This window comes from Ohessyouella blattaphilus, assembly GCF_024721265.1.
GTDB lineage: Bacteria > Bacillota > Clostridia > Lachnospirales > Lachnospiraceae > Aequitasia > Aequitasia blattaphilus_A.
This window is the reverse complement of record NZ_JAMXOC010000004.1, coordinates 1-57,394: the sequence shown is the minus strand read 5'-3', so window position 1 is coordinate 57,394 and position 57,394 is coordinate 1. Positions and strand designations below refer to the sequence as shown.

Here is a 57,394-nt window from a genome sequence, read left to right as displayed (position 1 = left end):
TTTTGTGAACGTCTTCAAAATTATTAACGGCAAACTTGACGCTTTCTTCTACCATATTGATGATGGTGGCCTTGGTCTCTGCCTGGATTTTTTCGTAAAAATAGTGTGAGGTATTACAGGGAATGGCAATGTTAGACACCCCCATGGCTTCTAATGTCTGGGCGTCTTTTACCAGCTTCTTAATAATATCCTGGTCGTCCCCGCTAAGAATAGCCTGGGTTCTATCTGGCATCGAGGCGTGGCTTAAAATCACCATATCGATATGATCTTGATCCTTTGGCGCATCCGTATGGGCAATCACCTGATTATAATAATAATCCGTGGCTTCTGGTCCCATACCCCCAATGACTCCTAGTAGCTTCTTTTCCATCCTGACTCCTTAATATTTGCGGTAATTAATATAGTGTCCTACATGTACTCGCGCTAGGCGATACAGGCGTCCTAACCGATAATCCCCTTTATTAAAGGTAGGATTCACCATTTTTCCTTCCTGAATCAGCTTTTTCATCGCCTGAATATTGGCAGGCTGCTTAATCTGACTAAAGGCCACTGACTTTGGCACCACCATCCACAAGTGCGCGTCTTTCGCTAGCTCTAGTGGGTGTTCGTGTCCATAGACATAGTCTTCCACTAAGTATTTGGCAATGTTAAAACCAGAGCCCGTCACGTAGTAATTACTTCGTCCTTGTCTCGTATTGATTTCAAAGAATTTGTATTTCTGATCCCTAGTATCGTATTTAATATCAAAGTTAGAGAAGCCAACGTAGCCGATATCTTCTAGCATGGCTTTCGTCTTTAGCATCAGCTCTTCATTAAATTCGGTGATAATCACCGTGTGATTGCCTCTACCGGTAGGGTGGTGATCTTCTAGAAGCACGTGGCCTAAGCACATCATCTCCACCTTTCCTTGTTGATTGGAATACGCCGTCAACACGTACATATTTTCGTCATTTCCCGGAACGGTATCCTGAATAATCAATGGACTTTCATACCCGTGATCGTAAATCAGTTGAATACTTTTATCCAGCTCCGCTTTATTATTGATAAAATATACCTTCTCCTGACCTTCATAGTGGCTATCCCAGTAGGTTACACTTTCAGAAGGCTTTAAGATCACCGGATACTCAAAATCTAGTGCAAAGTCTAGGCTCATCCCTTTCTTATACACATAAGTAGCAGGATAATCGAGACCGTGCTTTTCACACAGCTCATAGAAATAATCTTTCTTCTGAAGGTTCTCCATCATTTCGTAATCCACATGAGGAACCACGGCATTTTCTGGCACCTGGTATTTGTGCTTGCCAATCATGGCAATATAATTATCACCACAACCAATAAGGAAAACCTTCTGGTCGTGATGTTCCTTGCAAAACGCTTCCACTTCGCGCATAAAGCCGGCATCGGTATCGATATCTGGGGTAATGTGGTATTCTAAGATTTTGCTTTTATAGCTAGGGCCGGAAGCAAACTTCCCGAACACGTGGGCCTTTACCTGATACTCTTCATAAAACGCTCTAGAAACACTGTATGTATTAATATCTCCCCCAAAAATCATGGGGACAAATTCTCTCTCAATAAATTCCATGTTCTCCTCCTGAAAACGTCTCTTTTTGCTAAAAACTCAATGTCTCATTATAGCCTAGTAGAAGAGATATTTCAAGTTTTCCCACCGGGCGTGGATCATTTTTCCAATTGGTATTTATACAGCCCTTTTTCGCCTACTTGGGGACATAACCGTACGGAAAACACTTCTTTTAAGGCGCTGTTATTGTAGATTTCCTCTGACCTTCCCTGACAGATAAGCTCACCGTCAGCTAAGACCACCACTTCCTCAGCGAAGGAAAAGGCCTGAGGCAAGTCGTGAGCCACCATAATAATGTGCTTCCCTTCTTCTTGTAAGCTTTTTAGCAGATTCATAACTTCCAGCTGATATTCTACGTCCAGAAATGTGGTCGGCTCATCCAATAACAGATACTTGGTATCTTGAGCAATCATCATGGCAATATAGACCCGTTGCCGCTCACCCCCGGAAAGACTGCGCATCCGCCGATAGCGCAAGTCGCTTACATCGGCTCGGATAAGAGCTTCTTCGACGATCTGGCGATCCTCAGCACTCATCTGCTTTCCAAAGCCTAGATAAGGGAAACGGCCGTGAGAGACTAACGTCTCCACGTCAATATCCGGTAGAGGACGCTGCTGAGGAAGCAGAGATAACTGCTGGGCCCGTTCCTTCCTTGGTAACTTTTTTATTTCTTTATTGTCGATTTTAATACTGCCCTGGTACTCTAATAATCCAGCTATCGCCTTTAACAAGGTGGATTTCCCACTGCCGTTGCGACCGATAATCACGGTAAATCCAAGACGTGAAGTAGTCAGGCTTAACCCTTTTAAAATCGTCTTTTGTTCCAGACTGACGGAGACATTTTCTAAAGTGATCATTGCTCTACCCTCCTTTTGTGCTTCAGGATTAGGAAGAGGAAGAAGGGCGCTCCTAAGAACGACAGAAGAATCCCCACCGGTAGCTCAAAGGGGCGAAAGAGTACCCGGGCTAGCAGATCACAGCCTAAGACTAAGACGCTGCCGGCGAGTGCCGTCAGCGGAATCAACCGGCGATGATCCGTGCCGATTACCATTCGCACAATGTGGGGCACAACTAACCCCACAAAGCCTAAGAGGCCGCCGATACAAGCACTGGCTCCTGCCAGTAGCGCCGCCAAAAATAGCAATAAGAAACGAAATCGTTTCGTATGTAACCCTAAGGACTCCGCCATCTCATCCCCTAGAGATAGCACATTCATCTGCTTACCAAAAAGCCAGGCTGCAAGCAGACTTACAATTATAAGGGGCCACACGTAGATAAGTACCCGTCCCTGAGTATGGGCAAAGCCACCGATAAAGAAACTGGTGCGGTCCATCACACTGTCAGGATAAAGGGTCACCAAGGTATCGCTACCAGCACTTAAAAGACTCGAGACAGCTACCCCCGTAAGAATAATCTTGCTCCGGGACCCTTCGGTCTTTCTGGCAATCATGAAGACTAAAAGAGCGGCCAAGAGAGCGCCAATAAAAGCGAAGACGGTCTTTGCCATAAAGCTTCCGGGAAAGAAAATCGCGGCTGCCACCACCAGAAAACCGGCGCCTGAATTCACCCCGATGGTCCCTGGCGCTGCCAGTGAATTATTAAGAGCACTTTGTAGTAGCATCCCGGCAACTGCCAGACCACTACCGCAAAGAACGGCCCCTACACTTCTAGGCAGGCGAATTAAGCGAACGATATTGCCGATTACCGCCTCCCCTTCTCCGTAGAGAAGATAGCCCCACGTTTCCTTTAGCTGAAAGCTAGAAGCGCCTAGAGAAAGGCTCAAGAAAAAGAGGGCTACCAGTATCACTAATAGCCCGATGGTGATGCCCCAGATATTCTTAATAGGTGTCCGGATAGACTGTTTGGAGGATGCCCGCATACGCCTGTACCCACTTTTCATTTGGTTTATAGTGATATAGTTCCTTCTCTAAGAAGACGACACGGTCGTTCTGTACCGCCGTAAGGGTCTGCCACGCCGGGTCTGCCTCTAGATTAACTCGAATATTCTCCTTGGCCTTCTCTTCATCTCCCATGGTGAGAATAAAGATATAATCCGGATTCGCTTCCAAGATCGCTTCTAGAGAAAGCTCCTCTAGCATAAGTCCCGTCGTCTCTGTCACATTGGTTATACCGATGTGTTCAAAAATATCGCACACTACATGCTCGCCTGAGATAGCGTTTAACCCTGAAGAAAACACCCGCATGAGTAACGCGCTTTGCCCTTTCTCCTCTTCCGGAACTTTAGCAATTAGCTGATCAATCTCATCTCGTAAATCCGTTCCGTATTCCTTATAGCGTTCCTTTTCACCGGTAAGCTCAGTAAAATCTAAAAGGGCCTCTAGATAATCATCAAAGGATTCTATTTTAAGCTCGTAATAAGCAATTTCCGCTTCCTCTAAAGCAGCCACCACTGGCTGATGGGCGCCTAAATCCTCTGAGACTAGGACCAGATCTGGCTCTAATCCGAGAATCATCTCCAGATTCGGCTTTTGCACCGTGCCGATTTGCTGATAATCCTGACTTAAACTCACCCGCGCTTTCATCTCTTCATCAGTGGTGACATCCGTTGTCACACCCATTAATTCCCCACCTGCTAGACTCCACAGGTTGGCCCAGGAAAAAGATAACGCCACCACTCGCTTCGGTCCTGCTGACTCTACCTGGGTACTACTAGCTTCTTCTTGTTCCTTTTTACAACCGGTAAGGAGACCGACTCCTAATACCATGATTACCAGTGCCACTACTAACCTCTTCATTATACATCCTCAATTCTATATGTCTTTTGCCCGCTCAACGTGCTCTGCGTAAAGCTTCTGTATTTCCAATAGGGACCCTAGCCCTGCTTCTATCTTTACTAGCTCATAGCCGGCTGCTGCCAAGCGACTAGCAAAGGAATCTGACCCTTCCCCGAAGATATCCCTTTTTGTGTGACTGCCAGCCACCACCATTAGCGGCCACAGAACCACTTTCTTTATTTTCCTATTGGCTAATATCTGTTTCACTTCGGCGACTCCAGGCTTAGCTATTAAGGTACCCACTACAAAGGGCTTATCTACAAAGGCCTTCTGTAGTTCCTGATAGACTCTATTTCCGGCCTCGTCCCTACTACCGTGTCCGACTAACACTGCGACGGCATCCTCTTGCAAGCACTTTTGACCCTCTCCTGCAAGAATTTCCGCCACCCTCAAGACATCTGTACTCTCTGCTAAAAGCGGTGGTCCCACTTTTAAGATCTGAAAACTTTCTTTATAGGAAGACAGGTGCTTGCACATCTGATTATACTCTTCTCCGTACAAAAGAAAAGTAGGCTGAACGATTACTTCTTTTACACCTTCCCTTTGGAGCTGCTCTAAAGCTTGAGCTACCGTCTCTACAGTTAGCTGATGGCGCTCCTTTAAGGCTTCGATCACCCGTAAGCTGATATACGCCCTACGGATAATAGCTTGGGGATATTGTCTTCTAATGTATTCTTCAATTGCTCCTAACGTCTCTTGGTTATTATCTGGGTAAGTCGAACCGAAGCTAACGACTAGGACTGCTTTTGGCTGATTCATATGCATCCTCTTTTTTCGTTTCATAATCTCAATTATTCTAACATAACCAACACTGTGGTACAACCAAAGTCCCTTGCTTTTACCCTAGCTTTCCCGTATCATGACAGTGAAGCAAATAACTGAGGAGAAATGATTATGGAATCCGAACAAAACAAACCCCACCAGCGCCGTAAGCGATATAAAGGAACCCATCCCCGGCGCTATGAAGAAAAATATAAAGAACTAGCCCCTGAGCAGTATCCTGAGACGGTGGCTAAGGTCATTAAAAAAGGGAGCACACCTGTAGGTATGCACCTGTCTATTATGGTAAATGAAATTATCTCGTTTCTTGAAATCAAGCCTGGACAGATAGGCCTTGATGCCACCCTAGGCTACGGCGGACATACCGAAGCCATGCTAGGATGCCTAGAGAAGAAGGGGCACCTATACGCCCTTGACGCTGACCCTCTAGAGCTTGCTAAAACGAAAAAGCGACTTCAGAATCTGGGCTATGATGAAGACATCTTAACGACGATTAACACCAATTTTGAAACCATCGATGAGGTAGCAAAGGATGCTGGGAAGTTTGATTTTATTCTTGCTGATCTAGGTGTCTCGTCAATGCAAATCGATAATCCTGAGCGAGGCTTCTCATATAAGAAAGAAGGTCCTCTTGATCTGCGCCTTAACCCCTTAAAAGGAACATCTGCGGCCCAACGCTTACAGGAATTGGATGAAGACGAGCTAACGGGTATGCTCTTAGAAAACGCCGACGAGCCTTATGCTGAATTGATTGCCAAAAAAGTCATGCTTGAAATCAGAAAGGGCACAAAGATTGATACCACTACGAAGCTTGCCGAGATCATCGCTGCTGCTCTGGCGCGTATCAAGGTTCCCGATAAGGAGGAGGCCATCAAAAAGTCCTGTCAGCGCACCTTCCAGGCCCTGCGAATAGACGTGAATAGTGAATATGAGGTTCTTCATAATTTTCTAGAAAAGCTCCCTCATGTTCTGGCTCCTGGTGGTCGCGTAGCGATTCTGACCTTTCACTCTGGCGAGGACCGCCTGGTTAAAAAATCATTTAAAAAGTACAAAAAAGAAGGCCTATACCGCGACGTTGCTGACGAGGTAATTAGACCTTCTAAAGAAGAATGCTTACAAAATGGACGAGCAAGATCCACTAAGATGCGTTGGGCGATTAGAGATTAATCGCCTAATAGCATCTCCAAATCCGCGAGCGAAACATCCATGCGCACGGAGACTTCGCTCATGGTCATGCCCCCATCAAGAAAGCGGCGGACCACCATCTTCATGTTCTCACCCACCTCGATAATGTGGCCATCCAAATCGTAAAAGCGAATCGAGCGTTGTCCCCAACCGGCTTCTTTCACCCCATCTCCAAGATACTTTATATCACTTCTTGCATGTAACACCTCGATAAAATCATCGAAATTATCCTCTTCGAAATATAACTCCATATTGTGCGGAGCGCTTTTAATCTGCTCCTTGGGAAGGTCGAGCAGCCAATCAAATTCTTGCTGTAAGGATAATCCCCCGTGAAAAGAAATGTTAATACCGTAGTCCTGAAACACGGTAAGACCAAATAGCTCCTCGTAAAACTTTCTTGCCTGCTTCACATCGCTTACGGCAATACATACACCTTCATATTTCATTTAATTTTCTCCTATTGTCAATTTTTTAGTGACGCGTCCGTCCACTGAGATAAAGAACAGACTGATTAATAGCGTGGCTCCTTCGGTGATTGGTGCCGCCAGCCAGATCCCAGTCATTCCCAGTAATGGTGGTAACAGAAAAATACAGATTAGCAGCAAGACAAGTCCCCGAGCAGAGGATATAATCGCTGACTCCATCGCCTTCCCGATAGAAGTAAAGTAAAAAGAGGTAATGGTATTGATACCGGAAAACAGAAAAGATATGGCAAATAAGAGCATGCCGGATTGCACCATCTGTTCTACCGCCTCACTTTTTACAAACAGACCACCGTACCACTGGCGCCCGATTAAGACTAGTAAAAAAGTCAAGATGCCGGCACCTAGCACCATTTGATTCGTCAACTTCCGTAGCTTTATAGCGAGCGCTCTTTCTCTGGCGCCGTAAGTAAAGCTAATCAGCGGGCTTGCTCCTTGCCCAAAGCCGATTAAAACCATGCTAAAGATATACGACAGATACCCGACGATAGTAAATGCGGAGACACCGTCCACACCGATATACTTTAGAATTACATAATTATAAGCAAACATAGAGATACTAAGAGACATCTCCCCTACAAACTCCGAACTCCCATTAAGAAAGGTCTTTACGAGGGTTTCCCTGGAAAAACGGAACCTCTGGAAGGTATACACCGTTGCTTTTTTCCGAAAATAGGAAAGCACCCACATTAAGCCGATAGCGGTTGCGATTAAGGAAGCGGCCGCCACCCCGCGGACACCCCAGCCTAGAAAGCGAACGAAAAGGTAATCTAGGAGCCCATTAATTATTAACGTGAGAATACTTACCTTCATGTAATACTGAGGATTGCCTTCGCCTCTAATAAACATGCCACAAGACGAATTAATGACCATCAGCGGTAGCTGTAACAGCAGCACATAGTAGTAATCTTTGAAATAGCCACTCACCTGAGCATCGGCATTTAAGAGCCCAAGCAGAGGCTGAATGCAAAAGTACATAATCACGCTAAGTAAAATCGTAATCACTGTCACTGTGCAAATCGTCTGGTTGAAGACGTCCTTACACTTCTTAATTTCGCCAGCGCCAAGGGCCATGCCCGCAATAGCGATGCCGCCCACTGAGACCATCAAGCCGACTGCCAGAAAGAGGTAGATAATCGGTAATCCCAGATTGACAGCCGCCAACCCTTCTTTTCCCACATAGTTTCCGATAAAAAAACCGTCTACCACCGTAATCAGTGAAGTCAGTATCATTGCGATAATCGCTGGCAGAGCGAACTCTAAAATAGATTTTCGTTGATGCTTGCGAATAGTATTTAAGTTCATTTTCACTTTCTCCTTTTCCTTTTATGCTAGGCAAAAGTATAAAGGAAAAAGCAATAATAAACTTCTGAAATTGTGCTCTATTTTATAGGTGTGCAAATATCGATTTCCATATAGTCCCCGTCCACCTTGCGATAAATCTCAAACCCATACCGTTCATCAAGAAAATGCCCGCTCTGGGGAAGCCAAACGTTATATAAGCTTTGGATGCCGTGATAAATCTGGTCCACCATCCCCTTAAAGTGATAAATGGCGAACTTGCCACCCTTTAGATAACAAGTTGGTGATAATGGTGCCTCTTCTGGTACCGTCATATATAAATCATACAAGCAGGAATCGGTGTCGGTAATTACGGGATCGTCATAAGTACATTCCATTAACAAAGTTTCCTCCGTTCGGTAAGTCTTATGCTTTTCCAGAAATTCGCACCAGTGCTCCGATAAACTCTTATAACTACCTTTATGTCGATCGTAGACTACGTAGTAGTCTGGTAGCTGCTCGATGGTAATTTTGCGCTGACAATCGGCAAACGACTCCCAGTCCGGTAAAGTATTGTTAAAAATTGGATTCGTTCGTGACCTCTCCAAAATCGTTCGCCGGAAATGCACTGGCGAAACGTCGTAGTGTTGCTTAAAAGCCGTGCTATAATTTGAAGAACTATAGCCATAGCTACCACTAATTTTGGTAATACTTCGGTCTGGCTCAACCTTTAAGCGAAAGGCGCTTTGCTCGATTTTGAGACGCTTCACAAACTCGTAAATGCCCTCTCCCGTCTCGGCTTTAAAGAGCCTTGATAAATGATGCTTTGAAAAATGGCAATAAGCAGCAATCTCATCCACATGAATCGGCTCACCGATGTGAGTCAATATATAATCGATAGCTCGACTAATCACTTCGTTTTTAATCATGTACTCAGCCTTCCTATTATTGAAACTCGTAGGTAGGATACTCTTTATCAAAACGGTATCCTAATTTTGCCGATAAGGATAATGACTCTTTATTATACGCATCCCAGCTAGGATAAAGCCCCCGACTAAGGCACTCCAAGATTAGTTTGGCGCCACACGCTAACGCTAGCCCTCTGCGCCGCTCATCAACGCGGGTATCAATTTCAATCTCAATTCCTTCGGAGTAATACGTAAAAGACGAAGCGCCGGCAACAATTTCGCCCTCCTTTAGAGCCACAAATCCCAAGCCATCTTTTAGGAAGCGCTCGCTATCCCCATAATTTGCACATAAATCTCTGGCCCAATCGATCGTCATAATTTCACTAAATAAAGACTGATCGATAGCCTTTAATGTATAGGGTTCGACCAATGAGGATACGATTTCCTGTAGTTTCGCCGTATCGAAGGCCTCTTTCTCCTTCTTCGTAGCGTAGCGCATCCGCTTCTCGACCTTCTCTCCATAGGTCTCAACGATGGCCTTCTCCCATTGGGGATTCTGGGGAATCATGTCAAAAGAATAGTCGAAATTATTTTTGATCAAATCGTAATTCACTTCTCCCGCCAAAAAGCTATAGGGTCCGATGATGATTTGTGCCGATGCCGGTTTCTCTAAGTCGTCTGCATAGGCAACTCCCATGCAGTCGTCTAAGCAGGACCAAATCATCGTTTCCTCCCACCCGGCATAAAGTGGGGCTATCGTTTTTTTATCCGTTACTTGGTAAATCGCCATATTAATTATTTGCTCCATATCTTTGCTCATACACTTCTTTGGGTATGGGAATGATACAGAAAGGATGTCCCGACACATCAAGCATGACCTTCCAGTCACTGGATAATTGGTTTTCGGCCATTGTCGCTCCGCACTCTATGGCGTAGGCAATCTTCGCCTCAAATTCATCCGCTTTCACATAAAAATCCAGATGAACCATTTGCTGTTGTTCTGTCTTAGTGGGTGGCCACACTGGTTTTCTGTAATCAGGATTCTCCTGGAAAACTAACGGTGTTTCCGAAAAATCGTCTTTGATCACGGTAATCCATTTTTCACCGTCATGCATTTGAACATTCATCTTCCACCCTAATAACTTGGCATAAAAATCCGACAACGCATCAATGTTGTCACTGTCTAATACGATTGCTCCTAATCTCATTTTGTTTCTCCTTTCTCTCTATACATATGTTTGTAAAGAATTCGGTTCTCTTGTAGCAAGCAAATGCTAAAAATAACTTCAAACACTATCATCATTAACGCCAAAATGTATGATGGAAAATTCAAGCCGATTATTAATGCACAGATCGGAATGATTACCGATAACATCAAATACGCTGTTGATTTATATAGCCAGCTGTATGGCATAAGGTGCGCTCCAAATATCATCGCAATGACCATCAACATTTTGTCCGGTATAGTCGGATAAATCCACATAGCGATTAAAAGGTATAGCATTTGATTGACAGAGAATAGGATACCCAAATTGGTAAGCGGGTTTTCCTTGTTTTGAAAATCAACCCTGATGAGTTTAGATATAAAGAAGGCTATTGGTAGAAGTGGTGCTGTGCAACAAAACGTATACAAGTTTTTTGTAAGCACAGGAATATTCATAATTTGTACACCAAGAACTGCACTCCATATCACTATCGAGGCTAAAATGAAATGTAAGCCCTTTTTCTGTTTAATAGCACAATCAATTCTTAATTCCTCCAGCTCATGAAAGTGTTTCGTATCCCCTTGATTGTTCATATCTCTCATCTGAATCCTTCCTAAACCTTGTATTTCCTTAGTTACGTTCTGTAAAAGTAAGTACGTAGCCATCTACGTCGGTAATGGCAAACTCTTTCGCCCCATAAAAAGAAGTATGGAGTTCTGTGTAAATGGAGTGCTTTGTCTTTAATTCATTATAAAGTGCCTCTAGGTTATCCACAACAATATACAGGCTAACCGATGGCTGCACCGCCGGTGTCTTTAGAACCGGGTACTCCTCAATAAAGTTGTTTTTTTCCTGCATCATTATCATTAGCTGATCTTTAGAAAGAATTGCAAATTGCAACTCATTATTTTTGCCAGGTACAGATGCGACCTCCGAAAATCCCAGCACCTCTTTATAAAAGGCCATCGCCTTATCCACACTTTTCACCATTAGATTTGTTGTCATCGCTTTATACATACGTTATTTCCTCCTTAGTTTTTTCTTCATTCTACAAGGTCACTAAGAAGACGTATTGTAAAAACGCGTCAAGATTGGTACGTACGAATAAGCTCTAAGGGTGTTATCCCGATATTGCTCTTAAAGTCCCTAATAAAATGAGGCTGGTCGTAGTAGCCGGCCACATTCAAAATATCGGATGGCTTCGCTTTGGGAGAGGTGAGAATTTCCATACATTTATGAAAGCGGACAATGCTTAATGCCATCTTGGGCGTAATCCCATAATGCAATTTGAATAATCGTTGGCATTGACGGGGGCTAAGGTGAAGCTCTTTACAAAGTTCTGCCACCGTTGCCGGCGTTTTCTCTGAGAGTTGATGAAATAATAAGGTAAACTGATCTGGGGTATTGCCCTTAGTGCAGCTCATGAGAGCTTTCCTAAAATACGCTTTCGCCTGGGCAAACGGCAATGAGAAAAAATACCCGCTATCAAAATCCGTAAACACGGTTTCTATTGGCAAGAAATTGTCCATGGCAGCAGTAGCCGGAAGTCCGGTCAGCTGATGAAACGCTCCGGGCATCATGCGAACCCCAAAGGAACGGCTTGGCAATTCAAGTTCAAAGTCAAACACCGTTCTGCTCATACCGGCAAAGCCGATGCTCTTTTCATCAAAGCTCGCCACCAAATCGATACAAGCATCCGTAGCGATAATGTTTGATGCGGATAGTTTCGTCTTTGTTAGCGGTTGCATTTCCCAGTAGCAGATTACAAACCCTCCGTATTCATCGGCAGATTCCTCGGTATACCTCATATTTTGCGAAAACTCCATGTTTAATAGATATGGTATTTGGATTGGATAATACATCTGGTCACCTACTTACAGATTATTGTGAATTTCGTTTCTAAAAGCCCATCTTTGAAAGCCAAACAGAAAGGACTTCCTCTCGGGCTTTCCAGTCTTGTTTTTCTGGATCGTACTTCTCCTGCGGATACTCACCGGCTATATGACCATCCATCATAAATAACACCCGGTCCGCCCTAGCGGCTACTTTGGCGTCGTGAGTAACTAACACGACGGTTGTCCCTGTAGCATTAATACTCGCCAAGATATCTAGTACCTCTGCCGTAGCGGAAGAATTGAGGGCACCCGTAGGCTCGTCGCCAAAAAGGATATCCGGCTTATTAATAAGAGCTCGGCAGATAGCCGCGCGTTGAAGCTGGCCGCCTGAAGCCTGTGTAATGCTGTTTTTGGCAATGTTACTTATACCTGTTTGCATCAGCAGCTCTTCCCCCCGACTACAGATCACGTCCTGGCTCTCCTTATTCGCCTTGTAACCAGGAAGTACAATATTGTCAAGGATGCACAAATTTTTAAGTAGATTGCTTTGCTGAAAGATAAAGCCCATTCGGCTTAGGCGAAGCGCTGCTAACTCATCCTCGGATAGCGTTGTAAGTTCCTTTTCATCTAGTTGCACCAATCCTGAAGTCGGGCGATCCATGCCACTGATAGCGTAGAGCAATGTAGTTTTTCCCGAACCTGACGGTCCCATAATGGCAACGAATTCACCACGATCGACTTGTAGCGATACGTCCTGTAGCACCTGGATATCGTTATTCTTGTCCTGAGCATAGGTTTTATTGATGTTTCTTGCTTTTAAAATTGTCTTCATCATTTCCTCCACGCCCTTGTGGGCGAACTTTTATTCTATCACTAAATTTTGGATTTTGATACGCCCCGTCGTTCTGGTACTGGCAAGGGTGGTTAACGCTACCACACCTGCCAGTATCAGCGGACAAAGTAGATACACTACCACTGGTTGCACAACAAATCTAATACGGGAAGCCCCCATGCTGGCAAACATAAAGCCTGCTAGATTCTGTCCTAAGGTGGCCGCTGCCAAAGTCCCTATTACTACTCCTACCACCAATACCAGCAGGGTACGGAAGACATACTGTCTGGCAAGATCTTTTCTCTGGAAACCAAGGAAGGTCAAGATCGATAATTCATGAGCTTCTTTGGCTGTCAACATCCGCAAAAACAGGGCCGTAATAAGTACCGCCACCGCAGCGGAAAGCAATGCTGCCAGTACAACCACCATCCTTAGCTGAGAAATGGTTGAGCCAAAGGTTTGGGCGATATAACTATCGATATGAGTAACCTTAGCCGGTGCAAACACCTCGGCGTACTCTGCCACCTTTTCTGTACGGTCAATCCCCTCATTCAAATCAAGGTAGACGAGATACCACTGCACATCTTCTGCCCTCCAGGGAAGAGACGCCTTTGCCGTACGCCCGCCATTGGTTAAATCCTGATAAATACCACTCACCGTAAGCGTTCGCGGACGATCTTCCACCAGTAGCGTCAGACTATCCCCGACCGCAACCTCCAAATCCTGGGCATTCAGCTGCGAAAGAGCAATCTCATTCTCTGTCTGAGGTGCTTTGCCGTCTAAATAATCAATGGCATACTGGCTAAAATCACCAATCTGCACATTTCTTAAGGTACTTGTCTCTCCATCTGTTACGAGCGGATAAGCTGCCGTCACGTAGGGAGCAAAATGCTCCACATCCTCATCACTAGAAAGCGCCTTCAGCATTTCCGTATATCGCTGTTCGACACCCTCTGTGCGCCGCAAGTCGATTTGCACGTCGCTTTGTCCCATACCCATATAGTTGATAAAGTTAGGTGCTTGCACCGTGGTCAGTAAATTAATAGGTACAATAAACAAGAAGACACACAGAATAAATACAAAGCACAAAAGTCCATAGCTCCCGAAGCTTCGCAAAACTTCACGCGCACCTAACCGTAGGTTGAGCCAACGCATAGGTCGTTTGTACAGAGGCCAGAATCCCGCTCGTAACTTCCCGCTAGCACTACCACCGGCCCGCAAAGCTTCCACTGCGGAGATCCGGCGGAAACGCCGCAAAACAAGGCGGCAAAACATCATCACAATCCCATAAACAGCCACTGTCCCTAATACAGGCAAGATGATTGTTAAGGGGCTCACCTCCACTTTGCCCATATAAAGAGTAATATTCGCTGTAAACACTTTCCCTAAAGGCAGAGAGAGTACAAAGCCCAATAGGCAGGCTAGCCCTGCCATCACACGATACTTGAGTAGATACAAGCCGCGAATGTCTTTGCTTTTAATGCCAATCGCCTTCATAACGCCAATCTCACGCGTGTCCTCTTCCATGTTCGCTAGCAATGTCAGTCGCAGACAAAGTAGAGCAACTGTGATAATTAGTAGGCTAACCAAGATAACTAACGCGGCTACAAGGCCGTCGGTTAGGGCATTCATTAGTTTCAGCAATCCTGCCGTGATGGCCGTGTCCTTCTGCGGAAGTCCCGCTGACTGATATACCCGCTCAAACTCGCCCACGTCCACACCCTCGGCTAGCTGAAACTCAATCAAGTATTCCTCTGAGCCTGTGTGTGCACGTAACTCGGTAAAATCCGCTTCACTGACTACGAACCGCTTGGAACTAATCAAAGAAGGATTCATTTGGGCATCTCGTACAAAGGCGATAATGCGAAACTCTTTTCGATACTGGCCATCTACTACTTCCAGAGTATCGCCAATGGCAAGATCATCACGCTGAAGATAGTAGATAGGCACCGCGATTTCGCCATCCTTTGGTCTTACCACCTGATTATCTAAATCTAATAAAAAGTCAAACTCTTCATTCTGACGCACAAACCCGTTTTCCATTACGCTATTCGTAGCTGGTTGGCGACCGGCAAAAGCAAGATTTGCATTGTCGATATTTAGCATCTCTACTGTCTGTTGAGATGTTACCATCGATGTTTGCTCTGCAAACCTATCAATGGCGCCTTGGTCAAAATCACCGGTATGCATTTGTATGAAATCCGGTGCTGCTGCCTGGGAAAACAAAGCATCTACGGCACCCGTCATTTCTGTTACAATCCGTACCGCACCTGACACCAATAAGGACGCGATGAGAATAAAACAGAACAGGGTCAACGTCACTATTTTATTGCGGGCAAGGTCTTTACGTATAATTCTTCCAGTCATTTCATGCTCCTTCTAATTTTCTTCAAGTCCCTTTACAGCTCTGCTTTGGTAGAGGACCAATGCTGTAATACACAGCAAAAACCCAGCCAAAATAATCAGCAAACCCGTACCCCGACCACTGCCAACACCGATGATTTTGCCGATGCTATCAGTCAAAACACCACCCTCTACTAGCATTGGGGTAAACAAATAGTCAGCAAGCACGCCGCAAAGTAGATAGGCTACCACGTAGCCAAGCTGTGAGACGATGCCAATGATACCCCAAGCACGTCCTTGCAGTGAATTATCAATATTGGTACGCAGTAGATAATCTAGCGCCGTATTGGCAAAGGGCAGCATCGCAAAGAACAGAAAACCGGATACGGTAATCAAAAAGATATTTTCCTGTAAACCAAAACCAGCCATAAATATTCCGGCAAAGAACAGGGAAAGGGCAAGCATTTTTACATAGCCTTTTTTAAAGGTAGCGACACCGATAAGTAGACTGGTAACAAGCATTCCTGACGCTGCAATGGACTCTAGTCTTCCTAAGGTAGCACTATCGGCAAAGGAAAGGATAAGCGGCGTAAAAAGCGTCTGTATAAAACCAATCGCAAAGGTGATTACCATGCTTAGTAACACCAACGACCGAACACCGTTATTTTGTGATACCGCCTCCCATCCCTTCTTAAGCTCACCGAAGAAGGTACCGCTTCTCTCCTGCTTCTTTGTGCTAATTTGTCTGCGCACAGCCAACGTAGTCACAACTGTCAACAAAAGCGTACAGATATCAATAACCAATAACAGCTTTATATTTGTGATGGCGAGTAAGTACCCGGCGATGAATGGTGAGAGCAAATACTTGGCAGATCCTGCTATTTGGACAAGGCCACTTGCCTTACTATATTGCTCCTCGGTCAAAAGATCCGTCACTGTAGCCTTATATGCCGGCTCTAGTAATGAGGAAAAGATTGAACTGATGGTAACGCCCACGCAGATTTGCCAAAGCTGCGCCCCACCATTTGCCATACAAATAAGAATGAATACCAGACCGATTGCCGAAAGCCCGTCGCCTGCCACCATCAATAGGCGTCGGTCGTAACGGTCAGCCAGCACACCGGCCACAGGTGACAGCAACAGCCCTGGCAGAAAAGCCAATAGGGTAACAAAAGCCATCTGTGAGGCCATGCCCGTTTGCTGATAAATATATACGCCCAAACCAAAAGAGGTTAGGCCGCTACCGATGGCCGCTACAAATTGCCCCGACCATAACAAAAGAAATTTACTAAATGCTTTATTCGTATTATCCACTTTATCCCTTTCTACATCGGCTTTAGATTCTTGTTTAACTGATCAACCATCCCAGAAAGACGACTGGTGCGACCCGCCTCCGTCTTCGCATCAAGATACCATCACTTGTAGTTGCATTTGTATTTAACCACTCTCTAAATTCTTCTCGCGAAGCAAACTGTAGTTGCGTTGACAATCTGTCCACCTCCTAATTCCTTATCCCTTCCGTCTAACGTAGCGGCCTTTTTCTTGGTCGAACAAAACAAAGTCAGAGGCTAACAGCGCTTTTTCAGAAGCCTTGTTTTTAGGATCTATATCTGCTGTCACACGGCGCGCATCTGGGAAAGAAAAAATGGTATCCACCAATAGGGTAATCATCGCTTTTCCCAGCCCCTTCCCAATATATGCCTCTTCTCCTATCAGGTAATCAATTCCATAGGAGCCTTCTAGCGGTAGCGTGCCAAAGTCCTCATCGCCACTGTCTTCGCATTTGTAGTACTGACAAAGGCCAATCGGCTGACCTTGCCAAGTCGCAATAAGGTGAGTTAACCACTGGAATTCTCCTCTGCGCTCTTTCATTTCATATAACCAGTCATTTATAGTAATTCCCATATGGGGAATTTCATACCACCTTTTAACATGTTCTTTGTTGAGCCACTTTTCCACAAGCGGCTGATCGGTATCCTCTAGCATTCTGAATTCTAGCATCCGTTTGCCTCCTCTTTTTGTTCGTCCATATATCTTCTGATTTCACCAGACGTCAGTTTTCACACCTGGGTGTTGTCATACTCTTGGTATTCTCCCCTAGTAAAGACTGGCGTCATGTTCTTACACGTTTTTCCCTTGTTCTTTTTTAAATATAGTTCGAACTCCTCGTTATCAGTAAAAATTTTATAGGATACTCGTCCCTTTTCGTTTCTGATTTCATATATTCCACATGCTCGCTTCGTTGTATAATCGGCCGTACGCAAATATAGTTTAGCTATTTCCTGTGTTTTAAAAGGAAAGTTCCACCGCTGTAAGTTTCGCTTGGGGTCATGTTCAATGCATATACATCTGCCACAACTACCACAAATATACTGGGTATGATTTTTCAAGCAGTCCTCAGGATTTAATAGCGATGTAATTCTACTTTTTTCAACATAACACTCTTTACACATTTTCATTCACACCTTTCTCCTTACAAAAAATTGCAGCTGGTTATTGATATATGAACAACAGCAAATAACGCGGCGAAAGCAAATGCAAAGATATTCCTTTGCCGCCACGACGTTAGAAGAAAAAATGCCGACGGAAAGACCGCCATGCCGACAAGTGATATGCCATTAAAGTTCCCTGTAAAATACGCTATCCAGAGTACATAGTATGCCAGCAACGAACAGATTGCCGCTATTGTTACGACACGATTTCGTATTGGTGTATTCTTGTTGATGACACCACACAGAGCTATCATAAGCCCAAAACGTCCAATGTTCTCCAGAAAATTCAAAAACGTAACACCAGCAGAATTGTTCCCCAAAACATCGTTTGGTGGTGCACCAAACAGGTACATTAAATTGGGAAGCATAACGAGCACAACCGCAATCACTCCAACCCTTGATAAACCTAACCTATAATTTTTCATCATAATCTCATTTTTCCTTGTTTATATATTGGCACCAATTAACAACAAAATACATATAACGGCTACAAAGCGAAACCTCACATCCAATAGTAGCCATATATAACTGATTAAAAGGTATATTAACATACTTATCGTAGACGTATTCATCCTCATCCCCCTTACCGACAAATGATACGAAAAGTGACTTCTCTCTTTTCTACCGTTACTACTCCTTCATACTCACCGGCCTTCAATCCCTTAATGGACGTTAAACTCCCTTGAGAATTATATTGCTTCTCTTGTACCTGACTATCATCAGCAAGAATATCTAGCTTTGCCTGTTCAATCAACTCCTCATCACCCTCGACAAATAACGCTGGTGATAGCGACAACAACTCTTCTTCATTAAGTCTAAAACTTTCACTCTTGATGCTAAGACCATCTTTTGTTTGTCCAGATAGGCTACCTCCTAGGAGGCCCACGGCAACGCCAAGTAGAACGATTAGACACGTGGTTTTAAGATAACAAAACAAATTCTTATTCTCAGATATCATCTCTTAAAGCTCCTGGATTTTTCCTGCTTGTATCGCCGGCAGCTTTTGCTGAATCTTCTCAAAAGGCCAGTCCCACCATTTACTTTCTACAAGCGTAGCAATCGTACTTTCGTCAAAGCGCTTGCGAATTTCCTTTGCTGGCACCCCGCCAACAATCGTATATGGTGGCACATCTTTCGTAACCACCGCTCGCGCTCCGATAATGGCGCCGTCACCAATATGCACACTAATATGCTCAGAGAGAGTACGAGCGTACTGCATAATCTTCTGTAAATCTTCTACACAGTTCTTAGCGTCACAGAGGCGATCCTCTTCCTTTCGCTCTCCGTGTTCTGGCAAATCAAAGCTAAGAACCTGATAGCCTCTTTCCACCGCCAACTCTGCTACTATAGTAATTGCCACATCTGTCTTATGGGACTGATTCCCATGGACCACAATCAATAAGTTGTCCGTTTTCGGTCCCCACAAAACAGATGGTATATTTTCAATTGTTAAATTCTGTCTTCCCATTATGTCTCTCCCTTATAACTACACTTGTTTTCATTCAAAAATATTATATACCACACTGGCTTATAATATCAACTACATTTGTTTTCTTTATCGCCTTATGCTAAAATTATAATTATCAAAAGTAACAATTGGAGGTGCCAGGATGGCTATTATACCGCATATCACCGAAAGCGAATGGCTTATTATGCATGAACTATGGAAGGAGTCTCCCTTAACGGCTGCCCAACTCGTCGAACGAGTACAGGCGCAAAAAGGGCTCGTTGCCACTACCATCAAGACACTACTACGACGCTTAATAAGCAAAAGCGCTGTTCGTTTTACTATCGATGAGAATAACGCTAAGCTCTATTATTATTTCCCTAACGTAACGGAAGAAGAATGTATCGAAAAGCAAAGCAAGCATTTCCTATCTCTCTATTACGGTGGGAATGTCAACAAAATGTTGGCTACCTTTGTGGATGATTCTCAGCTCTCCGGTGAAGAAATCGACCAACTAAAAGATTTACTAGATGCCAAAAAGAAAACCCTGGAGGAAGAATAGTATGCTGGACTTATTCTTCTTTTTGTTGTCTTCTTTAATGGTGTATTCATTGCTTGTCTGTGTTTACAGCGCCCTACTATACGGCGTAATTTTCGTAGTTAAAAAAATCTTGGCAAACCACCTATCCGTCCGGGCAAGCTATTTTAGCTGGTACGCTTTACTGCTTAGCTTTCCGCTGGCCGGTGGCAGCTGGAATGATCCCCTTAAGTTAGCACTCTATGGCAGCCTATCGTCTGGTTTTAGAGTACAGCTTATCTGTAAAACCATTATTTTACTGTGGGTCATCGCTGTGGCGATTCAGCTGTTGCCAACTTTTACCAGCTCTCGCTCCCTAAAGCGCGCTGGCAAATGCCTTCCGGCCTTTAAAGATTCCAGTAATTTACTAGCAAAAGCAGAAGACGTACTGGGTCTTAAAACGAGACGTATTCGCGTACAGATCGCTGATTTCATCCCCTCGCCAATCTCCTTCGGGGTGATTACAAAGACGATTTTGCTACCTGCCGACTACGAAGATCGTTATACCGAAAAGGAGCTTTACACCTTGCTGCTCCATGAGCTAACCCACATTAAAAACCACGATACTATTAAGCTCTTTTTAATCAGCTATGGCGAGTGCTTTTTCTGGACCCTTCGCCCTCTAGCCAAATACTTTCGCCGGGATACAGAACTCTTCTGCGATAACCAAGTTCTCGGACTTGGTGTGGCGAATCAAGTATCCTATGGGGAACTGCTTGTGAAAGAATGCTCCGGTGAGGGCTCTCTTAAAGGTCTCGCCTTTTCTGACTCCTACCTAACCTTAAAGTACCGAATCGATGGCTTGTTTAAATACCAACCGGAAAGAAATAAAATCACCTGCTGGGCTGCGGTAATAATTCTCATTCCGCTGTTGGCGCTCGTCTACTCCTACTTCCAACCAGCCTCTTGGCTCACTCTCGATTCCGAATATAACACCAAATTTGAAGTACGGGTCGAGCACTATGATCCACTTTATGATGAAGTTATCTGGACAGACGCTACGGATTTACTCCTAACGCCCCAGACCATCGTCGATGGTGAATTTGTGGAAAAAAGTTCCTCCGCCTTGGAGCAATCCGCTGAATATGAACAGTTGCAGGAAGCATTTGAAGTAGTGGATAACGAACTTGTGATTGATACCCGTGCGCTAAAGGAAGTGCTTCAGCCTCTACTTGAGCTAGAGTATCCTATTACCCACGTTATCTTCCGTTCCCCCAATATAATGATTGACACTTGCCGAGCGCCCATTGAACGATTCAAAGGACAAACGTCAAGTGCCAAAGATTACGTAGTCGAGATTAAGACTCTTACCGATATGAAAGAAAAGGATGGTCTCTACCGTATCCCCCTTGAAAACCGGGGCTTCGAAGAGAACTTGTATTTATTTATTGCTCGCTTTCTTTAGAAATCTTGCTTATTTTATCAAAGGGAAAGATTCGTACTTGGGCTTTTCCTACTAAATCTGCCTTGGTCTTAACCCCCACTCGGGGGTTACGGCTATCCATACTATTGTTCCGGTTATCCCCAAGAACGAAGTACTCGTCCTCTCCTAGGGTAAGCGGCTGATAAGCCAAGTCCCCTTCTGATAACGGATTAATCGGTTCCAATCCATATACATCTGTGGTGAGCTGTTCGCCGTTGATATACACGTAACCGCCCATAATCTGAATCGTCTCACCGGGCATACCAATCACCCGCTTGATATAATTTGCCTTTTTATCGGTCTCGGAGGGCGGAGGAAAAATCACAACATCGTATCGTTTTGGCTCTCCCAAACGATAACTGAACTTAGTAACAATTAGCTGGTCCCCGTCAGAAATCGTACTTTCCATCGACTGCCCAATAACTGGCGTGCGCATCCCGATAAACGTAACGATAAACCACGAAGCAAATGCTAATATAGCAATATAAAGGGCCCACTCGAACAAACCCCAGTCATCTGATGTCTTCATTTTCTTCATAACTTTTACCCTCTTTCTAGCAGTGAGCTATGCCACTACTGGTCTTCACTAAATAGAAATTCGCTCTCCCAATCAAACTTAGCCGATTCCTCAATACTCTTCGGCCAATGACTACACCACGCTGGCACACCTGGTGTTTCCACCCGGTCAAGACTTGGTGTATACGGCTTAATATCCAGTACCGGCGAACCGTCATTGGCATCAATATAACCAATGTGAATCATACCATTCTCATAATCGATATGAATAACCTCAACAGTTGTAAGTGCAAGCGGATTGGGACGAACCGGTGAGCGTGTCGCAAAGATCCCCATCACCTTTGGCGCCTGCGCATACGGCTGTGGTACCTCTAGCACCGCTCTTGCCTCTTCACTATCAAAGTCACTAAACCACCAAACTACATTTAAATGACTAAAGCCTTCTAATGCCTGAAGCGCCGGGAGATACTCCCTCTTCACTTCAATTGACATTCCTTTCTCGTTCACATGAACCGTTCCAATGGGACTTACCTGAAATTTCTGCATGATTCTACCTCCGTAAAATGATTTTTATGTTTCCCTTTCAGATTAATCCCTAACACCGTGTGAGAGTCAAGATGACATATCTCGCTTTTTTAACGCTACTTGAATCTCGGTTAAATACTTCTCTGGATTTTCCTCGTTCCATGGTCCCCGGTGCACAATCTGTCTGCTGCCACCTGCCATTTCGTACTGATTATGCTCGGACAACCAATTCGCAAAGGCTAAATACGCTTTTGCAATATTGGTGAACTCACCATACACCATGGTAGAAGCCATATAAGGCACCGGCTCTGTCATGCGAAAAGCAAAGTCCCCTTCACTTTCGCCTACAGAAGTAGTTTGTGCACACACCTCCACATCTACCTCCGTTTCTTTATACTCCGTATCGTGATAGATGGAAAAGGTATTATTCGATATGACAAGTTGCCTCTCCTCGGCAAAGGCTGATAGCTCTTTCCACAACTGTCCCTCTCCGTAATAATCAGGAATCACCCTCCTTATAGAAACCACTTGGTAGCTGGGAATATCTTTAATCGAGACATTGTAATGAATCTGAATTTTGTCTCGATTAATATCCGCTTTCGCTAGCTTTATTTTCGCAAGCCTCTGCTGCTCCTCTTGAATGTTCTGCTCTATTTCCCGACTCTTTTGCTCAAGCTGCTCGGTTACAAAAGCATCGTTCCACTTACTCATTACCACCGCAATTTCCGAGATATTAAAGCCTACATCTCGCAGAAAAACAATCTTGTTAAGCACCGGTATCTGTTCTACCGAGTATAGCCGATACCCTGTAAACGGATCGACTTGCTCCGGTTTTAACAGTCCGACCTCGTCGTAATACCGTAGCATCCTTATCGATACCTGTGTCAATTTGGAAAATTCTCCTATTTTAAACACTGCTCGCTTCCCTACTTTCCTTTTCCTGACTGACCTTTATTCCATAAAAAAACATATCTAAGGCATATTCATAGCTACTCTCCACACTCGAAGGGTGGGAAAAACCATGGTGGCTCTCCACACTGGCAAAGCCGTGAGCAAGGCTTCTAACTGTACGAATAATATGGGAAGCCTCTAACTCGGTAGTACCAACGCCCTCAGCGATATCGCAGACTAGCTGTACCACTTCAGAAAAAAGCGAATCCCTTTCCACGCCAGAGTTGATATTCATCCACTGGATGGTTTCATACAGTCCTGCATGCTCCCTTGCAAAGCGAATATAGCAGCGTCCCATCTCCTTTAAAGCATCAATTCCCGTTCGCCCCCTGGTCGCCTTCACCAGATTATCACGGGCTAGCTCCATGGCATAAGTAGACACCATCTCTTTAAGGTCTGATAAATTATCGATGTGATTATAAAGAGAAGGCGAACGTACCCCTAAGCGTTCACTTATTTCCTTTAGTGTGACCTTGTCAAATCCTAGCTCATCCGTAATCTCTGCCGCCACCTTGACCACTGTCTCGGTATCCAAACCCTTTCGTGACATTTCACTTCTCCTAATCTTATCTCATTTTCAAACTAATCCGATTAGTTTAATCATACACGAATCCATTTCTTCTTGTCAATATTCATTATTATGCATTGCAAAAAAATCAAACAAGGTGTAGGATAGTGGCGTAACTACATAAAGGCGAAGATCAAAACACGACCCGGCTGGTAGTCCGGGTGCAGATATACCTGTCAGTAACCGTGCCTCCTTGGCTGTCCATTCTTTGCTAGAAAAACCAAGGAGGTTTTGCTATGCAAAAAATAGAGTGCAAATTGACGGTATTTTTCGATGATCCCTTTTGGATTGGTGTGTATGAGCGCATTATCGATGGACAATTAGAAGCCAGTAAGATAACCTTTGGCCCCGAGCCAAAAGACTATGAAGTCTACGACTATCTTCTGAAAAATCTAAATAAGCTTAGGCTTAGTCCACCGGTAAAGGCCGACAACAAGTCGACTGCCCTTATAAACCCCAAGCGAAGACAGCGGGCCATCAAAAAGCAGCTAGAAAACAAAGGTACCGGTACGAAAGCCCAGCAAGCGCTAAAGCTTCAGCAGGCCGAGGGAAAGGAAGCTCGGAAAAAGAAATCACGTTGGCTGCGAGAACAGGAAAAAGAACGGCAATTCCTTGCTAAGCAGGAAAAGAAAAAGCAAAAGCATAAAGGCCATTAAGCCGTAAGTAAAAAGAGTTTCGAAAGACCTATTTTCCTGGTCCTTCGAAACTCTTTTTTATTCTAATATATCCGCTTTCACACTCTCGTTATATCCTGAGTATATGTCAAGTTCCGTCTTTTATCTCGAGTATTACAATGTAATATTTTCACCAACAAGTCCCACAAAGGCACCAGAAATCTGAGCCTCTTCATGAGCGATTAGCCACTTATTCTTAGCCGTTGCCAGCTTGTCATCATCTTCTCCTTTTAAAGAGAAGTCAAGATCTGTATTCGTTCCTTTTGGCAAGACCACGACGCAGCGAAAGCCTTGATCTGGAGCTGCATTACAAGGAGCGTAGTGGAGAGTCGTTGCGTATACCTCAACAACCGTTCCGGCTGGTACCAAAAAGGCTTCTACTTTAGCGGTGTCATACTGATAATCTGGAGTTATATCCTGCTGCGCACCGATTAGGAGAATCAAATCTGTTACGGCTACGTTGATTTCCGATGAGCGGTGGTATTCTAACGCATTTAGGGCTAGGTTATTGCCGTTGCAGTAACCGATTTGAATAGGCAGACCGCCATAGCCTCTGTTTTGCAAATCCAAGGCAACGTCTAGGGCTTCTAGGCGCTCATCACCTGGTACATAGATGACATCATCTGGAAGGGGAGTGTGCTCCATCTCCTTTAGAAGCTGAGTACAGTTATAGCCGGTGAGTACCTTTCCGTATTTAGAAAACGCTGGGTCATTTACATTTTGAATTTTCATGTAGAACCTCCTCATATTTTATAATGCCCTCATTATATGCTAAAAAAAGAGTGCCATCGACCCGATACTTGTCATGTTGATGGCACTTTTTTGTGATTTTGTATTTTTATAGGTCACCTTGCTTTTCTATGACTTCGACAATCTGCCAAAGCTCTGGTGTTTTACCTGTCTGTACGTACAAGCTAGCGGCACAATTTGCAAAGCGCAGTCTCGCTTCAGGTGTCAACTTCATGACTGCTGCAAAACAGGATGCTGCATTAAAATGATCCCCTGCTCCTGTGGATTTCACTGGTTGTTCCACAAACCGAGTCGTCTCTGCAAAGAAGCCCTCCTTACAAAAAAGCATCGCCTTTTTGGTAGTGTGAATCAATACCTCATCAATCTGATACTGCACTCTAATCTGGTGCGCAATTTCTGCTAACCTACATTCTTCACCAAAGACCTTCTCTCCTAGCACTTGAGCCTCATTGTCATTTAGGCTTAAGATTGCCGTTCGCTGCTTTGCGTATTTTCCAATTAGCGTTAACACTGCTCGAATCTCTGTCGCTGTTTTGCGCGAAATGTCACACAAATCAAAAAAAGCGAAGCGTTCTTTATCGCAGGCTGTTTCTGCTAACGATTCCTCGTAAGTTCTTTCCCATAAGTATTGGGCAAAAGTCAGCTCACTCCAGTTCACTAAGGCAATAAGATCAGCTGCTGCAAACAATTCCGGAGCCATACCAGCCGTTGCTTCAAACACCATTTCCCATGAATCACGCGGCAAGGTTACCGTCGGTGCAAGCATGACCTTGCCATCATAAAACTCAAGGCAAGTAGATTGTCCCGATGCCGCGAAAGGGTAATACTTTCCTGCTAACTCTTTAAACGGTTCTTCCATGACACCGCCTTCACCCATCATTCCTATGCCAGTCACACATAACCCCAAGGCCGCTGCACCCCGCGACAAAAAAGGCAGATTCCCGCCTAAATGCCGGGACTCTACCTTAAGTTCTATGGAGCAGCTCTTTTCTGCCTTACTGATTAGAAACTCGCCAAACTGACGGATGGTTTCAAACATTTCCACAGGCGAAGACGCGGATGCGCTCTGAGCAACCGGTCGCGCTGTCGTATCAACAAATCCATCATAGCCTGCAACTATCTTTTTTTGATTAATTTCCTCGCCTAGACTTAAGAGTTCTCTCCAATTTTTCATAGCTTTGCCCCTGCCTCTTGATCCACTATAACATAGCAATTCGGATGTTTTTGAAGCACACTCGCCGGCACTTCAGGAGTAATTTGTCCGTAAACTGCCCGATGAATAATATCCGCTTTATGGGCACCATTTGCAATTAAAATCACTTTTTTTGCCGCCATAATCTGAGCGATCCCTTGAGTAATCCCCTGAGTTGGATGAAATTTTTCGCCGAAATATTTTTTCATAACCCTTCTCGTTGTTTCATCTAGCGTTATAATATGAGCATTCCAATCGAAGTCTACCCCAGATTCATTAAAACCCAAATGTCCATTCAAACCAATGCCAAGTACGGAAACATCTAATGGACCGTATTCAGCAATGTAATCATCTAGCTCCTGTCGTTCCTTTTCGATGTCAGTTGCTGCCCCATTAATAAGATGGGTACCGGCAAACGGTTTCTCCAATCGCTCAAAAAGCTGCTGCCGATTAAACAATCCGCAGGAACCTTCATCTGTATCTGCAAGACCTACCCATTCGTCCAACGAAGTATAATGGGTCTTGCTGATATCAACCGCACCGCCATTTACCATTTCCGCAAATCTATGCACCATCAAAAGTGGCGTATCCCCGCCGGGGAAACTAATCAACCCTCCGGGATTTTCTTTGATGCTCTGGGCTACTGACTCAGCCGCTTTCTGACTCATCTCTTCGTAATCTTTACATACCACTACTTTCATAACACCCTCCTAGTCAACCATCCCAATTATTCGCAGATACTCTTGGTTGCGTTTTGCTGCTGCAAACGCCTGCTCCGTGGTTGCACGAGGCATATCCTGTTCGATTACACCGACCCCCTCATAGCCGATTTCGTCAAGAACTGACTTTAGCTCTCGATAGTCGATAATCCCCTCTGCCAAATCACACATCACATCAATATCAAAAGCCGTATCTGAATCAATATGTTCACGGCGCACCTTATCTAGTATATTGTAGTCAACGTTTTTAAAGTGTAAGTACTTAATCCGTTTTGGGTGCTTTCTAATGAATGTGACTGCGCTTTTTTCGCCTCTACTTCCGTCACCGTTCACATAGGCGTGGTGTCCAGTATCAAAGCAAAGATTTAACCCTGTATACTCCAGCAAACGAATAATCTCTTCTTCCGTTTCAATCATACTCTTGATATGTGGATGATAAACCACTTCAATACCATATTCCTCCCTAGTAAAGCGCCCCATCTGCGCTATCTTTTCCAAGAAGTCATGCCATTGTTCGGCTGTAAAATGCTCTTTCTTTTCACTGTAAAGTCCCACGTCCGACTCATCCATTGCCACCAGATATTTTGCATCAAATGCCTTAATCCGCTTACACAATGCCTCTAATCGGGGACGGAAGGTAGCAAAACTAGCTTCCTGGTCGAACTGGTAACACGCAGTTCCAGCACAAATCGATAGCGCCCTTGCTTCTAACTCCTCACGCAGTTTCCCGGCGTCAGTCGGAAGGTACCCGTCTGGTCCCAGCTCAAGCGACTGATAACCAGCGGCCGCCGCCTGGTCGAGAAAAGTCTCATACGGCGTTCCCGAAGGAGTTCCGTCAGCCCACCAAACGCCCCATGAACACGGCGCTGTTGCACTTATAATACGACTCATAGCTTAACTCCTTCCCATAACCCGAATAATCTCTTCAAATAATTTCAGATCATCGACGGCATCTTCCAAAATTGTCTTTGGTTGTTTCCCAGTCTTGATGCACTCCGCAAACAAATTCAATTCTGTCTGAAAGGCATCTCTAAAATCTGGCCCGTAGTTGGTGGTCTTCGTTTCCGTATCTGTCGATTCGATTACTTCGAGTGACGCTGGTTGATACCGAATATACGGTGTTTCGTATTTGATATGGAGCTTTCGGTTCTTCTGGAACACTTCTATCGCCGCGTCAAACTGCACCACTTCTTGGTTATTCACTAGCTCATAAGTAGCCAGAAAACCTGCGAATTCCATTACAATCACAACATGCTGTCCATTTACAGCAGTCGTAACGGAATGGATCTTCTTCGGTGTTCCGAATAATTCTCTGACCGCTGAAAAAGAATGGCAGCCCAATCCTGACATCATTTGATACGTCGTTCGCTGATCATCACTGGCATCCGCACCGATTGCCCGGTCTAGATGAGCCCGGCGCCTTTCATTACCTTCTTTAATAGCCTCTTCCGGAACATCGGTCGGATAAAAGATTGGCCGAGTCTGCCCGATAAAAAACGGCCCCTCTAAGATAATATCGCGAAAGCGTAGATATTCTGTTGGCTTCGGTTCCGCTTCTAAAATTTCTTTTGCCTTTAAAAAAGGCCCCGCATATCTGCGCATATAGCCTACCATAACAATCTGATCGGGGTACTCCTTTTTTAATTCAATCAGTTCCGCTAATTCGCCGCTGCACAAGGTTACCGGCTTCTCCACAAAAACATGTTTGCCAGCTTTTAGAGCACGAGCTGCGTACTCGCCGTGATATTGATCCGGTGAAAGAATGAGCACTGCATCAATATCGGCTTTTTCAATCAATTCAACCGCATTTAAATATCCTTCGGCAATGTGATATTTCTTTTGAATATAATTTACCAGTGACGGAGCTACATCCGAAACGGCTGTTACTTTATAAGATTCTGTTAAATCCTGTAAAATCGGCAAATGCATCAGTTGTGAGACTTCTCCTAGGCCGATTACTCCAAGTTTAATCATAATTTCACTCTCCTTCTTACTCCTACCCTTTTACTGAGCCTGCTGTCAGGCTAGATACGACTTGTTCCTGAAAAATTGCAAATACTAGAATTGACGGAATTACCGCAATCGTTACTGCGGCAAACATTGCCGTATAGTTGAAACTGAACTGCGCGGTAAAATAGCTTAAAGACAAAGGCAATGTCCGTGCAGCTTGTCCACTCGTCAGCATTAAGGCAAAGGTGAATTCATTCCACGACCCTAAGAACGCTAGCACCGCCGAAGAAGTTAGCCCACCCTTAGCGCAGGGTAACATAATCTGAAAAAAGGTTCTGACAAAGCTGGCTCCGTCCACATAAGCGGCTTCTTCTAACGCCTGCGGAACTGATAGAAACGTCCCTCGCATAATCAAGAGAGACATCGGCAGGTTCAAAGCCATATAGACAATAATCAGTCCCATCTTTGTATCATATAATCCCAGCGTCTGTATCACATTGTAAACCGGATGCAGCAAAGCCGTCATCGGTATTACCATCGCCAGCGATAAAATAAAATAGATTAAATTTTTTCCCCGAAATTCACAACGGGCAAATACATAAGCTGCCATTGCCAGAAAAAACACATTTAATGCTGTCGAAGCGCCTGCAATCAGCACACTGTTAAAGAAATACTTCAGAATCGGCGATATTGTCAAAGCATCCCGATACCCTTTGAAATCAAAACTACTAGGCAATGAAATTCCATTTGATAGGATTTCCGCATTGCTTTTAAATGATGAAAGAATCACCCAAACAATCGGAAATAAGGCAACAAATACACAGCAGCCAAAGAATATATACATAAGCAGTTTTCTGCCAGTCTTCAACCTCACCACCTCCCTAGTAGTCATCGCTATTTACCTTCATCGCTTTATTGATGATGGTCATGCATAGTATACCCAACAAAACAATAATCACGCCAATCGTATTCGCATAACCATAGTTATTTTCTCCCTTATATACCCCATACAGTAAAAGTGGCAGGTTCGTTGTCGCCTTACCCGGCCCACCACCTGATGTTATGTAAATCAAATCAAACATCTGTAACATATAGGTTGCGGCCATTACCATGGTTGTGCCGATAATCTTTTTTAATAACGGTAACACCACGAACACATCCGTTTGAAATCCAGACGCCCCATCCACTTTTGCCGCCTCTAGAACTGCCTCATCAAGTGAAAGTGCTTGGGCTAGCACCAATGTTGTGGTGTAGCCCGCAAATAGCACCCAGACAAGGGTCACAGAGGGAAATGCTGTATTTACATCCATCAGCCAGTTCCTAGTCATATGCTCTAGCCCAACCGCCTTGAGTAGCGAATTGATAACGCCAAACTGCGGATTGAAGATGTTTAGAAAGATCATCCCGATCGCGGCGTTGGAGATAATATTCGGTACCATATACGCGGTCCTAATAAACTTCCATCCCCGCGGCTTCTTATACAGAAGCAAAGCCAGAAGCGTACCTAGTGCAACATGAACCGTACATTGAATGAGAATCCAAATAACTGTATTCTTAAGCGCCATGTAAAAATCCGAATCATTAAACAAACGAATATAGTTATCCAGACCGATAAACGTCATTTCTGGTGAGCTCAATCGGTAATTAAATAAAGATGTTACAAACACCATTCCCAGCGGTATCGCATAAATCAATAAGAATAACACGACTGTGGGTAGTAAAAATACAGGAATCCAGCCCTTTTTCTTTTTCACAGATTTTCATTCCTTTCTGTGCCACATTTCTATTATTCGTTCTTTGCCGCTGCATCGGTTAATACTTGGCAAAAAGCTTCCGCATCCAGTTCCCCTGAATGTAAGCGTGGCAATTCCTGACTGACCACGTCTAGAAGATTCGAATACATCGTTGCTTGCATATTGTCGCTACGAACCGTTGCTTCTGCAGTCTGATCAAGGAACTCTGCCAACAGCGGATATTTTTCCGTTGCCGCTTTAGAGACTTCAACTGAAGATGCCGCTGGAACCATTCCCTGGCTTTCTAATCCAAGCTCTTGAGCATGCTCGGAGGTAAAGAATTTCACCATTGCAATCGCTGCTTCTTCCACTTTAGGATCACTTTGCTTAGTTACAAAATACCCCTGAATCGGCGCATCGTATACAAAACTATCTGGATAGATTGCTGAACCAACCTTATCGGCAAATCCCTCACTCGTCTTATCTGTATCAGAAAAATCTCCGATCATCCAAGGTCCGTTGGCAATCATCGCCACTTGTCCTGAGAGGAAATTATTTGCTGCATTTTCATATTTTCCACCGACTGCATCCGTCGTAGTGTATTCCTGAAGCATTTTCTGAATCTTTTCCACTGAGGCAATCATCTCTGGGGTATTATAATCATCTGGGTTCATTGTTTCCATAAATTTCAAGCCATCCTCATTCGCAGTCGCTACCATCGCTCCCCACCATAACTGAGTTACCCAAGCTGAATCTGCAGTATCCATTGCCAATGGCGTAATTCCTGCTGCCTTTAATTTATCGCATTGTTCAAAGAATTCATCCCAGCTCTTAGCCGGCTCCTCAATCCCTGCTTCTGCAAATAAATCCTTATTATAGAAATACCCTATTACTGATCCTTCTACCGATGATGCATAGATTTTTCCATCGCGGCTATTTGCCTCTAGAGCCGCATCTGAATACAATCCTTTCCATTCTGAATCTGCATTTACAACCTCTGTAAGATCTACTACCAAATCATTCGCCAAAGCCAAATCTAAAAGATTATATCCGCCGCCGTAAACCACTGGCGGTAAATCCCCCGTACCTAACTGCACTTTAATTTTATCCACATAATTTGCATCGCCTGGAACCTCTTCTAGAACGATCTTGTATTGTCCTTTGTATTCTTCATTAAACTCTTCTACCAGTTGAGCAACCACCGGCGCCGCCGTATTTACGCCGCACTGAAAGGTTGGATAATTGATAACAACTACATCGTCAGAGCTCGTATCGCCATCGGTGCTACTTTTATCGCCCGACTTACCACACCCTGCTAATAGTGAAACTGCCATAAGACCTGTTAGAAGTAACGATATCCATTTCTTTTTCATATAAATTCTCCTTTTAACCTGATAAATTGGGTTTCATTTCCGCGCAGAAATTGATTGGTTTCATTATAGCTTATCCACTTCTTCCCAACAATTGAGTTCATTGCACACTCTGTAGGATATTTGTGTTCTCTTTCTTTTAAGAACTGGTGTCTTACTTATCCCTTGGCAAGAAATAGAATTATTTTGTCTAAAAAATGTTAATATTTTATCCTTTGTTTCTTTCCAAAAATAAATATGTTAAATTGAATTAACTAGGGAGGTCGATATTTTATGAAAAAGAAATTGTCAATTATATGGATTGCAATACTGCTCTGCTGTGCTTTGGTTCTGACTCCTGTACTATGCACGCTAGCTTATTTCAACCACACGGTCTCCTCGCGATTAAAGAATACCGCAAAGGAAACCGCCTCTTTCTATCTTGATCAATACGCTGATGAAACCGCCTCTATTCTTGATACATTACGTAGCACTATCCACTATCTAACCACCGATACATTAACACAAGAATATATGCGCAAAACCGAACCTCCCTCACAGATGGAACGACTGACCATTGAAGAAGGTCTCGGAAAAGTGTTTCTTCTAGGGAACCTCCCCGACTCTAACGTAGTAACCGGCATCTACCTGCTTAAAGATGACGAGCAATATCTATCCATTCTACGCAGCGGAATATTCCAAGGAACTGCTGCCCGAATGAAACAAGTCTATCAAGAATGTGGCACTGCAAATTCTGCCAGAGACCTATACATTACCCCCTCATACCCTGATTATTGCTATTACATTGTCGACTATCTGAATATGGAGACTATGAAACCCCTTGGAAAAGTTATTATCGAACTCAACAGCCATCAATTTATTAATGCCTCTAGTATTGATACAATTTATAAAAACGCCGTCGTACAGCTCCGCAATACGAATAGCGCCTTTATCGCCGGGGATGGTGGCACTGGATTTACAACCCTTCCCACCCCTACCTCTGAAGATTATGTAACGATTGACGGAAGTACTTATTATCATACCGGTCGGCAATTATCACCTAATAATTTGCAAATCGATCTATACATACCTGAGCAAGAAATTTTTGAGACCATTCATTCCACAACTAAAATATCGGTTCTTTTTACCATGCTTGTTCTTTTTATCACTTTAGTCGCCGGTATTCTTCTTTTTCATTTTGTCTTTAAGCCCGTCAAGCAAATGGCACAGAAACTAGACCGACTGGCTACTGGCGACCTTACTGTCAGGATGGAACTTACACCTTATCAGGAGACGGACCAGATTGCTGTCGCCTTTAACGATATGACCGGACAGCTAAAGGAACTATTTGAAGAGGTCTATACAAAAGGCTTGCTACTACGCGATGCCGAATTCAACCTCCTAGAATCCCAGATTCGCCCACACTTTATCTTCAATGTTCTAGAGCTTGTTAATATGCGTTGTCTGGCCTCTGGCCAAGATGACATCTGCCGTATCGTCTCTAACCTTGCTCAACTTCTACGCGCCAATATCATCCACAAACATCAACAGGTTATTACCTTCGAGGACGAACTCGGTTATGTCCGCTATTATCTGGAGCTCCAGAAAGAACGTTTTGAAGAGAAACTAACCTATACAATTGATTTGGAAGATCCCGTTATCCTCAATTACTACTTACCAAAGCTAACCATTCAACCACTTGTGGAAAATAGTATTGTCCATGGCCTTGAGAACAAGCGCGAAGGTGGATTTGTCAATATATCGATATGGGAAGAAGTCGATTCTATCTGTGTTCGTATCTCAGATAACGGAATTGGTTTTGACACAGATTCTATTAATTGGGATGTAAATAGTCCCACAGATGAGAATGCCCCTCACAATCATGTGGCCTTGCAAAATATCAATCGACGAATCCAGCTACTTTACGGCGAACCGTATAAAATGACCATCACCTCTATTCAAGGTGAGGGAACCGATATTCTACTTACTTTACCCGTAAACCACACACAAGATTCCGGAAAGGAGGGCCCTTCAATTGCTTAATGTAATGATTGTCGATAATGAAGCTTCTATCAGAAAAGGTCTCATTCACTGCATACGCTGGACCAGCTTAGATTGTGAAATCGTCGCACAAGCAGAAGATGGCTTAGACGCCCTTGAGCAAATCAAAACAATAAAACCCGATATTATTATTAGCGATATTCGCATGCCGGGAATGGATGGCCTCGAACTAGCCGAAACGATCCATACGAATTACCCTTGGATAAAAATGATTATTTTAACTGGATTTCCCGATTTTGAATATGCCAAACGAGCCATTTCCTATCGGGTCGTCGACTTCGTTCTAAAGCCAACTACGGTAGAAAACCTAACCCGGGCTATCGAAAAAGCCAAATCACATATTAATGAAGAGCGACTTGGACGTGCACTTAAAATGGAACTGGCTGATAAAGAAGAAGAGAATCAGGTCCTACAACGTGATCTCTTCCTTCGTGATCTACTCCAAGGCATCGAGCGCTCACATTTACATGTTATAAATCGCATGGCTAGACTGGGACTTAATCTAACTGGCTATTATTTACTTCGCTTAGATATTGCCCCACTTTTTGAAGATGAGGATACTATATCAGAATGGGATGAAGAGAGCATGTCAATGCACTTACAGCAAGCTCAAACAATCCTTAAAGAATGTCTTACAGAATGTACCACCTACTTTCTGCCTTACGGCAACCAGACCTGCTACGTAGTAGCAGAGGCTCACTCTAGCTACCCTCTGACTAAGCAATGCTTAGAAGCTGTCAGCATTCTGAACAGTATGCCCCAATTTATTCTCTCCATCGGAATCAGCAGCTACTGCGACAGTCCGCTTCTGATGAATAAAGTTGCCGAGCAAGCCAAGCAGGCTGCACAATTTGCCCGCTATTCTCCGGAAACTCCTGTCATCAGCATTGAACAATTACCAGCTATACCGCAACACGTCATGGAGCGTGTTTATTCTGATTTGCGACATTTAAAATCAGCCATTGAGAATCCAAACCAAGAGCGTTCACAAGAAATTCTCGTCTCTCTATTCTCCTATATCCGCGAGAATAAGCTGCCGATGGATACCGTGCATACAATCTGTCTGTATATCCATCAGTTTTCCATTGGCCTACTTTTCACGCCAGGTGCTGACGGAATTATGGCAAAAGATCGTGTTTCTGCTCTGAAAGATATAATTGAAAATACATCTTTAGATAGTCTTGAAGAGAATACCTTTTCTTTCATAGAGCAAATTCTAAACCAAACCGTTCAGACCGATGCCGAAGCCGGTCAGGTCGTCCACGCAATAAAATCATATATTGCTCATAATTATTCCGGCGACCTCTCCCTCGATACACTCGCCGGAAGCGTCTATCTTAGCCCTAGCTATTTGAGCCGTCTCTTCAAAAGAGAAACGGGCGAGAATCTGAGCTCTTATGTACAAAATCTCCGTGTTGAAGAGGCTAAGATACTCCTACGCACCACCACCCTAAAGACCTATGAGGTGGCTGAACGAGTGGGAATTCCTGACCCAGTATACTTTTCTCGCATTTTCAAAAAAATAACTGGTACCAAACCCAAGGACTATCGTCAGAATTAGTGGCAACCAGCCCTACCTAGCAAGAGGATCGCCTTGTTATGGCAAAAGCAAACTTCTACTACCAGCGTATAGCACGCTCAAGCGATGCATTGCTCGGGTACAGGCTACGTATAAGAGGCTCCGGTCGTATTCTGACCGATAGGATTCTTGGTCCACATCCATAATAATGACTTCGTCGAACTCTAGCCCCTTTGCCATCTGAACAGAAGTCACGGATATACCACCTTCAAAGCTTCGACTTTCGTCACTAATCAAGTGAAGGTCTTCAGCAGAAGGCAACGAATCGAACAGAATACGCGCTGCCTCCTCCGTTTTCACGATAATACCAAGGGTGTGATACTTGCTCTTGCGATACGACTGGATTAACTGCCGTAACTTCTGCATCTCAATCTGGGGCGAATCGCAACCGATAACCTCGGGAATCGGACCGTGTCGCTTAATCGCCTTTAGTTCGTCATTTGCTTGTATCTGCTTAGCAAAGTTGATAATCTCATACGAAGAGCGATAGCTTGTATTAAGCTTCACCAGCTGTGCCTCTTCGTAAATATTCAATAAATCGGCTAGAGTATGGCGACTGAGAGGATTGATACTCTGACCAAAATCCCCTAAGATGGTCTTTGGACAGGGGAAAAGTCGATTAAGGACGGCGTACTGAATCGGACTATAATCTTGCATCTCATCGACCACCAAGTGGCGAATCACCCCACTTTCCTTTACCCCCTCATAAGCGGCGTGAAGGTAGAGAAAGGGAAATACATCCCCCCATTCAAGCTTCTTTTTCCCCGCCAAAACAAACATCGCCGATTGCCCCATGTCTTCGTAAAACTTCCGATAAAGCTCCAGAGTATTTTTCACCTTTAGCATCGCCTTAAGGGCTTTTAAGATGGTTCTGCTTCTCGGAATATCCTCTTCCATAAAATTGTCCGTGGCAAAGCGCTCATACACCTCATCTGCCAGCATCTGCAAACGCTGCTTCACCGGATGCTTGTTATAAGCGGCAAAACGCATTCTTAGGTTATCCGCAGTGAAGGTAAAGCGCCCGTAAGTATAATCCACTGGCCCGAAAATGATCTCTGGCATCCCCGCGATAAAATCATCCATTCGCTTGACAAACTCAAGAGAAGATTTGAATTGCTTTCGCAAAATCCACGCTTTGTCGGCTTCCAAAAAAGGATCCTTATCCACCTCAAAGTCCATGACCTTCTCTAGTTGAATGTGAGCAATGTCTTCAAAACTGATTTCAAAAATCGGCTCTTCGCCTAACTCCGGTAAGACACTGGATATATAATCCCCAAAGACTTTATTAGGCGAAAGAATCGTTACATTATTAGCCGTTATCTGTTCCTTGAAGCGATAAAGCAGAAAAGCGATTCGATGGAGCGCAATCGAAGTTTTTCCCGAACCTGCTACTCCCTGAATAATCAAGGTTTTCGACTTCTCGTCCCGAATAATTTGATTCTGCTCCTTCTGAATCGTGCCGATAATCGACTTCATTTTCTCATCTGCAGTTTGCGATAATTCCTGCTGCAAGACGTCATCGTATATATTGGCACTGCTTTCCAAAGCGTATTCCATCACACCATCTTTAATTTTAAACTGACGCTTACGGGTTAAGTCTCCGTCGGTTTTCCCCATTGGCGCCGTATAACTAGCTGGCCCTACCTCGTAATCATAGAACATACTCGCCAGTGGCGAGCGCCAATCGGATATCCGTAGCTTGTTCTTATGGTTAAAGGCAAAGCGTCCGATATAAAAAGGTTCGGCCTCATCTGCCAAATCTTGGCGAAAATCGATTCGGGCAAAATATGGTGACTCCTTAAGCTTTGCTAGCTTATCTCTTATCGTAACTGCGAACGCGCCTGTATTATCGATTTGCCGCAGGCCTAATTGATTCTGAAACATCTCATGAGGGTCTAACTCCCCTCGATATTCTGCCATATAGCGCTTCATATCCATATACTCTTTATCGCTGCGCTCCACACTATCTTGAGCTTCTAGAAGTGCCTCATCTATCATTTTGTTAATTGCATCCAAATGAACAATTTCATCAGGAAATATCGGACTACTCTCTTCCTTATTTTCATGATTTTGCATTGGTTATACTCTCCTTTTTCTGATCTCTCGGGTATGTTACAGCTTATCAAAGCTACAACTAAATGGTAGCAGATGGAGAAGAAATGAATAGACTTATTCTTTCGGATATGATATGTTATATGATAGTCGTACTTAAAATTTCTGGTGACAGAAAAAGGACGAAATAACAAAGGACATGACCGTGGTCATGTCCTTTGTTATTGGCTAAAATCTCTTACTCAACAACCCATTGAAGGGTCTACAGAATAAGTTTTGTTTGTTCCTGTGTATCCCCAGAAGCCTCATCCTCGCCTCCGGCAACACTCTGCTCATCGACAATAAAAACCTCATCGTCATTAATCACCCAATATTCTCTCTTTACTGATACCGCGTCTATCATGGTAATTAAATAAATAGGCTTTCCGTCCAAGTCACCATTTTTTTCAGAAGTCACCTCATCAGCACTTTGCTGATAATATAATACTTTTCCATCAATCCAGTCCTGTGCTTGAGCAATTGTAACCATACCAGGTAGTCTTGTATAAGATAAGGTTATGGTATCAGAACCAAGATCTCCCTCCTTGCCATACGAGATATTATAGTAACCAGAGTCTTCATCTCTAAAGGAATCTAGTTCTATCCAATCATCTTGAAGGCGGTATTGGAACTCTAAAGAATCGTTAATGGGAAAGGTGGTTATCGCTCCCTCTACTTCAGCAGCATCATTTTGTGGCTTTAAAACTTCTGTGTCTGTGCTTTTGTCTTCTTTGCAACTTGTTAAAATAAGCATTAAAATCATGCATACCGAAACAATGATTTTCCTCATGGTGTTCTCCTTATAATTGTACTGTCGCTATCTGTCCGCGTTTACGCAATAAAATCAGGATTTAACATATTTCATTCCAAATTTACTAAAACCTAACTCTCACAAATCTCTATCTAGCAAACACTATCACTTAAACAAGGAGGATCGTAAAATGAAAAATTTTAACTCAATTGCTACAATCTTATCTTTTACCATTCTTGTTGCTAGTACACTTCTCATTTTTTTGTTGCTTTATTCTTTAAAGAAGAATGACGATGAACGTCGAGACTTAATTATAACGAAGGCTGCATCAAAGACATTATTAATTATAATTGCAATATTATTACTACGTCTTATTGGAATCTCTTTTGTATTAATAGGCATTGATGACTTAATGCATCCTATTAGTTTATTAAACACCATCGCCATTGTTTACTTCATTTCTTTATATTATAAATATCATTACGGAGGGTAATAAATGATAAATAGAATTAAGGAATTTCGCAAAAAAAGCAGCTTTCGCAAGAAGATTTAGCGCTGCTTTGTGGGGTGACAAGACAAACAATAAATGCAATTGAAAATAATAAATACGATCCTTCCTTAACCTTAGCCTTTGAATTGGCTAAGCAACTATCTTCAACCGTTGATTCGTTATTTCAAAGTTCTATTGATTCAATCTCATAAAAACGGATACTCCCTGCAAAGGTGGTATCCGTTTCTACATATGGCGATAATTATTCCTTCATAAGACCATGGACAAATTTACAGGTGTCTATAACAGCCTGTTTTGCTTCATCGAAAGCCTCTCTCGTATGGAAGTGTTCTTCCATGCGCCAGCTATGGCTAAGCGCTGTATCTACGTACATGCTTTTCAAAATATCCTCAACTGATACTGAAATGATAGGACTCATTATTTCGGCCATTTCGATGATTTTATCTTTTTCGCATGGCATTTCGTTTATCAAAAATCGAGATGTCTCCATTATAGGGTCATCAACCACACCTTTAGGATCAATGATCGTATAGCCGCCGCTTGAATTGAGCAGCAAATTTTCTTGGTGCAAGTCACCATGGAGCAAGCACTCTTGATGGTGGCGATGTTTCAATTCGGCGTAAATCTTCATAGCTTCATTTAGAAAAAACAGTACATCCTCTAATCCACCCATATCTGTTAGTTTGCGATGTATCTCTTCCATCCAAGAAAGATAAGTTGGATACTGCCCCGATCCATCGTATGGAATGGGCAGACCTTTAATCGTCGTCGCCATTAGCCTTGCACGCTCTCGGTAATCTTTAACTGACCACATTTGCTCGCCGGGAATTATCCGTTCCAGCAATAAAACATCATCAGATAAATCATATGCCCAGAGATTACAATAACCTTTGCCATCATAAGCGCGTAGACAGCCTACCTCTGCTGCAACCTCTGGGCCGGGAATACACATTTTTAAGACACATTCCTTGTATAAAGCTGACCGGCATGAGAATAAAAAATTAACTGTATCCGTGGGCATAAAAGCCAAATCGTAAAGTTTCCATAAGTCTACATATTTTTCAAGACGCTTGTCCACTTGAGATAAATATTCCTTGCTCTTAGCCCCTAAACATTTGTATATTCCTTGCCGTGCACTTTCTGGTATCTCCATCTTATAATAATACCTCCATATATCTACGGATTACGTTATCATACATCGTAATCTTTTTAATTATTTTCTCGACGCCTCTTAATATCCCTAAATTTAACTCTCCGTTCTTGGAAATTCTTCTCGGTATAAGCAAGCCTCTCTTCTATTTCTTCAGGTATTTCATATGTTGTATCTGAACTATTATGTTTAAAAACAATTCCTCCGTCCGCTTTAAAATAGCCTGTATCACTCCATCCCACAGCACCGTCAAAGCAATACTTCATTCCCTGAGGTACCCATGAAAATATAGAGGATATATGCGTATCTGAAAATCGAATTACCTTTCCTGCATCTCGTACCCAGAGAATCCCACTTTTTTGGTCTAAATCATTCGTAAAATCAACAATCAACATTTCTGGCGACATAGAGTAGCTATAGACAATTTCAGCATATTCAATATCTTCAATCGTAAATCTCCGATCCTTTCCCGAAACACTTATCGCAACATCTTCGAGTTCCTCTTGATAAACTACTTCTGTATAAACTTTGCCTTCTGTATATGGTGGATTTGGTTCTTGTGATACTTCAAACATTATGCCGTCAACCACCTTATCGTGGCTATCTTCATTTGCATCTATGTTCTGCCCCTCAATATCCTTTCTACTTGTGCATCCTATCATTAAGAAAAAAAATGCTATGCAAAGTATCACTTTCAATAATCGAAATCTCATCAACATTACCTCCTCATTCACCTGATCTATGATGATTTCATTGCTGTCACTATAGCTGCTGAAAAGCTTTACTTGCCGCGTATCGTTCATTCCGTTTTCTTTATCTTCGTATTTTATATAATTCCAGTTACCTTTTTTCCTTTGCTTTCATTCTTCTTTCATGTGTTTTCTTTTCACGTTGCAAAACTTTCGCCTCTTGCTCCTTTGTCATTTCACCCATTTCATCCTCTGCCATATTGTGTACATAAACAACGCCATCTTCAGTTATATAGCCATGCCCTACGTCCCAATATTTTCTTTGGCCTTCTGAAACACAAGAAAAAGACCCTGATGCATACGATTCCATTGACACATAATTTAGACCTGCATCTCGTTCCCAAAGCATGCCACATTCCTGTTTAAAATCCACCAAAATCATTTCTGGTCGTCTAGCATACGTGTATACAAGCTCTGCATGACATATATCTTCTATTGTCACTTTTTCATCTGTAGATATCATATCCGACATGCTTCTAACAATATCCTCGAGTTCCTCTTGATAAACTACTTCTGTGTAAACTTTGCCTTCTGTATATGGTGGATTTGGTTCTTTTGATACTTCAAACATTATGCCGTCAACCACCTTATCTTGGCTATCTTCATTTGCCTCTATGTTCTGTTCCTCAATATCCTTTCTACTTGTGCATCCTATCATTAAGAAAAATAATGCTATGCAAAGTATCACTTTCAATAATCGAAATCTCATCAACATTACCTCCTCTTTTTACATACCTCTTTACTGACTTATATGATTTTCATCTGTAGCCTCTTTCTTAAAGAGTACATAGCCAGAATGCGCCACCACAAGAGATAGTACAATTGTTAGTCTATCTATTCATCAACATATTCAAACATATCCTCGACTGTCGTTCCAAATACCTTCGCGATATCTAAGGCAAGTTTTAGCGAGGGATTATATTTACCATTTTCGAGATGTCCGATTGTTTCTCGTCTAACTTTAACAAGCTTAGCTAACTCTTCCTGACTCATTTTTCTCTCTCGTCTGTATTCCTTAATCTTGGTTTTTATCATATGACTTCTCCAAATACTTTTTTTCTTCTCTACTATAATACAAAAGCAAGCCTATGAAATACAAAAGAGAAATAGCAAATAGAATACATAATAGTTTCAAAAAGAAGTTGGGAGCAAAATAAGTCTGTAGTGATTTGCCGATATTTTCTATAATTGAAATAAAGATGATGGCTAAACTATTTGTAACCATCAAGAAAATAAAAGCTCTTAAACCTGCTCTCCGTACGTTTAACCAAAATAACTCATCAGCGGGAACCCACCGATATATAAAGAAAATAAAGTATACCAAGAAAAGTTGAAGCAAAAAATCTCCCGTATTAATACCGACGATACCTACTATACCAAACCAACCCAAATAAGATAACGGATTCTTTCTTTCCACCGTAATCCCTCCTTTCAAAAAGTTATAAATATGTATCATTTATTGTTATAAATATATAACATTCTCTTTTCTTTGTCAATATGCTCTCAACTCTCTTTTTCCGCCATTAAAAAACCGCCATTACTCGGAAGTAATGACGGCTCTCGCATACATATTCTATTCTTGTACGTATGGCATCAGGGCAATGTAATAATGCTCGTAGCTAACCTCATCCATCTAATGCCATCTTTCGTTGATTTTACAGCGTTTATCAATAATTTACTGTCTATCCTTGTCTATCTAAATCTATCTGCTTCTACCGCAAATTTGGTAGAAAGTGTGGTAAAAAATGTGGTAGTAGAAAAATACACATTCTCTTTTCGGTACATTAAAAAATACCAAAGTCGAAAGAATCGCGTATTTAAGCCTTTCCTAAGCTATTTTCAGTTTACCACAATTGCACATTTTTTTCTAGTCTTCATTGCATCTAAACATCTCCTCACGAACTTGGCTCTTACTGCAATGAGTATATATGTCTAAGGTAGTGTCATATTTAGCATGTCCCATGATTTTTTGCAATATCTTCAAATCCATACCCAATTCATATTGACGACTTGCAAACGTATGTCTTATTACATGCGGTGTAAATCTCTCCATTAATATTGGTTTACGGCCTTCTTCCTCGGCTAATATCGTTTCTTCCTTATTATACACTTTGACTATTCTCTTAAGCTCTATATTTACCAAATCCGGATAATAAGGTTTCCCATTTTGAGTATGAAACACAAAATTTCGATATCCGCAAACAACAATATTTTGTCTAAGAGATAAGCGTTCCTGATATTTCTTCTGTAGCTTCAGTGCATCGTACACCTTAGTCGTCATAGGAATCACCCGAACAGCATTGGTCGTTTTGGGAGTTGTAATAATATATCGATGCCCCTCCTCAGAAATAAACTTTGCAAACCCTAATGTTTTGTTAACACTGATTTCTCTTTTCTTAAAGTCTATATCTTCCCATGTCAGTGCCGTTAATTCTCCGGCTCGCATCCCTGTACCGAAAGCGACCATAAACATTGGACGATACCGTTCAAAGAAAACATGCCCCTCAATATAGCTAAAAAATAGTTCTTCTTGCTCATGAGTAATTGCATCTTTCTTTTTTCCTTCTTTCCTTACCAACTCCTTGAGAATTTTATTCGCTGGATTCTTTCGAATAAGATCGTTAAATTCCGCTTGTTCTAAGCATCCATTCACAATATTATTGATATAGGTAACCGTACCATAAGATAATGGGTTTTTCTTTTCCATTAGCCCGTTGTAAAATCGAACTAATTGAATGCGCTTAATCTCCCTTAGCGGAATCATGCCAATCTCCTTTGATACATACCACTCCCAATACTTTTGGTAGTTTCGGTATGTAATTGGCTTTATCTTTCTTTTCTTATAGTTCTCAAGCCACATGTCAAACCAATGATTTAAGGTTACATCTGATGTAACACCCTGAACTCCATTTTCCAAGTCTGCCATAAAAAGAACTTTTCTCTTCTTAATCAAGACAAGGTCTGGTTCATATAAAGAATATCTTCTTCCCTTATACGTAACCCGCGCTTCATATGTTCCATCAACTCTTTGATAAATACCTGGTGGCAAAACTCTGCCTTTGCTATCAACACGTTTAGTAGCCATGCTATTTCTCCTCCACCAAACATACCCAAATCCCACCTTAATTATAGTTTATATTGGATACGTGTCAATACTATTCACTGATCTCATTTAGATAGCGCTTTACTCTTTCCATGTTTACTAATACTCTTCGGCCAATGTAAATTTTCGCCTCTGCTTGATCTACAATTTTATGTGCTGTATAACGGCCGGCTCCAATAAGATTAATGAACTCTTCCATAGTTACGGTTACTGTTTCATCTGTTATCTCTCTAATTGATGTCTTTTTCATACAGCTCCTCCTCTTTGTATTAAAACGCTAAAATCATGAGGTTTCATCATATCTCATAATTCTAGCATAATTAAAACTTGTGGCTAACCATCGAACTTCGATAGCAATTTTATCCCCGCCCCTTGCCATCAGGAATATGCCTAGCTGATTCTAAATCATCATATCTTCCTATAACAGCCCTTTACTTGTCATAAGCAGATCCCCGAAGCTACCCCGAGCTGACCGCTCCTCACGACCAGAAGTATCATTATCCCCCTCATTTAAAGCAACCACTATGAGTTACCTATATAAGCTGCCGCTAACATACCTTGGCATCTTCTACTACGATCCCTAGCCTGTACCCTTTATGGGCAGATATTTCATGGCGAAGCTACTCTACTTATATCACTCGCGTGTTTTGGGGTTTGTTCCAAACATATTAGCTATTCAATTTTAAGCAAGCTTATCAGCTCTCGGCAGTCTTCGTAAAAGACTATCGGCAACTGATAAGCCATCACCTCCTCTTTAGGGACAACAGCAGTTCTAGTACAATTGAGATAATCGCTATCTCTTCTCGATCACAAACTGAAAGGTCGGATAATATATCCTGATACTTATACTCCTTATGTGTAGAGCCAATTAGTTTTGTAATCGGTATTTCGAGCACTTCTGACAGTCTTGTAATTGTCGCTAGGCCTGGACTCTTCTTACCCCTCTCAATTTGCGAGATATAATTTGCCGTAATTACCGTTAGCTCTCCAAGCTCTTCTTGAGTTAACCCTTTTTGAGTTCGATATTTCTTGATTGTTTTTCCAATTTGATTATCCATACTTTGATTTTATTAGGTTCATAGCAGTATTTGAAGAGACTGGGAGTCATGATAACTCGTTATTTTTGTCCTAGTTTTATACAATCGGAAAGTCATAGACTTTCCATATAAAACGGCCCTATGCCAAAGTTAGAGCAAAATGCGCTAGCATCCCAACCCAACAAACGGCATAGAGCCTTCTGTAAACATATTTAGATTCTGCTTTATTTCTTAGATTTATTTATGTGTTCATCATGTAGTTCCTGATAATAATTAATGGGAATTATCGCAACACCAAAAGCAATTGTTAGAATCTCGCACACTTTATAAAACTGCTCTAAACAATCAACCGCCGCCTCTCTCATGCCATCTAATGAATTATCAGGATTTTTTAGAAATGATGAAACCTCTGCGAATTTATGTACCTGAATATTTGCTTCTCCCTCTATAATTTCACTTCTTTTGACATAGTACTGAGGTTCACTACGATCATAAGAAAATAGCGTGAGAACCGCTAACAAAACAGCAATTACTTCTATTACTCTAATCCATTTCTTAGCATCATAGGTATATTCAAACCTCTTTAATATCTTTTTGTACAAACCTTTCCCAACTAAAATCATTAGTAACGCCAAAATGGCATATTTAAGTGCTTTTGCAAATGTTATGATTTTGGATCCTGGTTGTATAGTTTGAGAAGGTACCTCTTCTCCTGACTCTTCCTCAGTAATTTTATATTCAACATATACCTCCTCCTGTATGCTAGGCGTCAGTATACTCTTGATTAGTACTTCTATAGGTGACAACGACAATACAATAAATACTAATACAAGTATCACTGTTATCCCAATAAATTTGTTTTTACATTTTTTGTTTGTCATCTTCATTTCCTCAAAACGTTAAGCGACATTTTATGACACCTACCGGCGTCACTATCACTACAGATTGCTTTTTCCTTAATAATGTTAAAACGGCTTTTTCGCTTGAACGAATGAGCTCGTCAATGGTAGCATCCTACACCGCATACCGTTTATCCTTTAGTATTTCTTCTATGTCCCCAGCATCTTTAGCAAAAGAGGGGCTTGCAAAAGAGAATACCCGTCTTTTTTGCGTTTCTCCAATGGAAGGACCCGTCTCCTTGCCCAGTGTCGAATCAAAGTTGCTTTTCGAATGCCAAAAGGGTAGTCTTTTTTCAACAAAATTGTAACCAACAGTTGTTTGAATGTCATAAAAAGCCGTTTTGGGGTGTAATCTCCTTTATTTAACTCTTAAAAGGGCAGACATGTAGGCATGAGTAGCAGCTTACACACTTCTCTTTATCAATAACGGGGTACTCAAAACCCTCTTTATCTTCACGCATACTTATAGCGCCTTTAGAACAAATAGCATAACAAGCTGTGCAACCACAGCATTCTTCTTTTCTTTCAAATAATATAGGAATCTCTGCCATATTCTCTCTTCCTACCTTCTACTCCCTAAATAACAGCTCTAGCCCTGCCTTAATCTTCTTTTTAGCCACAGCTTTAAAGGGTCTTTTCTTTGTCGTTAGATATTTTCGCGACAACTCTAAGTAACTAATTTTCGTCATGTCTTCAAAAAAAGCTTCTCTTTGCGGTGGTTTGGCAACCGAGTAATACTCTGATGGGTTCTTTTTCACTCCCGCCTCATACGATACTTCCTTCAAACATAGACCTTTAGATATATCGCCAATAACCTTCTCGCCTTTCTTCGATCGTATTAATACAAGCGAGACCCCTAGCTCATCATTCATCTCAACTGCCACGTCATTAATTCCCCAGAAATCCGCTATCGTCACATCTGACTGCTTCTCCTTTTTTGCCCTACATTGATAGCACGATGGTCTTAAACTGTAATTATGAAGAAACATTTGCATATAAGAACTCTCTTTCAGCGGAATATATTCTTCTTTTATAACGATTCCTTGAAAGACTTCTTTTACGCCAAAGTTACTCCATCCCAAGTCTTTGCATCGGAAATTTACTCGCTTAAGTTTCTCGCCTTGTTGCTGTTCTTTACTCGCAACATATTTGCGCCATAATGCAGGTGAGGGGACACCATGACAAATCACATCTACGCAAATAAGATTATCATAATCCTGTCCTAATAATCCCTTTAGGCCATTTACCTGGCATCCTGTTCCAGTAAACAAAACAGTTTTTCCTACCTGTAAATCCCTCCTTACTTTTCTGTACGTATCGCCGACTTTCGCTTGTAAGTATTTTGATCCGCGTAGTTTTCCCAGCTCCGCTCTATCCGTTACCGATGTAAACTCAGCTCCATAGCAGTCTGCGGACATCTTCACTCCATATACGACCCCCTGCCTATCGAGAATAAGCTCCGCAAGTAGGGAAAAAATCGCACCTGAGGAACTACAACTCCTCACCGCGTCATCTAGACTATATGCTGCATATGTTTTGATTGGTATTGATTGCATCCCTTTTATCTCCTACCATCTCTTTTTTTAATTATTCTTCTCAGCGGCCCCTTCACTATCTGCCTTTCCTCTTCATTCATGCTAAAAAGATACATCGAAGCTCCAAATACCATCGCATATATTAATACAAGACCTGCGATTTCAAGAAGTGAATTCATTTCAAATAAGTAATTAAAAGCTATCCCTGTCACAATTGGTAATATAAAACCGGGAACAAACTTGGCAATCTCTTTCCAAAAATAGACAATATCAATTCCTATCTTAGCTTGGTAATACCAGTTCATAAATACAATATTACCTGCTACTAACGAAAAGCAAGTTCCCACAGCCGCGCCAACCGATCCAAGCGTATTAATTAACGGAATGCTTATAAAAATATTTATAGCGGCCATAAATAGATACGCCATAGATCTCGCTTTATGCATATTCTTTGCTCTTTGAATCTCCACCCCTAGGTTCTGTATCAGTGGCACGGTTACGGGTATAATCAGAAGTAAAACAACATAGTACGAATTGCCGTATCCTTCTCCACCCCAAAAAATCATGAATTCTTTACCAAAGAAAATAAATCCTGACAACACGAGACTCAATACAATAAACTGGATACGTCCAACTTTAGCAAATAGCTTGGTTAGTTCTCTATTGTCATTCGTAGTGGCGACGATTTGATTTACTCTTGGTACAAACACATTTGATATTGAAGTAGATAGTTGGAGATACATCGAGTTAATCTGTGTACCTAGTCCGAAGATTGCAACCGCCGCAGTACCAGATAAACGACCGAGAAGAAATTTTCCCACATTCCAATTTATCTGATCAATAATCTGATTAAGGAAGATGAAAAATGTAAATACCCACATCTCCTTGAGTAAATGGAAGTGGAAACCGTTAAATACGACTTTCACCTGCAACTTTTTAATACTAAACCAAATGTTTGTAGTTAGTTTTGCTACCGTCAAGAAAGTGGTTACTGATACCATTGCCACTGAGCCGTATCCTAGTAAAAGCAAGGGAAGTGCAAGAAATGGGTTCATTAGATTTTGTAACACCACAAGTAGTTTTTGAAAAAAGAAACGCTCGTGTGCCGAACTAAATGCGTCAAAAACGCTATTAGGAAAGGTTAATGCCAGATTTACGACCATCAAGGTCATAAGTATCTTTGCTATGGAATACTCATTCGCCGTAAGGCCCTCTGCAAAAATGCTTTCGATATTCGCCACCATAACCATTCCACAGAAAAGGCAAACTATCGCCATAATCATGAAGATAGTAATGAACATGCCGTTTAGGCGTCCAACCTCTCCCTCATCCTTAGATGCTTTTGCTCTAGAATAAAAACGCATATAGGAGGCCGTAAATCCAAAGCTTAGAAGGCTTAAATACGAAACAGTCGAGTATACAAGTTGATAAAGGCCATACTCACTCTGACCTAATAACCTAAGCATAATTGGAGTATAGATTAGTCCAGATAGTATATGAATCATTTGTGATATGTATGATAATATCACTCCTGATTTACGTTGATTCATTTTTATCTTCATTCTCACATTTCCTATTTTTATATAGCGAAGACATTTGTCCCATCATGATTCCCCAAGCAATTACAAAAGGAACTATTATCTTCGTTTCCTCAAAAAAATAACTAAAGAGTCCTAAGTACAATATCGGCATTAAAGTATATCCCATAATAGCTGCATATCTACTTTTTTCTCTTAACATCATATAAAAGTATCGAAAAAGCTGACCTATTATTATTAGCAAGTACCCAAGCCCCACTATCCCGTAGTCATATAGTGTTTCCATAAAACTATTATGTGCCATCCTAGGATAACCGTATGGTTGAACCTTATAAAAAACTGCATGAAAACCATGTCCAAAAAGCTTCTCAAGTATTGATGACTCTTGAAAATGGTTCATAACATCTTCCCAAATATAGATGCGATTAGACCCGGCATCATCAAATATGCTCATTATCCGCTCAAACATCGCTATCTCGTAATTATTAATCGAGTAAATCCCGATAGCGACCACTATGATTCCACCAATTATAAAACGACCATACTTCTTCCACCTTTCCTTCAATGTTGATGAGACATAGGCATCAATAAAAAAATATACCGCAACACCTGAAAATGTTGCTAAAAAGCCTGCTCTTTTTGTCGACATGATAAGAAGCGCCATTATCAGAGCGCTAAACACTAACTTCATTCGTTTCGTGCTATCCAAAAGGATTACTGTCAGATAAGCAAACGTAAAATATATCGGAAATATAACCGCCCCTCTTCGTCCATAATCCGTTAAATGACTGGCTATGTTAGGCACCGAAAGTACACAGCAAATTGTAAGGCCAACAATCGTAATTGCTTTGAAGCATTTCGGAATATCATTTTTCCTAAAGTATTCATAAAAGGTACACCACAGCAGTGGCCAAGGTAAAACATCATAAATTATCTCCGTACGGTATGAAGACATCCCTGTAATATACGAGACAATTAATTCATATGCTAGATATCCGACTAGCAATATTGATAATTTTGTTACTTTTCCCTTTCTCCAGCTGTATATCAGCACCACAACACAAAAGATTAGGGATAAATATATTGAATACCGATATATCCTAAACCATATGCTTTGTAAATATAGTTGATACCGCAATTGAGAAATCGCAATTAAAAAAGAAAGGATATAAATCGTTATGATTAAAGCTTTGTCTGCTTTAATTTTCATTCCACACCTCATTCCACCAATTCCCACGACTATATAGGCGAAGAATTACAGGTTTATTAATATAAATTTCTTAAATTTTTCTCTCTCTACTTTAATATATCCTTTCAAGGACTCTGATTTTGCTTCTGCAGCCGAAACATGAATATATGATTCGGCTCTCTCTAATTTGCACGGAAGCTTTTTAAACAATGTCTGCATACGCGAATTCATTGAATCATACTTGTCAACTCTTTGAAATACGTAGACTTCTTTACCAAAAAGCAACGCAAACACTACCGCATGATAAGAGTCTGTACACACGCAACTTGCGTGGTGTATATAACTTAAAAAGTCCGATGGTCCGAGACAGGCTTCTCTTCCAATATCGACAATACTAGCTCTACGTTCTGAAGCTATCTGGCTAATCACCGTCAGCTCCTTTGTGCAGGGATTTCCTAGAAAATACTTAACGAAATAGTTCTCTGGTGTTTCTATTTCAGATTCAACCTCTCCCCAGCTATCTGGTGATAACATCAAGGTTGGGTCAACCAAAACAGAGATAGGTGTTTGAATACCTAACTCCTCAATAATACGTTTACCTGCGTCTTCCCTTACAGAAATAGCTCGAAAGTTCTTTAACCCTTTTTTAAACTTGACTACACTCTCATCACTCAGTTGTTCTATTCCAAAACTTGCACATATCGCAATATTCTTTTCCATTTTTGCATATTCCCCAAGATATATTTGCGAAAAAGTCGAGAAATTAGGGTTCCATATTTGATCACTTCCATAAACCAAAAAATCATACCTATTAAGCTTCTTTCTAATCTCTGCCTCTCCCATCTCTATACCAATGGAAAAACTTGCTTGATGTAAGTTCTTATTAAAAGTCAAGAATCTCGCTTTTCTAATTACCCGATTCCTTCGCTTTCCCTTTAGTAATAACCGAAACATATACTGAACGTTATTTCTAATAAGTATCTCCTTATATAGCTTACTATTCTCCGCTTTACTCAGCACACGAATTGTCTCAACTTTATATCCTAAACTTATAAGTACTTGCTCCATCGCGTAGTTTTGAAGTTTGTTTCCGTAATTCCTCTCACCAGTTAGCGTGATTATTCCCACTCTTTTCACTCAATCTGCCTCCTCGCCACTAGTGCAACTTCTTCCATGCCGCTTTTATGTCCCAATACAACAATAGAAGTTTATGCTTGTATAGCAAACTTTTTATCTTATTTTTTTTTGATGTCAGTCTAAAGTACCTTGCTTCGCTAATCTTGGTCCAAGGACTGCTTGTATACAAATGTCGCACTGCCGCTTCCTTTTCTAACGTAGTAATTCCCTGAGGATGACCTAAGAAGCTTTTATACACAAATAACCACAATAGCTCCATAATTCTTTCTACGTACCCACAGTAATCTTCATCTTTTCCCATATCTATATGCTTTGGTATTTCTGCAAAATACTGTTCGCATTGTCGTATGATTTCTGGATTGAATTTCCGTGTTGCCGATTGGGGATTGCGATAATATTTATACCAAATCTGTTCAACAACACATATTTTATTACATTTATTTAGTGTTTCTAAATTCCAAATTCCATCTTCGCAAATTACTAACTCGGAGTTAAACTTCACTTTTCGCGCGATGCTCATCCTAATAATCCTCGCCACTGAGCCTCTGCCAATTCCAGCACCACCATCTGCAACCCTGTATACCTTGCCCAAAAGGTGTTGTCGAAACCAATATCGCTCTTGGCCACTTAATATCCGGTATTTAGTTGATTCATCCTTCTCTATTTCCATAGCTATATTATCTGTTGTTATGTTTGCTCCGATAACTTCATCAACATCTGTATCAATTATTATTCTCATTGCCTCTGCAAAAAAAAATGGAGCAATTTCATCATCTGCGTCTACAAATGTAACATAATCCCCCTTTGCCAGTTCTACTCCTAGGTTTCTTGCAACAGAAACCCCTTGATTATCTTGATGCCAAACGCTTATCCTTTGGTCTTTATTTGATAACTCATCTACTATTAAGGAAAACTCGTCTTCGCTTCCATCATCGATAATTATCACTTCATAATTCTGATAGGACTGCGCAAGAATGCTTTCAAGACAGTTTTCTATAAGGTTACGCCCCACGTTATAGTAAGGAATAATTGCGCTTAACAGCGGTTCTATGGTTACATTCTGTTTGAACATTATAACTCACCCCTAAGTATTGTTAGTGTATGGGCAACACCCTCTTCAACAGAGTATTTACCTTCCCATCCTAAAGCCTCTAACTTGGCACTACTAAGCACTTGTTTTGCAATGGGTGTTCTGTTTGCTAAATCGCTAATATCTGGCTCTGCGAATACAACCTTTCTGCCAGCACAGCTAGCAATAATTTGAGCTAACCTTGCTATTGATATGCTTGCTCCTGAATTAGCACTGTTATACGCTTTGCCTGATTCACCCTTGATTAGACACGTTAGTATGGCAGAAGCACAATCTGCAATATAGCAATAAGATCTCCTCTGGGTTCCTTGACTTTTCATAATAATGTCATCCCCATTCAGTACATTACGAATGAACTGAGCATGGGCTCTACTATCACTGTCAGTAATTCCTGGTCCGTATGTATGACAAGGGCGTACAATTACGGTTTCTAATCCATACTGCTTTGTATAAGAAGCACATAAAGTTTCCGCCGCTCTTTTGCCCATCGGATACGCAGATCTAGGAGAAAGCAAATCTATATATCCACTATAGTCTTCGTCAAAAGAGTCCACCGTCATATCTCCCTGACCATATACTTCTCCTGAGGAGATATAGCAGAATCTTTTTACTCCATGCTTGCGCCCATACTCTAGTAAATTATAGGTACCAACAACACTCCCCCTTATCGTACCGACCGGATCTGCATTAAACGCTGCTGGATGAGCATTTCCCCCAGCATGAATGATGTAATCTACGGAAAACACAAACTCAACCGGGATTAATGAGTCATACGTTACATATGTAAGCAGGTCCGTTTTACCCACCTTAAATCGCTCCTCTAACCGCTCTTTATTTCTACTGGTTGCGAAAATGGTGATATTGGCACCGCTTTTGTTATACTCGAGCAACATATCGACAATAAATGAGCCTATCGTCCCTGTTGCACCTGTCACCAGAATGGTTTTGTTTTTCATCTCCGCAATTCCAACCGACGCTGCTAAAGCTACCCTAAGATCATCCAAATAAGTTTTACTCTTATATAAGTTCATCGTATGCTATCACCCTTTCAGCCAATCCGATCTTTTCGCCATGAGTAGAGCTTTAAATATATCGATATCTTCAACGGTCGTAAGCTTTATGTTTTTTTCTGAACCCTTGGAAAAATATACTTGTTCTCCCATCTCAATCATCAAGGTACACGATGCCACCGAATTTGTAACCCCCGCAGCAACCGCCCGACGATGCACATCACAAATATCTCCAATATGAAAGGCCTGCGGTGTCTGTGTTCTCTTTAACATATCTCGCGGATAGCTCCCAATCGCTGAATCGCCGTCTTCTGTTTTCATCATTGCTTCTGCACAAGGAATAACCGTGATGGCATTTCCTTTTTCCTTTGTAGTTCTCACACAATTGGAAATTATATCTGCAGACACTAGCGGACGAATCGCGTCATGTATTAGGACAATGTCTTCTGAATCATAATGTTTTTCCAACTCATACACACCAGCTCTAATTGAGTCTTGTCCATTCTCACCACCAGGCACAATATGCTTAAGTTTCGTGATATTAAATTGATTCGCGTATGCCTGAAGGATTGATTCCCAACCGGATATGCATACAACCGCTATCGCATCTATCTCTGGATGCTTCTGAAACGCCTCTAATGTATATACAATTACAGGACGCTCATTTACTGTCAAAAATTGCTTCGGAATACTTTGTCCCATACGATTACCAGACCCTCCAGCAATTAATAAACCAACATTAGCCATTTCCTCAATCTCCTTTTCAAAACTATTCTTCGATACTTACTTCCCAGTGTCCAAGATGGGTATACCCCTGTTCGGATACATCCCGAGGTATACGCATATAGTCTCCGTATAAATTGCGTAAATAAGTGTCATAGCCTACCGGAACCGGAAACTCCTTTCCGTTAAACTCTAGCAATGTTGCCGATTCCATGTGTCTTTTTTCAATAATTTCCTTTTCCCAATAATGGCATGCCATACTAACGGCAACCTCATCCGCATCTTCGTAATTATATTTAAGTGCCTCATTTTGGATTTTTTCCGCAAAATACCTTGCTCCTTTAGCCTTGCAATAAATAGCCATGAAGCGCTTTGGAATTTTCCAGTGTTCATTTTTTTTGAATTGAACTCGCAGCGCGGCATGCCGCATTATATTCATCCTCTTAATTTTTTTAAAGAATTTGATTTGCCGCTTTTTCTCTTTTGGAAGTCCGTCGATTGGAAAGACATCAACAAAGATCCCTATGCTTTTCATATCCAAATTGATATTCCTCGATACAGATTTCAGATTCCAGATCCTTCCGGATGGTATTTTCCACTCTTCATCCAATTCCAAAGTTGACATTCCATATTTATCACCGTACGTCTTTGAAAATCCTTTAAAAAAACGCAGATATTCTATGCGTGGCATCATTATATCGGCATCATCATCCCAAGGGATGAAATCGGAATGTCTAACAGCGCCAAGACAAGACCCCCCCGACAAGAAGTACTGAATATTATTCGCTCGACAATATTCATCAATATCTATTAAAATCTCAAACACGATTTTTTGTATCTTCGCTATTTTTTCACTCATTTTTTTCTCCGAAACACTTTGAACGTATGGTGAGTTTTCTGTTTATCAATTGGCGGCATTTTCATATATTCACCATAAAGCTGAGAAAGATATGCGTCATAATTTGCGGGACCTCGATATTTCTTCCCTTCAAACTCAACTTCAATGGGGGTGAGATAACCTTTCTTATCTATCTTTTCTTCCGTCGTGTGCTTTGCCGCCGACATAACCCCTACATATTCCGCATTATTAAAGGGAATACTCTGAATATACTTTTGAAACCACCTAACTAATCTCTTATATCCGATTATTCTCGAAGGTAAGTATCCTAAATAATTTAGAAGCAATTCCTTTCTGTTTTTTGCCGCAACATTGCTGCGCTGAGCGACTCGCATTGTCTTTCTAAGAATAGTGGCAGTAAAATAATAGATGTTCGTTAGGATATTTGACTTAGGAAGACCTTCAACTGGAAAAATATCAACAAAAACCGGATTATACGTCGGCTTGCTGTTCTTCATTCCTAATTCATTTTCCATAATCGTATCTAAGTTATACAGTCGATAAAAGGAACCCGTAAATCTATCTTCTCCAGGGGCTACAAGGAGATATTTATCAATCTTTCCCTTAGAAATCTTATACAATTTTTCAATATCTGGCCTAGGCATATTAATATCAATGTCATCATCCCAAGGAATAAAACCTTTATGGCGAATCGCTCCAAGCAAAGTTCCACCTGATAGTGTATAACGAATATGATGCTTAACACAAAAAGCAACCAACGACTCTAGCATTTGCATAATAATCTGCCGATGCTCTTCTAAGCTTATCGGTTCACCGCAATCCTCTTTGGTAAAAATAAGCTCTTTTTTGAACTTCCTACTGCTCATATTCTATCCTCATAATATTATGTTTATCCTTAAGAGTATCCTTTGGCTGCTTCATATAATCACCATAAAAATGTGTTAGAAATTCATCGTACCTTTCGGGACCATTTAACACCAAATCTTCAAATTGATATTTTGCACCCTGTCCTAATATTCTTTTGTCTATAATCTCTCTAGCTAAATAAGCTCCAAAAAAACTAACCATGTAAGAACTGTCATCATAAGAATATTTCATCAACCCTTTTTCGATTTTTAATAAGATTTTTTTTGTATCTAAGTTTCTACCAATGCGTATCACCGACAAAACCTTAATAGCAACTTGTAAATACCACGCTCGACCTGGACGATTTAGATTAACTAATTCCTCAAAACAGGAGGCGTGATAAAAAAAACGATTCACTGTTAGATGCCAAAAATGCAACTGACGTCTTACAGGATTCGCAGGCATTCCGTCAAAGGGAAAAATGTCTAACCATACGTTCTCAACAATGGCCTTTGTGTTCGAGCCATTATGAATTTTCACTTTCATATTCACAATTCTACTAAAATATCTTTTATACTCCTTATGACGCTTATAATTGAGAAAACCGTAATCATTTGGTAGCTCATTCTCAACAATATCGAGGAATTTCTCATAGTCTGGTCTTGGCATTCCCACATCTGTGTCATCATCCCAAGGAATGAAGCCTTTATGACGCACAGCTCCAAGCATGGAACCACCAACTAAGTAGTACCTCAGATTGTATTTTTCACATATCTCTACAAAGAGTTTTATAATCTCTAGCTCTATTAATTGTAGTTTTCGCAACTCATCATTATCACTATTGTTGTATAGTGATTTCCATTTCTTTTCTACCACTCCGTCTCTCCTCAGTGCAAATCCATCTCGTTATGCCTTAAGTCAAATTGACTCCATAACTCATCAGTGTTTAGTTTTTCTTGCATTTTTTCTTTACGCTTAGCTACAAATACATTAAAATCACCTATGCGTTTAACCGGTACGCCACCCCAAAGAAATCCACCGGGCAAATCCTTAGAAACAATTGCTCCTGCACCAATTATGGTATTATCACCAATCTTCACGCCTGGTAGAACTGTCACATCACTTCCGATAAATACATTATTCCCTATCTTTAACAGCTGGGGATCAGATGGATATATCCGAGAATGGAAGTATACATTTTCACCAATGGAACGTAGTGCATTATGTTTTCTTAAATAATTTGCTCTAGCTTACCCGTTTCTTAATAAGGTAAAATATGATTTTCTTAACAAATTGCGATATCTTCTAATTAATTTCATATCCGTTCCTCTATCACTAAGCCGCACCCTTCCCGTTAAACACCACCTGTATCGTCTTCCAAATAATCCTTATGTCTAACCAGATATTCCAGTTGGCAATATACTTTGTATCTAGCGCTACCA

66 protein-coding genes and 1 pseudogene (1 of these 67 cut by a window edge) are annotated in these 57,394 nt (G+C 41.9%); 8 read left to right on the top strand and 59 right to left on the bottom strand.

The genetic code is table 11. The features are described 5' to 3' along the window. The 6 genes from cuyB to NHH16_RS04675 all read right to left on the bottom strand — a co-directional run. A protein-coding gene (gene cuyB / locus NHH16_RS04700; protein ID WP_262068452.1) for a cysteate racemase crosses the window boundary here: on the bottom strand, positions 1-370 show its 5' portion. The gene continues 338 nt to the left of window position 1, outside the view; the window shows 370 of its 708 coding nt (coding positions 1-370); its start codon is at positions 368-370; its stop codon lies beyond the left edge, outside the window. Between the two features lie 9 nt (positions 371-379). Further along, entirely contained in the window at positions 380-1,585 is a 1,206-nt protein-coding gene (locus NHH16_RS04695; protein WP_262068451.1) for a carboxylate--amine ligase, read from the bottom strand. A 95-nt stretch (positions 1,586-1,680) separates the two neighbouring features. Next, positions 1,681-2,439 (bottom strand): ABC transporter ATP-binding protein, encoded by a 759-nt coding sequence (locus NHH16_RS04690; protein WP_262068450.1) that lies wholly within the window; start codon positions 2,437-2,439, stop codon positions 1,681-1,683. Then, positions 2,436-3,461 carry a FecCD family ABC transporter permease gene (locus tag NHH16_RS04685; protein ID WP_262068449.1) on the bottom strand — a complete coding sequence of 342 codons (1,026 nt, stop codon included), beginning with the start codon at positions 3,459-3,461 and terminating at the stop codon, positions 2,436-2,438. The genes NHH16_RS04690 and NHH16_RS04685 overlap by 4 nt, the downstream gene beginning before the upstream one ends. Further along, positions 3,421-4,338: an ABC transporter substrate-binding protein gene (locus NHH16_RS04680; RefSeq protein ID WP_262068448.1), complete on the bottom strand. Its 918-nt coding sequence runs from the start codon at positions 4,336-4,338 to the stop codon at positions 3,421-3,423. Before NHH16_RS04680 ends, NHH16_RS04685 begins: the two co-directional genes overlap by 41 nt. A gap of 15 nt (positions 4,339-4,353) precedes the next feature. Next, positions 4,354-5,136, bottom strand: a complete 783-nt coding sequence (locus tag NHH16_RS04675; protein ID WP_262068447.1) for a sirohydrochlorin cobaltochelatase — start codon at positions 5,134-5,136, stop codon at positions 4,354-4,356. 135 nt (positions 5,137-5,271) lie between these two features. On the opposite strand from NHH16_RS04675, the gene rsmH reads away from it, so the two are divergent. Continuing rightward, positions 5,272-6,324 carry a 16S rRNA (cytosine(1402)-N(4))-methyltransferase RsmH gene (gene rsmH, locus NHH16_RS04670; protein ID WP_262068446.1) on the top strand — a complete coding sequence of 351 codons (1,053 nt, stop codon included), beginning with the start codon at positions 5,272-5,274 and terminating at the stop codon, positions 6,322-6,324. Here rsmH and NHH16_RS04665 read toward each other — a convergent pair. The 17 genes and pseudogenes from NHH16_RS04665 to NHH16_RS15765 form a co-directional block, all read right to left on the bottom strand. Next, the gene (locus tag NHH16_RS04665; RefSeq protein ID WP_262068445.1) at positions 6,321-6,788 is read right to left on the bottom strand and encodes a VOC family protein; all 468 of its coding nucleotides are present in this window, start codon (positions 6,786-6,788) and stop codon (positions 6,321-6,323) included. The two genes, rsmH and NHH16_RS04665, sit on opposite strands and share 4 nt — an antisense overlap. Then, positions 6,789-8,129, bottom strand: a complete 1,341-nt coding sequence (locus NHH16_RS04660; protein WP_262068444.1) for an MATE family efflux transporter — start codon at positions 8,127-8,129, stop codon at positions 6,789-6,791. Between the two features lie 77 nt (positions 8,130-8,206). Next, positions 8,207-9,034, bottom strand: coding sequence for an AraC family transcriptional regulator (locus NHH16_RS04655; protein WP_262068443.1), 828 nt, complete (start codon positions 9,032-9,034; stop codon positions 8,207-8,209). A 16-nt stretch (positions 9,035-9,050) separates the two neighbouring features. Continuing rightward, positions 9,051-9,833, bottom strand: a complete 783-nt coding sequence (locus tag NHH16_RS04650; protein WP_262068442.1) for a GNAT family N-acetyltransferase — start codon at positions 9,831-9,833, stop codon at positions 9,051-9,053. Beyond that, on the bottom strand, positions 9,805-10,221 hold the full coding sequence (locus tag NHH16_RS04645) for a VOC family protein (RefSeq protein ID WP_262068441.1): 417 nt from the start codon (positions 10,219-10,221) through the stop codon (positions 9,805-9,807). The genes NHH16_RS04650 and NHH16_RS04645 overlap by 29 nt, the downstream gene beginning before the upstream one ends. Then, positions 10,218-10,820: a DUF7010 family protein gene (locus NHH16_RS04640; RefSeq protein ID WP_316043924.1), complete on the bottom strand. Its 603-nt coding sequence runs from the start codon at positions 10,818-10,820 to the stop codon at positions 10,218-10,220. Before NHH16_RS04640 ends, NHH16_RS04645 begins: the two co-directional genes overlap by 4 nt. 28 nt (positions 10,821-10,848) lie before the next feature. Next, the gene (locus tag NHH16_RS04635) at positions 10,849-11,235 is read right to left on the bottom strand and encodes a VOC family protein (RefSeq protein WP_262068440.1); all 387 of its coding nucleotides are present in this window, start codon (positions 11,233-11,235) and stop codon (positions 10,849-10,851) included. A 68-nt stretch (positions 11,236-11,303) separates the two neighbouring features. Beyond that, positions 11,304-12,080 (bottom strand): helix-turn-helix domain-containing protein, encoded by a 777-nt coding sequence (locus tag NHH16_RS04630; protein WP_262068439.1) that lies wholly within the window; start codon positions 12,078-12,080, stop codon positions 11,304-11,306. A gap of 37 nt (positions 12,081-12,117) precedes the next feature. Then, entirely contained in the window at positions 12,118-12,888 is a 771-nt protein-coding gene (locus NHH16_RS04625) for an ABC transporter ATP-binding protein (RefSeq protein WP_316043923.1), read from the bottom strand. 27 nt (positions 12,889-12,915) lie between these two features. After that, entirely contained in the window at positions 12,916-15,252 is a 2,337-nt protein-coding gene (locus tag NHH16_RS04620; RefSeq protein WP_262068438.1) for an ABC transporter permease, read from the bottom strand. A 12-nt stretch (positions 15,253-15,264) separates the two neighbouring features. Continuing rightward, positions 15,265-16,542, bottom strand: a complete 1,278-nt coding sequence (locus NHH16_RS04615; protein WP_262068437.1) for an MFS transporter — start codon at positions 16,540-16,542, stop codon at positions 15,265-15,267. 34 nt (positions 16,543-16,576) lie between these two features. Next, positions 16,577-16,717, bottom strand: a complete 141-nt coding sequence (locus NHH16_RS04610; RefSeq protein ID WP_262068436.1) for a hypothetical protein — start codon at positions 16,715-16,717, stop codon at positions 16,577-16,579. A gap of 20 nt (positions 16,718-16,737) precedes the next feature. After that, positions 16,738-17,229 (bottom strand): acetyltransferase, encoded by a 492-nt coding sequence (locus NHH16_RS04605; RefSeq protein ID WP_262068435.1) that lies wholly within the window; start codon positions 17,227-17,229, stop codon positions 16,738-16,740. A 59-nt stretch (positions 17,230-17,288) separates the two neighbouring features. Continuing rightward, a complete protein-coding gene (locus tag NHH16_RS04600) occupies positions 17,289-17,681 on the bottom strand; it encodes a hypothetical protein (protein ID WP_262068487.1) in 393 nt (130 codons plus the stop codon). Between the two features lie 20 nt (positions 17,682-17,701). Further along, a complete protein-coding gene (locus tag NHH16_RS04595; RefSeq protein ID WP_262068434.1) occupies positions 17,702-18,148 on the bottom strand; it encodes a hypothetical protein in 447 nt (148 codons plus the stop codon). Between the two features lie 155 nt (positions 18,149-18,303). Then, a complete protein-coding gene (locus NHH16_RS04590) occupies positions 18,304-18,678 on the bottom strand; it encodes a hypothetical protein (RefSeq protein ID WP_262068433.1) in 375 nt (124 codons plus the stop codon). Positions 18,679-18,681: 3 nt separating this feature from the next. Then, a pseudogene (locus tag NHH16_RS15765) lies at positions 18,682-18,903 on the bottom strand (LbetaH domain-containing protein); the annotation flags it as partial. A 427-nt stretch (positions 18,904-19,330) separates the two neighbouring features. Here NHH16_RS15765 and NHH16_RS04580 point away from each other — a divergent pair. Together NHH16_RS04580 and NHH16_RS04575 are read left to right on the top strand one after the other, a co-directional pair. After that, complete coding sequence (locus NHH16_RS04580) at positions 19,331-19,729, top strand: BlaI/MecI/CopY family transcriptional regulator (RefSeq protein WP_262068431.1); 399 nt, start codon at positions 19,331-19,333, stop codon at positions 19,727-19,729. Position 19,730: 1 nt separating this feature from the next. Then, entirely contained in the window at positions 19,731-21,149 is a 1,419-nt protein-coding gene (locus tag NHH16_RS04575) for a M56 family metallopeptidase (RefSeq protein WP_262068430.1), read from the top strand. Here NHH16_RS04575 and lepB read toward each other — a convergent pair. The 4 genes from lepB to NHH16_RS04555 form a co-directional block, all read right to left on the bottom strand. After that, positions 21,130-21,705 (bottom strand): signal peptidase I, encoded by a 576-nt coding sequence (gene lepB, locus NHH16_RS04570; RefSeq protein ID WP_262068429.1) that lies wholly within the window; start codon positions 21,703-21,705, stop codon positions 21,130-21,132. The genes NHH16_RS04575 and lepB overlap by 20 nt on opposite strands. A 35-nt stretch (positions 21,706-21,740) precedes the next feature. After that, a complete protein-coding gene (gene tsaA / locus NHH16_RS04565; RefSeq protein ID WP_262068428.1) occupies positions 21,741-22,229 on the bottom strand; it encodes a tRNA (N6-threonylcarbamoyladenosine(37)-N6)-methyltransferase TrmO in 489 nt (162 codons plus the stop codon). 66 nt (positions 22,230-22,295) lie between these two features. Next, positions 22,296-23,123, bottom strand: a complete 828-nt coding sequence (locus tag NHH16_RS04560; protein WP_262068427.1) for a MerR family transcriptional regulator — start codon at positions 23,121-23,123, stop codon at positions 22,296-22,298. After that, positions 23,116-23,709, bottom strand: a complete 594-nt coding sequence (locus NHH16_RS04555; protein ID WP_262068426.1) for a TetR/AcrR family transcriptional regulator — start codon at positions 23,707-23,709, stop codon at positions 23,116-23,118. The genes NHH16_RS04560 and NHH16_RS04555 overlap by 8 nt, the downstream gene beginning before the upstream one ends. A gap of 254 nt (positions 23,710-23,963) precedes the next feature. Here NHH16_RS04555 and NHH16_RS04550 point away from each other — a divergent pair, with 254 nt between their 5' ends. Continuing rightward, positions 23,964-24,383, top strand: coding sequence for a YjdF family protein (locus NHH16_RS04550; protein WP_262068425.1), 420 nt, complete (start codon positions 23,964-23,966; stop codon positions 24,381-24,383). Positions 24,384-24,515: 132 nt separating this feature from the next. Here the strand turns inward: NHH16_RS04550 and NHH16_RS04545 are convergent, their stop codons facing one another. The 8 genes from NHH16_RS04545 to NHH16_RS04510 form a co-directional block, all read right to left on the bottom strand. Continuing rightward, positions 24,516-25,133, bottom strand: a complete 618-nt coding sequence (locus NHH16_RS04545) for a DUF4867 family protein (protein ID WP_262068424.1) — start codon at positions 25,131-25,133, stop codon at positions 24,516-24,518. A 106-nt stretch (positions 25,134-25,239) separates the two neighbouring features. Next, positions 25,240-26,325 (bottom strand): carbohydrate kinase family protein, encoded by a 1,086-nt coding sequence (locus NHH16_RS04540; protein ID WP_262068423.1) that lies wholly within the window; start codon positions 26,323-26,325, stop codon positions 25,240-25,242. Continuing rightward, entirely contained in the window at positions 26,322-27,044 is a 723-nt protein-coding gene (locus tag NHH16_RS04535) for a glucosamine-6-phosphate deaminase (protein ID WP_262068422.1), read from the bottom strand. Before NHH16_RS04535 ends, NHH16_RS04540 begins: the two co-directional genes overlap by 4 nt. Before the next feature lie 9 nt (positions 27,045-27,053). Beyond that, entirely contained in the window at positions 27,054-27,953 is a 900-nt protein-coding gene (locus NHH16_RS04530; RefSeq protein WP_262068421.1) for a sugar phosphate isomerase/epimerase family protein, read from the bottom strand. 3 nt (positions 27,954-27,956) lie between these two features. After that, positions 27,957-29,036, bottom strand: coding sequence for a Gfo/Idh/MocA family protein (locus NHH16_RS04525; RefSeq protein ID WP_262068420.1), 1,080 nt, complete (start codon positions 29,034-29,036; stop codon positions 27,957-27,959). Positions 29,037-29,058: 22 nt separating this feature from the next. After that, positions 29,059-29,886: a carbohydrate ABC transporter permease gene (locus NHH16_RS04520; RefSeq protein ID WP_262068419.1), complete on the bottom strand. Its 828-nt coding sequence runs from the start codon at positions 29,884-29,886 to the stop codon at positions 29,059-29,061. A 7-nt stretch (positions 29,887-29,893) separates the two neighbouring features. Next, a complete protein-coding gene (locus NHH16_RS04515) occupies positions 29,894-30,766 on the bottom strand; it encodes a carbohydrate ABC transporter permease (RefSeq protein WP_262068418.1) in 873 nt (290 codons plus the stop codon). Between the two features lie 32 nt (positions 30,767-30,798). Then, on the bottom strand, positions 30,799-32,118 hold the full coding sequence (locus NHH16_RS04510; protein WP_262068417.1) for an ABC transporter substrate-binding protein: 1,320 nt from the start codon (positions 32,116-32,118) through the stop codon (positions 30,799-30,801). Positions 32,119-32,388: 270 nt separating this feature from the next. On the opposite strand from NHH16_RS04510, the gene NHH16_RS04505 reads away from it, so the two are divergent. Together NHH16_RS04505 and NHH16_RS04500 are read left to right on the top strand one after the other, a co-directional pair. Further along, entirely contained in the window at positions 32,389-34,137 is a 1,749-nt protein-coding gene (locus NHH16_RS04505) for a sensor histidine kinase (protein WP_262068416.1), read from the top strand. Then, complete coding sequence (locus tag NHH16_RS04500; protein WP_262068415.1) at positions 34,130-35,716, top strand: response regulator transcription factor; 1,587 nt, start codon at positions 34,130-34,132, stop codon at positions 35,714-35,716. The genes NHH16_RS04505 and NHH16_RS04500 overlap by 8 nt, the downstream gene beginning before the upstream one ends. Positions 35,717-35,752: 36 nt before the next feature. On the opposite strand, the gene NHH16_RS04495 is transcribed toward NHH16_RS04500, so the two are convergent. Both NHH16_RS04495 and NHH16_RS04490 read right to left on the bottom strand, forming a co-directional pair. Then, positions 35,753-37,810 carry a HelD family protein gene (locus NHH16_RS04495; protein ID WP_262068414.1) on the bottom strand — a complete coding sequence of 686 codons (2,058 nt, stop codon included), beginning with the start codon at positions 37,808-37,810 and terminating at the stop codon, positions 35,753-35,755. Positions 37,811-38,048: 238 nt separating this feature from the next. Beyond that, on the bottom strand, positions 38,049-38,615 hold the full coding sequence (locus tag NHH16_RS04490; RefSeq protein WP_262068413.1) for a hypothetical protein: 567 nt from the start codon (positions 38,613-38,615) through the stop codon (positions 38,049-38,051). Between the two features lie 151 nt (positions 38,616-38,766). On the opposite strand from NHH16_RS04490, the gene NHH16_RS04485 reads away from it, so the two are divergent. Together NHH16_RS04485 and NHH16_RS04480 are read left to right on the top strand one after the other, a co-directional pair. Then, positions 38,767-39,069 (top strand): hypothetical protein, encoded by a 303-nt coding sequence (locus NHH16_RS04485; protein WP_262068412.1) that lies wholly within the window; start codon positions 38,767-38,769, stop codon positions 39,067-39,069. 74 nt (positions 39,070-39,143) lie between these two features. Further along, positions 39,144-39,278, top strand: coding sequence for a helix-turn-helix transcriptional regulator (locus tag NHH16_RS04480; protein WP_262068411.1), 135 nt, complete (start codon positions 39,144-39,146; stop codon positions 39,276-39,278). A 50-nt stretch (positions 39,279-39,328) separates the two neighbouring features. Here the strand turns inward: NHH16_RS04480 and NHH16_RS04475 are convergent, their stop codons facing one another. The 22 genes from NHH16_RS04475 to NHH16_RS15715 all read right to left on the bottom strand — a co-directional run. Beyond that, complete coding sequence (locus NHH16_RS04475; RefSeq protein ID WP_262068410.1) at positions 39,329-40,240, bottom strand: aminoglycoside phosphotransferase family protein; 912 nt, start codon at positions 40,238-40,240, stop codon at positions 39,329-39,331. Positions 40,241-40,296: 56 nt separating this feature from the next. Beyond that, positions 40,297-40,950 (bottom strand): hypothetical protein, encoded by a 654-nt coding sequence (locus NHH16_RS04470; protein ID WP_262068409.1) that lies wholly within the window; start codon positions 40,948-40,950, stop codon positions 40,297-40,299. 127 nt (positions 40,951-41,077) lie between these two features. Beyond that, positions 41,078-41,695, bottom strand: a complete 618-nt coding sequence (locus tag NHH16_RS04465; RefSeq protein ID WP_262068408.1) for a hypothetical protein — start codon at positions 41,693-41,695, stop codon at positions 41,078-41,080. Between the two features lie 125 nt (positions 41,696-41,820). Further along, a complete protein-coding gene (locus tag NHH16_RS04460) occupies positions 41,821-42,021 on the bottom strand; it encodes a helix-turn-helix transcriptional regulator (RefSeq protein WP_262068407.1) in 201 nt (66 codons plus the stop codon). Further along, positions 42,002-42,403, bottom strand: coding sequence for a DUF3796 domain-containing protein (locus NHH16_RS04455; protein ID WP_262068406.1), 402 nt, complete (start codon positions 42,401-42,403; stop codon positions 42,002-42,004). Before NHH16_RS04455 ends, NHH16_RS04460 begins: the two co-directional genes overlap by 20 nt. Before the next feature lie 450 nt (positions 42,404-42,853). Continuing rightward, the gene (locus NHH16_RS04450) at positions 42,854-44,071 is read right to left on the bottom strand and encodes a site-specific integrase (RefSeq protein ID WP_262068405.1); all 1,218 of its coding nucleotides are present in this window, start codon (positions 44,069-44,071) and stop codon (positions 42,854-42,856) included. 70 nt (positions 44,072-44,141) lie between these two features. Further along, positions 44,142-44,339, bottom strand: coding sequence for a hypothetical protein (locus tag NHH16_RS04445; RefSeq protein WP_262068404.1), 198 nt, complete (start codon positions 44,337-44,339; stop codon positions 44,142-44,144). 493 nt (positions 44,340-44,832) lie between these two features. Continuing rightward, on the bottom strand, positions 44,833-45,147 hold the full coding sequence (locus NHH16_RS04440) for a helix-turn-helix domain-containing protein (RefSeq protein ID WP_262068403.1): 315 nt from the start codon (positions 45,145-45,147) through the stop codon (positions 44,833-44,835). Positions 45,148-45,350: 203 nt separating this feature from the next. After that, entirely contained in the window at positions 45,351-46,007 is a 657-nt protein-coding gene (locus NHH16_RS04435; RefSeq protein ID WP_262068402.1) for a hypothetical protein, read from the bottom strand. Between the two features lie 380 nt (positions 46,008-46,387). Further along, entirely contained in the window at positions 46,388-46,576 is a 189-nt protein-coding gene (locus NHH16_RS04430; RefSeq protein WP_262068401.1) for a 4Fe-4S dicluster domain-containing protein, read from the bottom strand. Between the two features lie 18 nt (positions 46,577-46,594). Then, positions 46,595-47,581 (bottom strand): Coenzyme F420 hydrogenase/dehydrogenase, beta subunit C-terminal domain, encoded by a 987-nt coding sequence (locus NHH16_RS04425; protein WP_262068400.1) that lies wholly within the window; start codon positions 47,579-47,581, stop codon positions 46,595-46,597. Positions 47,582-47,586: 5 nt separating this feature from the next. After that, positions 47,587-49,122, bottom strand: coding sequence for a lipopolysaccharide biosynthesis protein (locus NHH16_RS04420; protein WP_262068399.1), 1,536 nt, complete (start codon positions 49,120-49,122; stop codon positions 47,587-47,589). Beyond that, complete coding sequence (locus tag NHH16_RS04415; RefSeq protein ID WP_262068398.1) at positions 49,097-50,308, bottom strand: O-antigen ligase family protein; 1,212 nt, start codon at positions 50,306-50,308, stop codon at positions 49,097-49,099. Before NHH16_RS04415 ends, NHH16_RS04420 begins: the two co-directional genes overlap by 26 nt. A 45-nt stretch (positions 50,309-50,353) precedes the next feature. Further along, positions 50,354-51,424, bottom strand: coding sequence for a polysaccharide pyruvyl transferase family protein (locus tag NHH16_RS04410; RefSeq protein ID WP_262068397.1), 1,071 nt, complete (start codon positions 51,422-51,424; stop codon positions 50,354-50,356). A gap of 19 nt (positions 51,425-51,443) precedes the next feature. Further along, positions 51,444-52,496: a glycosyltransferase family 2 protein gene (locus tag NHH16_RS04405; RefSeq protein ID WP_262068396.1), complete on the bottom strand. Its 1,053-nt coding sequence runs from the start codon at positions 52,494-52,496 to the stop codon at positions 51,444-51,446. Next, a complete protein-coding gene (locus NHH16_RS04400; RefSeq protein ID WP_262068395.1) occupies positions 52,496-53,545 on the bottom strand; it encodes an NAD-dependent epimerase/dehydratase family protein in 1,050 nt (349 codons plus the stop codon). Before NHH16_RS04400 ends, NHH16_RS04405 begins: the two co-directional genes overlap by 1 nt. A gap of 9 nt (positions 53,546-53,554) precedes the next feature. Then, positions 53,555-54,271: an IspD/TarI family cytidylyltransferase gene (locus tag NHH16_RS04395; RefSeq protein WP_262068394.1), complete on the bottom strand. Its 717-nt coding sequence runs from the start codon at positions 54,269-54,271 to the stop codon at positions 53,555-53,557. 22 nt (positions 54,272-54,293) lie between these two features. Then, a complete protein-coding gene (locus NHH16_RS04390) occupies positions 54,294-55,106 on the bottom strand; it encodes a LicD family protein (protein WP_262068393.1) in 813 nt (270 codons plus the stop codon). After that, a complete protein-coding gene (locus NHH16_RS04385) occupies positions 55,103-55,972 on the bottom strand; it encodes a LicD family protein (RefSeq protein WP_262068392.1) in 870 nt (289 codons plus the stop codon). The genes NHH16_RS04390 and NHH16_RS04385 overlap by 4 nt, the downstream gene beginning before the upstream one ends. After that, positions 55,962-56,828, bottom strand: coding sequence for a LicD family protein (locus tag NHH16_RS04380; protein ID WP_262068391.1), 867 nt, complete (start codon positions 56,826-56,828; stop codon positions 55,962-55,964). The genes NHH16_RS04385 and NHH16_RS04380 overlap by 11 nt, the downstream gene beginning before the upstream one ends. Positions 56,829-56,839: 11 nt before the next feature. Next, positions 56,840-57,100, bottom strand: coding sequence for an acyltransferase (locus NHH16_RS04375; protein WP_262068486.1), 261 nt, complete (start codon positions 57,098-57,100; stop codon positions 56,840-56,842). 187 nt (positions 57,101-57,287) lie between these two features. Further along, positions 57,288-57,394, bottom strand: a 107-nt coding sequence (locus NHH16_RS15715) for a sugar transferase (protein WP_262068485.1), incomplete at its 5' end; no start/stop codon positions are given.

Excerpts from the sequence above, each read along its gene's own strand:
- NHH16_RS04695 (WP_262068451.1), bottom strand. The coding sequence starts at position 1,585 with ATGGAATTTATTGAGAGAGAATTTGTCCCCATGATTTTTGGGGGAGAT.
- NHH16_RS04690 (WP_262068450.1), bottom strand. The coding sequence starts at position 2,439 with ATGATCACTTTAGAAAATGTCTCCGTCAGTCTGGAACAAAAGACGATT.
- NHH16_RS04685 (WP_262068449.1), bottom strand. The coding sequence starts at position 3,461 with ATGCGGGCATCCTCCAAACAGTCTATCCGGACACCTATTAAGAATATC.
- NHH16_RS04680 (WP_262068448.1), bottom strand. The coding sequence starts at position 4,338 with ATGAAGAGGTTAGTAGTGGCACTGGTAATCATGGTATTAGGAGTCGGT.
- NHH16_RS04675 (WP_262068447.1), bottom strand. The coding sequence starts at position 5,136 with ATGAATCAGCCAAAAGCAGTCCTAGTCGTTAGCTTCGGTTCGACTTAC.
- rsmH (WP_262068446.1), top strand. The coding sequence starts at position 5,272 with ATGGAATCCGAACAAAACAAACCCCACCAGCGCCGTAAGCGATATAAA.
- NHH16_RS04665 (WP_262068445.1), bottom strand. The coding sequence starts at position 6,788 with ATGAAATATGAAGGTGTATGTATTGCCGTAAGCGATGTGAAGCAGGCA.
- NHH16_RS04660 (WP_262068444.1), bottom strand. The coding sequence starts at position 8,129 with ATGAACTTAAATACTATTCGCAAGCATCAACGAAAATCTATTTTAGAG.
- NHH16_RS04655 (WP_262068443.1), bottom strand. The coding sequence starts at position 9,034 with ATGATTAAAAACGAAGTGATTAGTCGAGCTATCGATTATATATTGACT.
- NHH16_RS04650 (WP_262068442.1), bottom strand. The coding sequence starts at position 9,833 with ATGAGCAAAGATATGGAGCAAATAATTAATATGGCGATTTACCAAGTA.
- NHH16_RS04645 (WP_262068441.1), bottom strand. The coding sequence starts at position 10,221 with ATGAGATTAGGAGCAATCGTATTAGACAGTGACAACATTGATGCGTTG.
- NHH16_RS04640 (WP_316043924.1), bottom strand. The coding sequence starts at position 10,820 with ATGAGAGATATGAACAATCAAGGGGATACGAAACACTTTCATGAGCTG.
- NHH16_RS04635 (WP_262068440.1), bottom strand. The coding sequence starts at position 11,235 with ATGTATAAAGCGATGACAACAAATCTAATGGTGAAAAGTGTGGATAAG.
- NHH16_RS04630 (WP_262068439.1), bottom strand. The coding sequence starts at position 12,080 with ATGTATTATCCAATCCAAATACCATATCTATTAAACATGGAGTTTTCG.
- NHH16_RS04625 (WP_316043923.1), bottom strand. The coding sequence starts at position 12,888 with ATGATGAAGACAATTTTAAAAGCAAGAAACATCAATAAAACCTATGCT.
- NHH16_RS04620 (WP_262068438.1), bottom strand. The coding sequence starts at position 15,252 with ATGACTGGAAGAATTATACGTAAAGACCTTGCCCGCAATAAAATAGTG.
- NHH16_RS04605 (WP_262068435.1), bottom strand. The coding sequence starts at position 17,229 with ATGCTAGAATTCAGAATGCTAGAGGATACCGATCAGCCGCTTGTGGAA.
- NHH16_RS04600 (WP_262068487.1), bottom strand. The coding sequence starts at position 17,681 with ATGTGTAAAGAGTGTTATGTTGAAAAAAGTAGAATTACATCGCTATTA.
- NHH16_RS04595 (WP_262068434.1), bottom strand. The coding sequence starts at position 18,148 with ATGATGAAAAATTATAGGTTAGGTTTATCAAGGGTTGGAGTGATTGCG.
- NHH16_RS04590 (WP_262068433.1), bottom strand. The coding sequence starts at position 18,678 with ATGATATCTGAGAATAAGAATTTGTTTTGTTATCTTAAAACCACGTGT.
- NHH16_RS04580 (WP_262068431.1), top strand. The coding sequence starts at position 19,331 with ATGGCTATTATACCGCATATCACCGAAAGCGAATGGCTTATTATGCAT.
- NHH16_RS04575 (WP_262068430.1), top strand. The coding sequence starts at position 19,731 with ATGCTGGACTTATTCTTCTTTTTGTTGTCTTCTTTAATGGTGTATTCA.
- lepB (WP_262068429.1), bottom strand. The coding sequence starts at position 21,705 with ATGAAGAAAATGAAGACATCAGATGACTGGGGTTTGTTCGAGTGGGCC.
- tsaA (WP_262068428.1), bottom strand. The coding sequence starts at position 22,229 with ATGCAGAAATTTCAGGTAAGTCCCATTGGAACGGTTCATGTGAACGAG.
- NHH16_RS04555 (WP_262068426.1), bottom strand. The coding sequence starts at position 23,709 with ATGTCACGAAAGGGTTTGGATACCGAGACAGTGGTCAAGGTGGCGGCA.
- NHH16_RS04550 (WP_262068425.1), top strand. The coding sequence starts at position 23,964 with ATGCAAAAAATAGAGTGCAAATTGACGGTATTTTTCGATGATCCCTTT.
- NHH16_RS04545 (WP_262068424.1), bottom strand. The coding sequence starts at position 25,133 with ATGAAAATTCAAAATGTAAATGACCCAGCGTTTTCTAAATACGGAAAG.
- NHH16_RS04540 (WP_262068423.1), bottom strand. The coding sequence starts at position 26,325 with ATGAAAAATTGGAGAGAACTCTTAAGTCTAGGCGAGGAAATTAATCAA.
- NHH16_RS04535 (WP_262068422.1), bottom strand. The coding sequence starts at position 27,044 with ATGAAAGTAGTGGTATGTAAAGATTACGAAGAGATGAGTCAGAAAGCG.
- NHH16_RS04530 (WP_262068421.1), bottom strand. The coding sequence starts at position 27,953 with ATGAGTCGTATTATAAGTGCAACAGCGCCGTGTTCATGGGGCGTTTGG.
- NHH16_RS04525 (WP_262068420.1), bottom strand. The coding sequence starts at position 29,036 with ATGATTAAACTTGGAGTAATCGGCCTAGGAGAAGTCTCACAACTGATG.
- NHH16_RS04510 (WP_262068417.1), bottom strand. The coding sequence starts at position 32,118 with ATGAAAAAGAAATGGATATCGTTACTTCTAACAGGTCTTATGGCAGTT.
- NHH16_RS04505 (WP_262068416.1), top strand. The coding sequence starts at position 32,389 with ATGAAAAAGAAATTGTCAATTATATGGATTGCAATACTGCTCTGCTGT.
- NHH16_RS04495 (WP_262068414.1), bottom strand. The coding sequence starts at position 37,810 with ATGCAAAATCATGAAAATAAGGAAGAGAGTAGTCCGATATTTCCTGAT.
- NHH16_RS04490 (WP_262068413.1), bottom strand. The coding sequence starts at position 38,615 with ATGAGGAAAATCATTGTTTCGGTATGCATGATTTTAATGCTTATTTTA.
- NHH16_RS04485 (WP_262068412.1), top strand. The coding sequence starts at position 38,767 with ATGAAAAATTTTAACTCAATTGCTACAATCTTATCTTTTACCATTCTT.
- NHH16_RS04475 (WP_262068410.1), bottom strand. The coding sequence starts at position 40,240 with ATGGAGATACCAGAAAGTGCACGGCAAGGAATATACAAATGTTTAGGG.
- NHH16_RS04470 (WP_262068409.1), bottom strand. The coding sequence starts at position 40,950 with ATGAGATTTCGATTATTGAAAGTGATACTTTGCATAGCATTTTTTTTC.
- NHH16_RS04465 (WP_262068408.1), bottom strand. The coding sequence starts at position 41,695 with ATGAGATTTCGATTATTGAAAGTGATACTTTGCATAGCATTATTTTTC.
- NHH16_RS04460 (WP_262068407.1), bottom strand. The coding sequence starts at position 42,021 with ATGATAAAAACCAAGATTAAGGAATACAGACGAGAGAGAAAAATGAGT.
- NHH16_RS04450 (WP_262068405.1), bottom strand. The coding sequence starts at position 44,071 with ATGGCTACTAAACGTGTTGATAGCAAAGGCAGAGTTTTGCCACCAGGT.
- NHH16_RS04445 (WP_262068404.1), bottom strand. The coding sequence starts at position 44,339 with ATGAAAAAGACATCAATTAGAGAGATAACAGATGAAACAGTAACCGTA.
- NHH16_RS04440 (WP_262068403.1), bottom strand. The coding sequence starts at position 45,147 with ATGGATAATCAAATTGGAAAAACAATCAAGAAATATCGAACTCAAAAA.
- NHH16_RS04435 (WP_262068402.1), bottom strand. The coding sequence starts at position 46,007 with ATGACAAACAAAAAATGTAAAAACAAATTTATTGGGATAACAGTGATA.
- NHH16_RS04430 (WP_262068401.1), bottom strand. The coding sequence starts at position 46,576 with ATGGCAGAGATTCCTATATTATTTGAAAGAAAAGAAGAATGCTGTGGT.
- NHH16_RS04425 (WP_262068400.1), bottom strand. The coding sequence starts at position 47,581 with ATGCAATCAATACCAATCAAAACATATGCAGCATATAGTCTAGATGAC.
- NHH16_RS04420 (WP_262068399.1), bottom strand. The coding sequence starts at position 49,122 with ATGAAGATAAAAATGAATCAACGTAAATCAGGAGTGATATTATCATAC.
- NHH16_RS04415 (WP_262068398.1), bottom strand. The coding sequence starts at position 50,308 with ATGAAAATTAAAGCAGACAAAGCTTTAATCATAACGATTTATATCCTT.
- NHH16_RS04405 (WP_262068396.1), bottom strand. The coding sequence starts at position 52,496 with ATGTTCAAACAGAATGTAACCATAGAACCGCTGTTAAGCGCAATTATT.
- NHH16_RS04400 (WP_262068395.1), bottom strand. The coding sequence starts at position 53,545 with ATGAACTTATATAAGAGTAAAACTTATTTGGATGATCTTAGGGTAGCT.
- NHH16_RS04395 (WP_262068394.1), bottom strand. The coding sequence starts at position 54,271 with ATGGCTAATGTTGGTTTATTAATTGCTGGAGGGTCTGGTAATCGTATG.
- NHH16_RS04390 (WP_262068393.1), bottom strand. The coding sequence starts at position 55,106 with ATGAGTGAAAAAATAGCGAAGATACAAAAAATCGTGTTTGAGATTTTA.
- NHH16_RS04385 (WP_262068392.1), bottom strand. The coding sequence starts at position 55,972 with ATGAGCAGTAGGAAGTTCAAAAAAGAGCTTATTTTTACCAAAGAGGAT.